We start from the raw sequence: 49,328 nt of genomic DNA, 5'->3' as shown, positions 1-49,328 counted from the left end.
ACCGAAACCGGGATGACCGGCATGCGAGGCGAGGCCGAGACGGGCCACGTCGACCGTGCGCTCCAAAACGTCGACCGTGCACTCGCCGCCGGACGTCTCGCCGATCCGCGGCCACAGCAACGCACGATGAACGATTTCGAGCGCACGATCGACGGATCAGAGCGCACGATCGACGGTGGGATATCGAAGCGCCGGCACGTCTCGCGAGCAGACGAGGAGACTGCCGGTACCACCGAAACCGGGATGACCGGACCATCCCGGGCTCGACGCCCGATCAGGCGAGGTGACAACTGGTCATGCCGTCGGTGACGCCACCGCGATGGCCTCGATCTCTATCTCCCACTCCGGTGCGGCCAGGGCGTCGATTTGCGCGATGGTGTCGGCGGGGTACGGGTGGGTGAAGTACTCCCGGCGCAGTTTGATGACCGTGTCGATCACGGAGATGTCGGTGACCAGGATGGTGACCTTCACGACGTGCGCGAGATCGGAACCGGCCGCTTCGAGCACCAGGCGCAGGTTCGTGAAGGCCTGTCGTGCCTGGGCCTCGAATCCGCCGGCGACGGTGGTGCCGGACTCGTCTATGCCGGCCTGGCCGGACACGAAGATCAGGCCGCCGACCTCGATTGCTTGCGAGATGGCGTAGGGCTCATACCAATCGGGGGCGGTGGCGATCTGGGTGAACGGAGTCGTCGTCTCGGTCATGGGATCACCCTCGACCCGCAGCTACGTTTCGGCAAGTACGGTCTTTGTTGACCAGTACTATCCGATCGGATACCGAGGAGGTCAGTGATGCGCGATCAGGTCGATCGGACCGAACAGAACTGTCCGACGGAGCTCGCGGTGGAGATCATCGGTGGTAAATGGAAGCTGATGATCCTCGATCATCTGGCCGACGGAATCCATCGCTTCGGTGAGCTCCATCGAGCCCTGCCGCCCGTCACCCCGCGGATGCTGACCCGGCAACTCCGTGAACTCGAGGACGACGGACTCGTGCTCCGAACCGCGTATCCGGAGGTGCCACCCAAGGTCGAATACTCGCTGACCGAACTCGGCCGCACGCTGGAACCGTTGCTCATCGGCCTCCGGAGCTGGGGAGAGCTCTATCGCGGTCGTTACGCAGAGGTTCGGGCGGAAGCGACCGCCGTGCGCCCGGTCAGCTGAACACGGTTCGGACGTACGCCTCGACGGCCTGGGCGTCGGCGGTCGTGCCGCGATGTCCCAGGTACCCGTCGGGGCGGATGAGGAACAGCGAGTTCCCCTGCGGTGAATACGATCTGGCGAACTCGCCGTCCTGGTCACGGAGGATCGACAATGTCGTCTGACCGACATCGATGCCGTCCGCGACGACGAGGTGGACCTGGACCTGGTCGTGCATCAGATCCCGCAACCGCTCCGCGAGCGACTCCAGAACGCTGATCTCGGCGGCACCAGAGGTGTCGGTGTAGACGAGCGCGCTGTGTCTCCGTCGGTCGAGGTGTGCGAACAGCCGCGTGGGGCCGTTGACCACATCGCGTCGTAGGCCGGTGGCGTCCGGTGCCCGATGACCCGGCTGCACACCGTCACCCGACGCAGGAGAGACGATCGGACTGGCCGTGTAGTCGATGAGCAGTTGGGCCTCCCGGAGGACGATCTGAGTCGGGTCGGTGATGTCGGCACCGATGCCGTCCTTCGCGCTGCGAACCGTTCGGCCGACGACCTCTTCGCCGACCGGCCGACGCTCGGCGTCGTAGCTGTCCAGGAGCCCCTCGGCGGCGAACCCGCCCACCGCGAGCCCGATCTTCCAAGCGAGGTTGTGGGCGTCCTGGATTCCGGTGTTCATGCCCTGGGCGCCGGTCGGCGGATGGATGTGCGCGGCGTCGCCTGCGACGAACACCCGACCGCGCGAGTACGCGTCGACGATTCGATGGCTGATCCGGAACACCGAGGACCATCGGAGGTTGCGGGCCGTGGTGGGTTCTGGTGAGAGGCGATCGAGGACGGCCTGGATGTGTGAGAGCTCTGGCGCGCAAGCACCTTCGAAGCCGTGTGTGATGCCGTCGCCACCGGCGTCGGGCGCCGACGAGAGGTCGGGCGGCACGAGCATCGACATCCGGTATCGACCGTGGCCGGGCAGGGGAATGCACACCAGCAGATCGTCGACCCCGTTCTCGCCGCGGTGCATCGACCGCACGCCGTAGCCCGCGGGCACAGACCAGTCGACCTCGACGTCACCGAGCATGTACTGATCGGCGAGCGCACCGCCCTCGAACGTGAGACCCAGTGTCTTGCGGACGATGCTGTGGGCTCCGTCGGCGCCGATCAGGTACGCGGCGCGTACCTGGGCCTCGGATTCTCGGCCGGCATCGTCGTGACCGGTCAGGGTCACGGTGACTCCCGAGTCGTCGTGCGTGAAGCCCGAGACCGCGATGCCGCGCTCGATCGTCGTGTCGAGCTCGGCGAGCCGTTCACGCAGGACCCGCTCGGTTTCATACTGGGGAATGGCCAAGAAGCGGAACGGGATCTCTTCGGGCAGTACGAGATCGATCCGCGAGACCTCATCGCCGTTGACGTAGACGACCTGCCCGCGCATCTCCACGCCCGCCGCGAGGATCTCGCCGAGCACCCCCATTCCCTCGAATACTTCGAGCGTGCGAGGTTGCACGCCAACAGCTTTCGCGTAGAGCGGCGGTTCGGAAAGTGGATCCACGATGCGCACCCGCACCCCGCGTCGACGGAGTTCGACGGCCGCGGCCAATCCGATCGGTCCGGCGCCGGCGACGAGTACATCGATGTCGGTCATGGAGGACCCCTATCTCTCAGGAGGAGTATGGACACTGAACGTGTCCGACCGTCGGAGATCTGCGAGATCGGCGTCGGTGAAAACGGCCGGGAGACAGTGCGTGCGCGACTACAGTGTGTGGATCGCCAACGGATTGCCGAGGTGGTGCCGTGTCGACCGGTGACGTCGGCGAGCAGACCACGGAGACATCATTCGGGACGGTCGAGTACACCGACCGCGGACGAGGCTCGGCAGTGCTCTTCGTCCATGGTTCACCCGGAGGCCGCGACCAGGGTGCACTCACGTCGGACTTCCTGACCCGTTCGCGTCGGGTTGTTGCGATCTCACGCCCGGGCCATCGCAACACCCCGCTCTCGGCCGAGTCCGCCGGTCCGTCGGCACAGGCGACGATGGCGGCAGAGATCATGTCCGGCCTGGGGATCGACCGATACTCGATCGTGTGCTGGTCCGGCGGCGGGCCGGCCAGTTACACGCTCGCAGCCGCATATCCGGGCCGTGTCACCGCAGTCGTCGGTGTGGCAGCGGTCAGCGCCTCCTTCGATCCGGCGGGCACGCTACGCGGACGATTGGAGCTGGTCGAGGAGAGGATGCTGTTCACGGGTGTGGGTAGGTGGCTGACCACGACCTTCGCCGAGCGTGCACCCGCCACCGCGATGTCCACACCGCTGGCCGGTGAGGGGACCTGACGCGCGCCCAGGCGCGAGACCTGACAGCTCAGATCGTGGCCGACGATGAGCAAGCCGCATTCGCCGTCGCGATGTTCGACACCGTGACCGGTGCTCGGCGTGCCGGATTCGAGAACGATTTCCGGCAGTTCGCCGACCTCGAGCTGCCCCTGGCCGATGTCCGCGCACCGACTCTGCTCATCCACGCGCGTACCGATGCCGACGTGCTGTACGACCAGAGTGAGCACGCGGTCGGCGCTGTTCTCGGTGCCCGTCTCGTGACGGTCGACGTCGGCACCCACCTGTCGGCGTGGTTGGGGCCCGGCGCCGACTCGCTGCAGACAGCGATCACCGACCACCTCGCATCCGCGCAGACCTGACGGCTCGAGGCGACACGCGACGGCTCCGCGCGGGGGCGCTGTCACGACGCTTGGGTAGGGTGCTCCGAGTGAATCCGAGCTCTCCGATCAAGTCCGTGAACGCCCGCATCGCCGAGGAACTCGGGGTCGGGGAGAACCAGGTCAGCGCGACCGTCCGGCTCCTCGACGACGGCGCGACCGTGCCGTTCGTCGCGCGCTACCGCAAGGAGGTCACCGGCAGCCTCGACGACGCCCAGCTGCGCACCCTGGACGAGCGCCTGCGGTACCTCCGCGAGCTCGACGAGCGTCGGGACGCGGTCATCGCGTCCATCGACGAGCAGGGCAAACTCACCGACGATCTGCGCGCCGCGCTGCTCGCCGCGGAGACCAAGTCGCGAGTCGAGGACATCTACCTGCCCTACAAGCCCAAACGGCGCACCAAGGCACAGATCGCGCGCGAGGCGGGCTTGGAACCTCTCGCCGACCGACTGCTCGCCGATCCTGGGCTCGACCCCGAGGCCACTGCCGCGGAGTTCCGCTCGGATCAGGTCGCCGATGCCGCTGCCGCCCTCGAGGGCGCCCGGCACATCCTGGTCGAACGGGCCGCAGAGGATGCCGAACTCGTCGGCGCGGTTCGTGAGCGGTTCTGGACCAACGGCGAGATCCGGACGTCGCCGCGCTCGGAGCAGGTCGCGAACAGCCCCACCGGACAGAAGTTCCGCGACTACTTCGAATTCTCCGAGCCGCTCGACGCGATGCCGTCACACCGCGTGCTCGCCGTCCTGCGTGGCGAGAAGGAAGAAGTCCTGTCGCTCGCCTTCGACGGGGGAGATGAAGAGCACTACCGCGCGATGATCGCCGCGACCCTGGGCGTCGACGCGTCGCATCCGGGGCCGGGCACCCAATGGTTGGTGGGCACCGTGCGTTGGGCGTGGCGGGTCAAACTCGCCGTCACGGCAGCGGTGGATGCTCGGATCCGGCTGCGACAGAAGGCAGAAGAGGATGCCGTCGCGGTGTTCGCGAAGAATCTGAAAGACCTTCTGCTCGCTGCACCCGCAGGGGATCGCACCACCCTCGGTCTCGACCCCGGCTTCCGGACCGGCGTCAAGGTCGCCGTGGTCGACGGAACCGGCAAGGTTCTCGACACCTGCGCCATATATCCGCATCAACCGCAGAAGCAATGGGATACCGCCAAGGCCACCCTCGCCGCACTCGTGGCACGGCACGGCGTCGAACTGATCGCCATCGGCAACGGCACGGCGTCACGGGAGACCGATTCGCTGGCAGCCGAACTCGTCGCCGACATCCGTACCGCAGGAGCCACCCCGCCGGCGAAGGCCGTGGTCAGCGAGGCGGGCGCGTCGGTATATTCGGCGTCCGAGTACGCCTCCCGGGAACTGCCCGAGCTCGATGTCTCACTCCGTGGCGCAGTCTCCATCGCGCGCAGGCTCCAGGATCCCCTGGCCGAATTGGTGAAGATCGAACCCAAGTCGATCGGGGTCGGCCAGTATCAGCACGACGTCACGCCCGGCACCTTGGCGCGCAGCCTCGACGGCGTCGTCGAGGATGCTGTGAACGCGGTCGGTGTCGATCTCAACACTGCCTCGGTGCCGCTGTTGTCGCGGGTGTCCGGCGTGACGCCGACGCTCGCCGAGGCCATCGTCGCCCATCGAGACAGCGCCGGGGCCTTCCGCAGTCGAGCTGCGCTGCTCGATGTCCCACGTCTCGGACCCAAGGCCTTCGAGCTCTGCGCCGGCTTCCTCCGCATCCGCGACGGAGACGATCCGCTCGACGCATCCGGTGTTCATCCGGAGTCCTATCCGGTGGTCCGCCGAATCCTCGATCGATCTGGCGTCCAGCTCGCGCAACTCATCGGCGACGAGAAGTCGTTGCGCGCCCTGCGGCCCGCCGAGTTCGCCGACGACCGCTTCGGTCTGCCGACCGTCGTCGACATCATCGGCGAACTCGAGAAGCCGGGGCGTGATCCCCGCCCCGCCTTCGAGACGGCCACGTTCGCCGCCGGTGTGGAGAAGGTCGGCGACCTCCGCCCCGGAATGGTGCTCGAGGGAGTGGTCACCAATGTGGCGGCCTTCGGCGCATTCATCGACGTCGGCGTCCACCAGGACGGACTCGTCCACGTGTCGGCGATGGCCCACCGCTTCGTCTCGGACCCACACGAGGTGGTCCGTTCCGGGCAGGTGGTCCGGGTCAAGGTCATGGAAGTCGACGTCGAACGACAGCGCATCAGTTTGAGCCTGCGCCTCGACGACGATCCGCAGACCGGCTCGGCTGCAAAGACATCGGGAGCCGGCGGTGGACGAGGTCCCGATCAGCCGCGCGGCGGAGCCCAGGCACGTGATGGTCAGGGACGGGGCGGCCAGAACAACCGCACCCAGCAGGGCAGAGGCGCCCAGCAGGGCAACCGGCAGGGCAACGGCCGTGGGCGGGGTGGCGACCGCCGCGAATCCGCGCCGACGGGGTCGATGGCACAAGCCCTGCGCGACGCCGGCTTCGGCAAGTAGTCGACACGCGGCATCGCCCCTATCATCCGAGGGGCGATGCTGCGGTGGGACTCAGTCGAACAATCGGCGGAACAGGTTGGTCTCGGCCAGGTCGACGAGTTCGTCGCCCCGGCCCGACAGCACCGTGCGCAGGGCGTAGAGGGTGAAGCCCTTGGCCTGTGCGGCGGTGACTGTCGGCGGGATCGAGAGCTCCTGCCGCGCGGTGACGACATCGAGCAGTGCCGGCCCGTCGTGGTCGAGGACGGCTCGCACGGCACCCGCCAGATCATCGGGTTGTTCGACTCGGCGTCCGAAGATGCCGATGGCGTTCGCGAGGGCGGCGAAGTCGGGGTTCTCCAGGTCGGTGCCGTAGTTGACGAAGCCGGCCGCCTTCATCTCGACCTCGACGAAGTTGAGCGACGAGTTGTTGAAGACGATCACCTTGACCGGCAACGAGTTCTGCGTCAGCGTGATCAACTCCCCCAGGAGCATCGCGAGGCCACCGTCTCCGGCGAGTGCGATCACCTGGCGCCCGGGGAATGCCGATTGCGCACCGACTCCCTGGGAGACCGCGTTCGCCATGGACCCGTGGGTGAAGGAACCGATCAGACGACGGGATCCGTTCATCCTGAGGTATCGCGCGGCCCACACCACCGGTGACCCGACGTCCGGGATGAATACGGCGTCGTCGGACGCGTTGTCGCTCAGGAGCTTCGCGAGGTACTGCGGATGGATCGGGGTCCGGTTGCGGTCGTTGACGGCGAGGTCGTCGAGCCGTTCGCGCGTGGTCGCATAATGCGACCGCGCCGTCGACAGGTGCTTCTCCGAGCGTCCGCGGTCGATCAACGGCAGCAGTGCCGGGATCGTGTCGGCGACGCTGCCGACGAGCCCGAGGTCCACCGGCGTCCGTCTGCCGATCTGTTCGCCCCGGAGGTCGAGCTGGATGATCGTGGCCTTGGACGGATAGAACTGCTGGTAGGGGAAGTCGGTGCCGAGCAGTAGCAGGGTGTCGCACGCCTCGATGGCGCGGTAACCGGAGGAGAAGCCGAGCAGGCCGGTCATGCCGACGTCGAAGGGGTTGTCGTACTCGACGAACTCCTTGCCGCGGAGAGCGTGGACGATCGGCGCCTGCAGGGCAGCCGCGAGTCCCACGAGCTCGTCGTGCGCGCCGTGTACGCCTGCGCCGGCCAGGATGGTCACCTTCTCGGAGCCGTTCAGCAGAGCCGCTGCACGGGCCAGCTCGGTGTCGGTGGGTCGCGTCACCCGCGAGATCGGGAGGATGGGGGCGCTGCTGCGGCGTCCGGCACTCTTGGCCAGGAATGTCTCACCGGGGATGATCAGGACGGCCACCCTACGCGTCTCCACGGCCGTACGCGTGGCGATCTCCAGCAGCCGCGGCATCTGCTCCGGGGTGTTGACCATCTCGCAGAACGAACTGCACTCGGCGAACAGTTGCTCCGGGTGGGTTTCCTGGAAGTAGCCGCTGCCGATCTCGCCGCCCGGGATGTGAGCGGCGATCGCCAGCACCGGCACCCGACTGCGGTGCGCGTCGTACAAGCCGTTGATCAGATGTAGGTTGCCCGGGCCGCAACTACCCGCGCAGACCGCGAGTTCGCCGGTCAGCGCCGCTTCAGCGGACGCGGCGAACGCAGCACCCTCCTCGTGCCGGACGTGCTGCCAGGCGATACTGCCGTCCCTGCGTAGTGCGTCGGTGAAGCCGTTCAGCGAATCTCCGGGGATGCCGTAGACGCGCTGCACGCCGGCGTTCTTGATGATCTCGACCATTGTGTCGGCCACGGTGGTTGCCACGAGTGAGGCCTTTCTCTGGGGATCCCGATGCTGCCACGATCAGAGGTGTTGCCGGATCGTGATGGCGGAGGTGCGGACAACTGTCGTCACTTCATTCACACTAATCACTTGAGTAACATCTGCCGCACCCTGCCGGGATGTCGGCCGCGCCACATCCCAGGACCTGAACACCCAGGAGCAGGAGACCGATGCCCTCGACCCGTCTCGCCATGATCGGACGAATCCTGCTGTGCGGCGGTCTCGCCGCGGCATCGGGCGTCGCCGTGACCCTCGGTTCCGGAGCAGCATCGGCAGCACCGTGCGGCAACGGCGGTACCGGCTCGAGCCTGTTCGGTTCCGCCGGACTCCCCGGATCATCTGGCGCGCTCGGCTCCCTCGGATCCGGCTCGTCGGGATCGCGCTCGACGCAGGTGCCGCAGGGATCACTCCCCGTGTATGCAGGCGTTGCGTCGAAGGCGGTCGCCTGGGTCACGGGACCACGTAGCCAGAACAGCACCTACAACAGGTTCGGCATATCCGGCACCGACCTGGGGATCAGCTGGGACAACGGCAGCGGACAGACCCTGATGGCGTTCGGTGACACGTTCGGAAACTGCGCGGTGGCGGGTCAGGAGTGGCGACACAACGTGCTGCTGCGGACGTCGGATACCGACCTCGACAACGGGATCTTGGTTCGGGACGGCGTGCCGGGGGACGTGCGGTCCGGCTCGGTCGTCAGCGCTGATCGTCCTCGATTCGCGCAGGAACTGATCCCGTCGCTCGGCATCTCCAACATCGAGGTGACGACGATCCCGACCGCTGCGATCGCGGTGCCGGGGCCGAACGGGACCCGACAGATCATCAACTACATGTCTGTGCGATCCTGGGGCGCGGCCGGTCGATGGGTCACCAACTTCTCCGGTATCGCGTACTCCGACAACAACGGTCAGTCGTGGAACACCGACATCTCCACCGTCCTGGTGAACGCGCCGCTGACCCTGGCACTACCGGACGGCTTGCCCAAGGTCGACCGCAACAACGGCAAGTTCCAGCAGAGCGCCTATGTCCGCGGACGTGCGGACGATGCGGCCGATCGCGACTACGTGTACCAGTTCGGTACGCCCAACGGCCGATTCGGTGCAGGCTTCCTCGGTCGCGTGCCGGAGTCGAAGATCCTCGATCTGGATGCCTACCAGTACTGGGCCGGTTCGGGTCGCGGCTGGGTCGACGACATCGGTCAGATCCCCGATGACGGTACGGCGATCGTCGTTCCCGCGCCGGTCACCGAGCTGTCCGTGTCGTGGAGCCCGTACCTGAAGAAGTACGTCATGCTCGACGGAGACGTAGGCATCCGGATCCGGACCGCCGATCATCCGCAGGGCCCGTGGAGTCGACCGACCTACATCGTGCCGCCGGGCGCAGCGGTCCTGTACGGACCGATGGTCTTACCGACGTCGCCTGCTCTGACGGGCACCGGGAAGGAGTTGTACTTCAATGCCTCTCGGTGGAGTGACTACAACGTGATGCTGATCCGCACCGACCTGAGCCGGGTGCCGGGGCTGCGCTGACGCCGTCGGTCTGGTCACCGGGTCGGGAAGTCGACCACGGTGCCGCCCAGCGGGAGTTGGTCGGTGCGCGGGCCGGATTCCGCACGATCGACGGGCACCGGTGCACCGGGATCGGCAGAGACCAATTGATCGATCGCCGGGCCTGTTCCGGCCGCCACGAACGAGTCGAAGACATAGGGGAGGCCGTCGGCCGCGAGGGCTGACGGCCGGTCCATCAGCTGGAAATGCAGATGCGGCCCGGTCGAGCTACCGGGGTCACATCCGGCCGACCTCCTGGCCGGATGTGACCCGTTGTCCCACCCGGACTCCGACGGTGCCGGACTTCAGGTGCGCGTAGAACGCGTAGACGCCGTTCGAGAGCTTCAGGATCACGTGATTGCCGTCGGCCTCCTCGATCCCCACCGGACGTGGCGCATCGGGGACCTGGTCTGCGTAGTCGTCAGCTGCCGCGACCACCTCGTGCATCGGCAACAGCGAGGACCGGCTGGTCGAAGGTGAACAAGTTGGAATTGACGGCGGGATCGCCTCCCGCGAGGCGGGACCGTGAATCCAATCGGTTGAAGTCGATCGCGAAACGCTGTGCCAGCCAGAGGTTGTCGTCGATGGGCTGGACAGAACGTCGGGCCGGGCCGTCGCAACAACTCCCGACCGCGAATTACCCTGACCCGGCCAGCGGGCGGGGCGATGACCGTGGGATCGTCCCTGTCCACGTCGGCGGAACCGCCGGAATAGCCGATCGATTCGGGTACCGGCAGTCCCGGCGGGACCGAGACGGTCACCCGATGGTCGATGTGCGCCGGGACCGGTGCGGATTCCGCCATCGGGATGTCCATCCACACGACGCCGACCGTCGACGGCCCGATGGTCGGTGTCGGCACCGAACCCGTCGCCAGCAAGGACATCGACGCCGATACATCCGCGCCGGCCAGAGTGGCGAGAGCACGACCGGTGTCGCGGCCGATGGCCTCCACACGCGTGACCGTCACCGGGACGGGGAACCGTTGGTCAGGTGGACCTCGTAGACGATGTGCCGCCGGGCGTCGGAACCCGTGAACCACCGCGGTGTGGACATCACACTGATCACAGCCGGCGTGAACTGCTCGGCGTGACGGGAAGTAGTTTCCCGGCGGAACTCGCGCTCGGCGGGTTCGACGAACTGTCGGTGCCGCATGCGGTGACGACGCCGACTGCGACCGCGATGGTCGCGGCGTCGCACCTCCGGGACCGCCGCAGGCGGCGGTGATCGTGGACTCGAAGCGAAGCTGATCGACGCATGAGCTGACCTCTCCGGAGCTCAGCATCGCACTTGTCCGCTGGGGATGGTCGCCGAATCCGCACTCCTGCCGCGCAGGGTTGCGATCGCGATGATCACAAGTCGATGGGCGGTCTGTATTCAGATGTATACAGAAACAGCACCGCGGCAGCGGATGACCGTGCCGCACCGATCGCACATCGCTCACCGAGGAGCACCATGGCCGAGACCACCACGATCGACGCGACCACCGTCGAACGACGATCGTTCGACGACGCGTCTGTCGCCGCGATCTTCCGACGTGTCGCAGCGGAGGCCCCATTTGTCTATGGGCTGACCAACTACATCGCCGCCAACCTGAGCGCCAACGTCCTGCTCTCGGCGGGCGCGGGGCCTGCCATCGGCGCGGGGGCCGACTGGCCTCGAATCTTCCCGGCTGGTGCCGGGGGTGTGTGGATCAACACCGCGACGGTGATGAGCAACGACCTCGAGACCGTGGCCACCGTCGCTCGCACCGCCCACCGCGCAGGTACCCCTTGGGTGCTGGACCCGGTCGCCAACGGTGCGGGGGCTACTGAATACGACGCATTCGTCCGCTCGCTGCTCGACCACCGGCCGACCATCATCCGGGGCAATGCCAGTGAACTGATCGCCCTCGCCGGTGGCGATGCGCTCGGCAAGGGGGTCGAGACGACCGCCGACTCGACCGATGCCATCTCCCATATCACCGATCTCGCCGCTCGTACCGGCGCAGTCGTTGCGGTCAGCGGCCGGGTCGACTACATCACCGACGGCCGGCGCGTCGTCGCCGTCGAGGGCGGGGACGTCCGTCTCACACAGGTCACCGGTGCCGGGTGCAGCCTCGGCGCGCTCAACGCCGCGGTGGCGGCCGTGGCCGATGATCCGTTCGACGCGGCGGTCGCCGCTCACGCCGCATATGCGCGCGCGGCCGACAAGGCGGCCGCAGTGCTGGGGCCACGCGGCGGAAGTGGATCGTTTGCCACCGCCCTCGTCGACGGACTGTGGGAGCTGGCCAACTGATGCATCTGGCCGCCTTCCTCAACGCCGGGCCGCAGGGCACGGTCGGCTGGCGTCACCCCGATGCCGGGGACGGATTCCTCGACGCCGAACACTACGTGCAGATCGCGCGCATCCTCGAGGACGCCTGCTTCGACCTCGCATTCGTCCCGGATTCGCTCGCGGTGCCGCGAAGCCTCGGTGACACCTTCGATCCCGCCGTCCGATGGGGCACCGGCACTCCGCGACTCGACCCGTTGCCGGTCATCACCATCATGGCCGCGGCCACCCGACACCTTGGGTTGGCGGCCACCGTCTCGACCGGCTACCACGAGCCCTACAACCTCGCGCGCACGTTCGCCACCCTCGACCACCTCACCGGCGGCCGCGCCGGATGGAATGTGGTGACCAGTTTCCAGGACGCCGAGGCACAGAACTTCGGACAGGATGCGCTCCCAGACCGGACGGCCCGGTACGACCGGGCCGAGGAGTTCTTGGAGGTGACCGCACGTCTGTGGGACAGCTGGTCCGACGACGTGTTGATACGCGACAAGGGGTCGGGCACGTTCGGACGGCCCGAGGAGGTGTCCGCGATCGACCATGATGGCGCGCACTTCCGTGTGCGCGGACCACTGGGCGTACCGCGACCGCCGCAGGGATACCCGGTGGTCATCCAGGCCGGAGCGTCCCCCTCCGGTCGGGATTTCGCCGCCCGCTGGGCTGATGTCATCTTCTGCAGCCACGAATCACTGGAATCCGCAGTCGATTTCGCTCGCGACATTCGTGCCCGGGTGGCCGCTCGTGGCCGTGACCCGGAGCAGGTACGAATCCTGCCTGCCGCGACAACGGTCGTCGGATCGGATGCGCGCGATGCACGGCGACGGCACGGGGAATTCGTCGACCTCGTGGCCCCCGAGGCCGGCCTGTCGCGGATGGCGTACCACGTGAATGTCGACCTGACCGAATACGACCTCGACGGCCCGCTGCCGGAACTCGAGGAGGTGGGTGTGGACGGTCACTATCGCGAGATCCTGGAGTTCGCACGTCGCGAGGAGCTCACGATACGTGAGATCGGCAAGTGGTACGGGGCTCGTACCGAAGGCAACATGGTCGGCTCACCCACCGACATCGCCGACACGATGGAGCGCTGGTTGGAAGCGGGTGCCGCCGACGGGTTCATGATCCAGGCGACGCATGTCCCCGCAGCCTTCGGGGACTTCGCCGGTGAGGTCGTGCCAGAGCTGCGTCGACGGGGGTTGATCCGCTCCGACTACAGCGGCACGACACTACGTGATCATCTCGGGCTCCGGCGCCCGGAACCGGGTGAGTGGCGCCAACGTGCGGGATCCCAACGCTCGAAGGAGCTCTCGTGACGGCGGCAACTGGGCACTTCGTCGACGTCGACTGGCTGGCCGCGCACCTCGACGACGTAGTCGTGCTGGATGCGACGGTGCAGCGTGACGATCGCGACCCTCGGTACAGCGACGGCAGCCATCTCTTCGAGTCGGGGCACATTCCGTCCGCGCGATTCGCGGACTTGTTCGCCGGCTTCTCCGACCCCGACTCGCCGATCCCGTTCACCCGACCGACGCCTTCCCAAATCGTGGCCGCGACAGCGGCTGTCGGCGTCGGGTCGAGTTCGTCTGTGGTCGTCTACGACCGGTCGAATGGTGCATGGGCCGCTCGGATCTGGTGGGTTCTGCGTTCGTGGGGCCATCGTGACGTGCGAGTGCTCGATGGCGGATTGGCGGCATGGGAGACCTCAGGTCGCCAGCTCGAGGTCGGACCAGGACGTCCGTTCACCGGCACAACGGAGTTCGCAGCAGTCGCGGTGCCCGACCTCGTGGCCGACATCGACGAGACCGCGCGGGCCGCCGACGCGCGTGACGACCGGGTGCCGGTGATCTGTGCCCTGCGTGCGATCGACTTCGCCGGCGACCCGGCGGTCCCCGGCACCGGGTCGATCCCCGATTCGATCAACGTCCCCTATCCCGAGACCCTGGACGCGCACGGTCGCCACGACCCCGCAGCCACTCGACGACTCATCGAGGCTGTCGGCGTGAGCGGGAAGCACTCACCGATCCTGTACTGCGGTGGGGGTATCAACGCGGCCGGCCTGGCGCTGGCGCTGGCCGAGCAGGGCGTCGCCACAAGGGTTTTCGACGGTTCGCTCGCCGAGTGGCGCGCCGACGGATCGCGACCGTTGGCCACGTCACCCCGACTCTCGGGCGACGTGTGAGTTCGCTCGGAGCCGTCCGTGGCGGCACCGCCCGTGACATCGTCTACGCCGAACTACGTCGACGGCTCACCACAGGTGCATACTCCGCGGACGCAGCCCTGGTACCCGGCGTCCTGAGCGCCGAGTTCGACGTGTCGAGGACGCCGGTCCGTGAAGCGCTCGGATTGCTGGAGCAGGAGGGCCTCCTCCGTGCGACCTCGCGCGGATTCGTCCTCCGGAGCCGATCGGAGTCGGAACTGGTGGACATCTTCGAGACCCGCGGGGTGCTAGACGCCGCAGCCGCTGCCGCGGCCGCGGATCGGCGCGACGACATCGATCTGCATCGGCTGTACGATCTCACCGAACGGGCCCGTACCGAGTCCGACCCGACAGAGGTGCGACGCCTGTTCAACGGCTGGCACGAGGCCCTACGTCTTGCCGCACGCAACGCCACCATCGCTGAACTCCTGCAGACCCTCGATGCTCAGGCCAAGGTGTCTGCGCCGTGGCGGCCCGACGAGAAGGATCGCTCCTTTGACGACAGGTGCGACGAGCATGAAGCGATCCTCCGGGCGGTCGTCGCCCGAGACGCCGAGGCCGCGAGATCATTGATGCTCGAACACATGCGCCGTGATCACGAGGTACGTGTGCGCAGTACCGTCGGGCCCCGGCAGCCCGGTTCGGTGGGCGCCTAAGCTGGCAGGCGACCGCGACCACCGTCGAAGAACGGAGCCCTCACGTGCCGACCCTGCTGCGGATCGACTCGTCCGCCGATCTCGCGAACTCGACTTCGCGTGCGCTCACCGGACTGTTCGTCGACACCTGGTCGGCACGCGACGGAGAGCGAGCGGTGATCGATCGGGATCTGCATGCTGCGCCGCCGCCCCATCTGGTCGATCCGGGCCTGCACTATGCACCACGGCTCCGGATCGACTCGGAGCAGCCGCCGACCGAATCGGAGACCGTGCAAGACGAACTCATCGGTGAGATCCTCGCGGCCGACGCGTTGGTGATCGGCGCCCCGATGTACAACTGGTCGATCCCGTCGACGCTCAAGGCCTGGATCGATCACATCCACGTGCTCGGTGTCACCGCGCCATTCGATACGCCAGAACAGCCCTTCGCGGGAATCCCGGTGGTGCTCATATCGTCTCGCGGACTGACCTACGGTCCCGGGACTCCCGACGAAGAGGACGATCACACGATCCCGCCGATCTGTCGCGTCCTCGAGACCGCCCTCGGTATGCCGACGACCGTGGTCACCGCCGACCTCACACTCGCGAATCGACTCGCGCCGTTGGCGTCGCTGGCCGCCGAGTCGGAGAAGTCGCTGGAGCGTGCACGCGCCGAGGTCGTCGATCTGGCTAGTAGCGTCGGACCCTGAGCCGGCTCCCGCGGATCGGTCCGGCCTCAGGTGATGCTCAGTCGCGGTCGACCCGACGTGGCACCGCAGACGGTCCGGTGACCTCGGCACCCAACCGCTGCACGCGCTCGCGCAGACCGCGGTCGGCGGTCACCACCACCCGACGTCGATTCGGATGTTTGCCGACCACCTCGACGATCTGATCGTCACCCGAACCCGGGGACGCGATGACCCGGACTGTTGTCGAGCTCTCGACCCCACGAGCCCGCCCCTCCACCACCAGCACGATCTCCACCGGTCCGGGGGCGACGGTCACACCCGTCGTGGCTGTCGATGCGAGGGCGTCGCGGAGGCGTTCGGTGGCGGCCCGGCGATCCCGCCACCACCCGTCGGGGACGGAACCGACGACGTTCGCGGCATCGACGACGACGAGCGTCGGGTCGGTCACGGCGTGGTCGTCGCAGTGGATTCCACTGCGCTGCGCAGCGATTCCAGATCTCGTCGCACCGCAGCACAATCCGCTGCGAAGTCGTCGTCGGACATGTCGCGTTGGCGCACGGTGAAGATCGCCTCGGCGCCGTCAGGGTGGGGGAGAATCCGTAGCGGATTGGCCACCACCTCGCCGCTGGGCAGGGTGACGTCGTGGTCGAGGATCCCGTAGTCGTTGGTCGGCGCGAACCGCACGGCGACCTCACCCATCGGGGAGTCGACCACCAGGAGGTCCCCTCGTCGACTCACCCCGGAGGCCAGACCTGCGGCCCATCGAGGCAGATTGTCGGGTTCGGCGGCGAATCGGTAGACGGTGTCGGCGGGTGCGTCGATCACCACGGACAGATGTCTGCTGTTCATCTCCGTCATGGTCGAAGCCTACGTCCGTCCACCGACCGCCCGCGGTCGCCGAGCGACACAGACCGACCGCAGTCGACGGTCACCGCAGGATGATGCCGTGACAGAACCGATCGTCGGGATCGAGCGCGGCTTTGACCGCGGCCGCACGCCGCAGCGGTTCGTCGGCGAAGGAGCTCGACGACCGAGCGGTCCGTTCGGCGCCATCGGTGAAGTTGAGGAAGGTCGCGCCGGTGACGTGTGGACGGAGTTGGTCGCGGGTGTCCTGGAGCCACGATTCGACCACCGGAGCCGATCGTGGGTCACCGACCATGGCGACCAACGACAGCAGGAATCGACCGGATCGTCCGCGCCCGTCGACGGCGTCGTCGGCCAGACGTGCGACGGCACCCCCGGCGTGGCGGACCTCGCCGATGGTGACCGGCGACGCATCCGGTGTGCTCGGCTGCACCCGCGCGGTCAGGATGTCGATTGCCTCGTCCGAGATCGTGTCGAACCACTCGGTGGTGGTCATCGCCGGGACCGGCTCGGTGGGGTCCATGCTGATCGCGTCGACGGCGGCGAACGGCAGGTCGCACCACATGTCGATGACCGGTGGGCGCCAGCCCCGCCACTCGTCGATCACCGATCGCCCCGTGTCCAGGTCACCGGACCAGCAACCGCGTACCACTGCGAAACTCTTGCCGCGGAACGGTTCCGGGACAGTCTCGAGCGGCGGGAAATTGATCAGGGTCACCGCCGAGGTGAGTTCCTCGGACTGCTCGGGCGCCCAGTCCCGAAACCGTCGGAGGATGTCGCCCGCGTCGGCAGCGGGGTAGAAGAGGTTGCCCGCGTAGACGGTGGTGACGGGGAACAGCTCGATCTCCATCGCCGTGACGACGGCGATGCTGCCTGCGCCGGCACCGCGCAGAGTCCAGAAGATGTCGGGATAGCTCGTCGTGCTCACACGCAACGTGTTCCCGTCCGGGGTGACCACGTCGAACGAGCGCACAGCGTCCGAGGACAACCCGAACCTGCGTCCCAGCCAACCGAAGCCGCCCCCGAGGGTGTACCCGACTGCCCCGACCCCGGAGCTCGAACCGACCAGCGGAGCCAACCCGTGCGCGGCGGCAGCCGCCAGTACGGGCCCCCACGTGGTGCCGGCCGCGACAACCGCGGTGCGTTCCACCGGGTCGACCGACACTCCGGTCAGGGTGGACGTGTTGATCATGAGGGTGTCGGCGGTGCATGTACCGGACCCGTGCCCGGTCGCCTGCACAGTGACTCGCAGCCCCTGCTCGGCAGCGAAGCGCACCGCCTCCACCACGTCGAAGCGATTGGTGGGGAGCACGATCGCGGCCGGCCGCTGATCCGCGAGCACGTTGAACCCTGAGCGCGCCGCAGCGTAGCGGTCGTCGGTGGGTGAGACCACGTGTCCTTCGATCCGCTCGTGCAGTTCGGTCAGCTCAGCGTGTTCCGGAAGACCTGACCCGGATGTCGGTACGGGGGAGGAGACGGTGGGGTGGTCGTCGAGCGGGGAATTCACGGTCATGGTCTGGTCCTCGCGTGTGGTCGGCAGATGGTGCCGACTGTGGTCGGTTCGAGAGAACCATCTCCCCGGACGCTTGGGGGTGACTTGGAGCAGACTTGCATGATCGCGGCGACGAGAGGTCTGGCCCTCGTGGTGCGCGGAGCCCGACAGTCAGGAGCCTGGCCGGTCAGGAGCCCTGTCCGGTCACGAGTCGACTGCCTGACCGGCCCAGTTCTCGACCCGCCAACCGTCGGTCGGGTCGCCGCACAGGCTCACGACGCCGGTGTTGGGGATGGCCAGGTGTTCCGACAGTGATGCCGTGCTGACGTTCTGGGCCACGACACAACACCACACCGCGATGATGGCGCCGTGGCTGACGAGGACGACATCCTGCGCCCCGGTGGCCGCCTCGTCGACGACCGCGGTGAAACGGTCGATGGTCTTCGCCCCGGTCTCGCCGCCCGGCATCCGGACGTCGAGGTCGCGCTCGGCCCACGACCGGATCGTCGAGATGAATCCCTCGATGTCCGCGCGATACGAGACGCCCTCGTAGTGGCCGGAGTTGATCTCGCGGAGGCCGTCGCGCACATGGATGTCGAGTCCGCGGGCGGCGGCCAGGGGCTCGGCGGTCTGACGGGTCCGGATCATCGACGACGCGTAGACGGCGTCGATGGATCGACCGTCGAAGACGTCGACGACGGCATCCGCCTGGCGCCTGCCCTCCTCGGTGAGGTCCGGGCCGGGCACCGTCGATTCGAGGAACAGGTCGACGTTGGGTTGGATCTGCGCGTGGCGCACCAGGAAGAGCCGCATGCGATCACGGTAATCACCCCGGTTGCGTCGGTGGTCATCGATACCGTCTGTGTCATGACGATCTCACCTGTGATGATCACGGTCGACACGGCCGACTCCTCGACACTGGGACGGTGGTGGGCCGAGCAGACCGGCGGCAGCGTCGTCCACGACGACGGCGGATTCTGCGTCGTGGTCGTGGCCGATTCGCCCCGCCTCGCCTTCCAGCAGGTCGCCGAACCGACGGCGGGCAAGAACCGCATCCATCTCGATCTGACCGCACCGGACCTGACCGCCGAGGTGGCTCGGTTGACCTCGGTGGGCGCGACGGTCGTCGACGAGCATGCGATGGAGGGGTTCCGGTGGGTGACGCTCGCCGATCCCGACGGAAATCAGTTCTGCGTGTCCGAGGCACAGGTTGAGGCCGAGTTCTTCGGCTGACGCCACACCTCCGTACCGGTGCGCCAGGGTCGGGTCGAGGGTTGAATGGCCGACATGGGCTTCACACGCGCCGAACTCGAGTCGTTCCGCGGCAGCGAGGTTCCCGACCTCATCGGTCCGCGATGCCGACTGCTGTTCGTCGGCATCAACCCGGGCCTGTGGACGGCTGCGGTGGGCGCCCACTTCGCCCGGCGCGGCAATCGTTTCTACCCGGCTCTGTTCCGCGCCGGCATCACCGACCACCTGATCGACGCCTCCGAAGGCATGAGCGATGCCGATAACGCAGCGCTGTTCGATGCCGGGGTGGGGATCACCAACGTGGTGTCGCGCGCGACCGCGACTGCTGCTGAACTCGACCCGACCGAGTTGGTCGACGGCGGCCGGCAGCTGCGTCGCACCGTGCGCCGCGTGGCGCCTCGGGTTGTGGCGGTCGCCGGGATCACCGCGTATCGCACCGCGTTCGCGAATCGACGAGCGGTGCTCGGGCGTCAGCCCGACGAGTGGGACGGCGCCCAGGTGTGGGTGGTCCCCAACCCGAGCGGACTCAACGCGCACGAGACCGTGGAGTCACTGGCACAGGCGTATCGGGCCGCGGCCAGCGCGGCCGGAATCATCGACCGACGCCCCTGAGTTCGCGGGTCAGATGTCGTCGGCCTCGATGATCCGCTGTCGGACCGAGAGCAACTCGACCTCTGGCCGGCCGGCGGCCGCGCGCTCGATACCCGACAGCACTTCGTCGACGTGTGCGCGATCGGCTGCGACCACCGAGACGCCGATTTCGGCGCGACGGTGTTTGTCCAGATGACCGACCTCGGCGACCGACACCGCGAACCGCTTGCGGATGTCGGCGACGATGGGACGGACGACCGACCGTTTCTCCTTGAGCGAGGAGACGTCACCGAGCAGGAAGTCGAAGTCTGCGAAACCGATCCACATGAGGGTGCTCAGTCTACGGTCCCGGGCCGCAGGGCCGCCGCCTCCCGATCGATCGCATGTGCGGCCGCACGGTCCACGATGGCCTGCCTCGGCGTCCGCGTCGGATACAACTCCTCTGCGACAACATGTTTCGCGGCGATGGCGCGAGCTCGATCGGCTGGCGCGAATCCGCCGGCATCGGGCCGGCTGGGAAGTGCACCGTCTGCACCGAGTACCGACCAGGCCGAACCCGCCTCGACCAGTGACCGGTGCTTGGTCGCGTAGTAGTCGGTGCTGGCGACGAGGGCCACGCCCGAGTCCCCGGCTGCTGCCGCGATCAGATGGGGGTGGAACCGCGAGCTGATCCACGTGGATCCGTTGCCCGCCGGAAGGCCCTTGCGCCAGACATCGTGGAACGACAAGAACGTCGACCCTTCGAGACGGTCGGCGAGCAGCCCGGGGACTCGAGCGTCTTCACCGGGGATGCCCTCGACCACCGCCACCGCGGTCCCGGGGACCTCCCAATGGTCGAGCAGTTCTCGCACACGCAGCGCGAGGGCGTCGGGCCCCGTGGTGCCGCCGACCGTGAAGGACTCGGTGAGATCGGATTGGACACAGAGGATGACCGTCTCGGAGTCGGTCTGCACCGGGGTGTCGGGCGTTGCGATCGGGCCGCCGTCGCCGATCCCGACCGCCAGCCATGCATCGTCACCGCTGTCCCGAAGACCCGACACATCGGCGATCGCATCGCGTGAGCCGGAGTCGCGGACGTCGAACACCGCGAACTCGTCGGCTGCGGTGAGGAAAGCGTCGAAGCGAGGCCGGTCGAAGACCGGCAGGAGTCCCTGGCCGGTCGCGTGGGCGGGGGCTCCGGTGGCCTTGGACACGGCGGCGACCGCGGTCGCCAACGAGACGTGATGCGGCCACAGCCGATTGAGGTATCCGCCGCCGAGCAGATGCAGGCTGCTCGCCTCCGCGAGCATGCCGACGCCCTCGGACAACCGGGGCGCGATACCGAGGCGGGTGGCCGCTTGAGACACCCACTCCCACGGCGGGATGGCAGGGTCGGGGGGTGGATCGGCCTCGTCGGCGAATATCGACAACTGCCACAGGGTGTCGGTGACCACGAGGCGGGGATGCGTCGACCGCAGCAACAGTGCCGCCTGGCCGGGACTGTGACAATCCAGCACCACGGTCGCATGCGGGCGGGCCCGGGCCAGGTGCCGCAGCCAGGCCCGTGCGATCACCTCGTCGCCGTAGTTGGGATGTCCCGACGGTGCGACGAGGTAGATGATCTCCGATCGATCCAGTCGTTCGTGCACCCGACGCGACATCGTGCGTGGGGACCACCTGCTGCTCACCGCACAAGGCTAGTCGACACCGCTCACGGGCTGACCCGCCCGGCATCGAACCGATCAGGCCGCGCCGCGTCGATGTCAGGCCGCGCCGCGACCATGTGACGTCGGCGGACGAGCAGCCCGGCGCCGTCAGTCCTCGACGTCGCCCACCAGATCAGCCACGTGATCGGGGACGTACTTCGACAGCGACCGCGGGGGTCGGTGGTAGTTACCGCTCTCGATCGGCCGCTTCGGCAGCGTGACCTTCGACCGGGGCACCTGGTGATAGTCGATCGTCGACAGGAGGTGGGAGATCATGTTCAGTCGCGCATGCTTCTTGACGTCGGACTCCACGACGTACCAGGGGCTGAGCGCAGTGTCGGTGTGCACCATCATCTCGTCCTTGGCACGCGAGTAGTCCTCCCACCGGTACACCGACTCGAGGTCCATCGGGCTCAGCTTCCACTGGCGCACAGGATCGTTCATCCGTGATCGGAACCGCTTGAGCTGTTCGTCGTCGGAGACCGAGAACCAGTACTTACGGAGCAGGATCCCGTCGTCGATCAACATCTGCTCGAAGATCGGGGTCTGGCGCAGGAATCGGCTGTGCTCCTCCGGGGTGCAGAAGCCCATGACCTTCTCGACGCCGGCCCGGTTGTACCAGGACCGGTCGAACAGCACGATCTCGCCGGGGGCGGGCAGGTGCGCGACGTAGCGCTGGTAGTACCACTGGCCGCGCTCTCGATCGGTCGGCGCGGGCAGCGCAGCCACGCGTGCGATCCGGGGACTGAGATACTCGGTGATCCGCTTGATGGTGCCACCCTTGCCGGCGGCGTCTCGTCCCTCGAAGATCACCACGACCCGGGTTCCGGTCGCGCGCACCCATTCCTGCAGATCGACCAGCTCGGTCTGCAGACGGAAGAGTTCGGCCTCGTAGACCTTCTTGGACAGCTTCGCCCGTTTCGCCGAGTTCTTGGCGTTCTTCGACATGCGCGTCAGCCTATGACGGATCGCATCTCGGGCGCGGCTCAAGCGCTCGACGCGAGTCGCCGCGCAACCGGCCCTCGGGCAGCCACACGGCTTCGTCGAGCAGATTCGCCACAGTGGCCTCGTCGTCGGCGACCGGGCGCGATCGCGGACCGCGCCCCGTACACTCTCCGAAGATGACGACCGGTGTGACCTGGTCGGATCGAGCGGATCAGGAGCGCCGCCCACGTACGGGCGGTCGGCGAGAGGCGGTCGGGCGTTGAGTCGAGTCGGGACGTCACCGGTCGCTGTGACCACGAGGACCGAATACTTGGGTCCCCGACACCACCTCGCCGCCAACGCCGCTTGGTGGTCGATGGCGATCGGCCTGGTCGCCCTCGTCGTGCTGAACGCGACGACCGGGTCGGGACGACTGAGCGCCGCGGTGGCCTTTGCCGGCGTCGCTGCGTGTCTCGGTTTCGCGGCCTTCGGGCGACTCGGTCGGCGAGGCGCCGTCGTGCTGACCGTCGACTCCGACACGGTCTATCTCGGCAACGAGCGGAACGGGATCGTCAGTCGGCCGCTCGCGCTGCTGGAGTCGGTGTCGTTGCGGGGACCCGCGAAGGAGACCGATCCGATGCGTGGTGCCGCCGACCACGACCTCCGGATCACCGGACAGCGATTTCTCGTTCTCGGGTTCCGACCACAGGTCGACGATCACGGTGTAGAAGCGGTGCCGGCGGAGACCTGGCGCGTCGGGGTCGTGCACAGCGACCCGGCTGCGGCCGAGGTCGTCGACCGACTCCGATCGGTCGCACCCGAGGCGAAGCCCGATCCGACCCGGCCCGATCCCAGGCAGGGGGATCCCACGCAGACGAGGCCCACGCAGACGGGGCCCAGCGCGGAGTCGATTCGCACGGATGAGGAGCGCCCGGTACCGCCGTCCGGACCACGCATCGTGGACGCCGGGAGTGACGAGGCGGCCGAACGTCTGTGGGAGGAGGCGACGCGTCGCCACGACGAGATCCTGCGCGACTACGGTGCGTACGAACTGGCCCCGGATCTGCTGTTGCGGTTCCCTGCGGTCACGGACGTGACGCTGGAGCCGGTGCAGGAGTTCCAGCTGGCCTTGGACGAGGCGACCGCACTCCGCACCGACCGGTATCCGGGATCGCGTGCCCGCGCCGACGCCTACCAGCAGGCGGTCGCGGTGTTGCGGCGCCGCTGGATCGCGTGCGAGACCAACGGCAAACAGATCAAGACCAGCTATTTCCAGGCGTCGGACCAAGCCGATCTCGATCGCGCGCTCAAGTTGTACAACCACGCACAGAGCAGCACGGCACCCGCCGAGCAGGCCACCTATTACGGTCGGGTCCGCGACATCGTGACCACGATGACCGATCGCGGAGTGCTGCATCCTCCGGAGCCCGCGGTCGCCGAACTCCACGCGGTCACCCGCCGGGCGATCGAGTCCCGGCAGGAACCCTGACCCGATCGGGCTCCCGATCGTCGGACCGGGGGACGACCTAATACGTCTGCGGCCGGAGGAATCGTCCCTGCGGTGAATACGTGCCGGAGGCGCCGTCGGCGTCGGCCATCTCGATCAAGATCGCGAGTTGGTAGTCCAGAATGCTGCTGGTGGTGCGCATCTCGATGTCCACCGCGTCACGGTCGAAGGCATCGACACCGCCCCGCCGGATCGCCTGGGCACGTACCGATTCGAAGACTGCCTCGGAGACATCGCGGAACGCGAAGTCGCCTTCGGAGGTCGCGGAGGTCGGGTACTCGCGGATCTGGGGGAACGCGCCCGGCGCGATCGTGATGGTCCCACTGCGCCGAGGAGCGGTGAACTCGAGCAGGACGCCCCCGCTGTTCTGGATCTGTCCGGCCCGGATGATAGGGGTGTTACTCGCGATGCCGCGGATCTCGAAGCGCTCCAACACCTTGGCATCCTCCGACAAGCCGGCGGCCGCCAGCGCGGGCCGGGCCAGTCGGAAGGAGGTCGCGAAGTCGGCGGGATCGAAGAACTCGGCGATCGTCCCGTCGGTCCGTCCCTCGATGTCGACCGAGGCGATGATGCTCTCCCCGAAGCCGCCCGTGATCACCACTTGCTGATCGCGCTCGGGTCGTTTGATCTCCAGATCGACCCAGTTCCACTTCTTCTCGGGGCGATACTCGGGACTCTTCCGCGACTGCTGCTCCATGGTGCCGAACATCGCGGACAGGTCGACCGCCGCGACCTCGGCGGCGGTGAAGGTGTCCGGCTTACGGAGCCGGGTGTCCGAGCGTGACGTGCTCCAGCCTCCCGAGGACGAGAGTCGGATGGCGTCGCCGGTCGTCGGATCGAACACCTCCGCTCGGGACGTCCCGTTCTCGTCGATGTTGATGTTCAGCAGATTCGTCGAGGCGGTCGGGCTGATCTTGGCGACCTCGGCCAGGACCTCGTGCCGACGCTCGTCGAGCCCGGCGACCTTGTCCGCAGAACTGGGCTCACCGGAGCCGGGCAGCGACACCGATGTCAGGTCGACGTCGACGTGCCACGTCGACGCCGGGATGCCGAACACGAGTGCCCCGGCCACCAGCGCCGTGATCGCGGGGTAGACGACCGCCCACACACCGGGGTGGTCGCGGAACTCGGGAACCTCGCGGACCGACCGGCGGGGGAGCAGGTCGGGTGGGATCGTGCTGAACGGTGCCGAGATCAGGTCCTGGGCATGGCCCTTGCCCATCGACGTGATCCACCGGGCCTCGTATTCGGTGTCGTTGCGCGGTCGCACGGTGGCTGTCACCAGGGTCGGCTGCAGGTCGTCTGCGCTGAGACTGCTGCGGGTGATGGCGCTGACCTCGATGGGAACGGCCTGTTTGGTGGTGCCCCGACGCCAGACGTCGAGTTCGGAGATCCGGGATGGCCGCGGCGTCAGCGCGAGGCCGGTGAAGACCAGCGGCACACCGATGACCAGGGCGACCCACCAGGCGTTGAACGCGCCGAACCCGATCCCGAGCGCGATGAGGATGCCGGCCAGTGCGGCGCGCAGTACCCGACGCGTGGTGCGATTCATCGGCGGTGTCCCTCTCCGGCCCGTCGGGCAGGAGCGGTTGGACATCCGACCCGCTCGCTGCGCTACCGGCGCCTGCTGTCCGCCGGGGAGGCGGTGGCGCCGATCGCTGCGATCATAGTGTTGATCGCCGGATGCCGGGTAGGTCCGCGTACCGTGGACGACGATCTGAGCCGAGAGCGCGTGGTCGCAGGTCACCGGGTCCTCCGACCCGGTCGATCCGACCAGCGGATGAGCAGCACGAGTCAGGAGAAGTGTTTCGGTGGGAAAGCTGACCAACAGCATGTGGCGACTACTGGGTTCGCAGACCTCGCGGAACCAGTCCAAGTCCCTCACGGTGATCAAAGACGCCGCGGGCCACACGGACTGGGCGGCCGAGCTCGACGACGCCGACTTCCCGGCCCGTGCTCAGGAACTCGACCTGGAAGGAAAGCCCGCTGACCGGGCCAAGTTCCTGGCGCTGGTGCGCGAGGCCGCCGATCGCAGCCTCGGCCTCCGCCCCTTCGACGTCCAGTTGCAGGGGGCGCTCCGACTGCTCGAGGGGGACGTGATCGAGATGGCGACCGGTGAGGGCAAGACCCTCGCCGGTGCACTGGCAGCGGTCGGCTACGTCCTGCAGGGGCACCGGGTACATGTCATCTCCGTCAATGATTATCTGGCCACCCGCGACGCCGAGTGGATGGGTCCCTTGTTCCGCTTCTTCGGACTCGAGGCGCGGGCGGTCTCGGAGAACTCGACGCGTGAGGAGCGCCGCGCGGCCTACGCGGCGGATGTCACCTACGGTTCGGTCAACGAGATCGGATTCGATGTCCTGCGTGATCAGTTGGCTCTGACACCGGACGATCTGGTGTCGCCGAAACCGGACGTGGCGATCATCGACGAGGCCGACTCGGTACTCGTCGACGAGGCCCTGGTGCCGCTGGTGCTCGCCGGCTCGACCGAGTCCGAGGTACCCGATCAGGCGATCCACGACGTCGTCGGCCGGCTGAAGAAGAAGCACTACGAGATCGACACCGAAGGCCGCAACGTCACCTTGACCGACGAGGGCGCAGCCTTCGTCGAGGCAGAACTCGGCGGGATCGACATCTACGACGAGGAACACGTCGGCACCACGTTGGTGCACGTGAACATCGCGATGCACGCCCACTACCTGCTCGATCGCGACATCCACTACATCGTCCGCGACGGTGGGGTGCAACTGATCAACGCGTCACGCGGACGGGTGGCGCAACTCCAGCGCTGGCCCGACGGCGTCCAGGCCGCGGTCGAGATCAAGGAAGGCCTGAGCCAGACCGACTCCGGCGAGGTCATCGACACCATCACGGTGCAGGCGCTGATCGGCCGCTACCCCAAGGTGGCCGGGATGACCGGAACCGCCCTCGCCGCCGGCGAGCAGCTCCGCCAGTTCTACGACCTGCGCGTCAGCCAAATCCCGCCCAACACCGAGAACATCCGCGACGACCTGCCCGACCGCGTCTACGACACCAAGGCCAACAAGGTCGAGGCCGTGGTCGCCTTCGTCAAGGAGGTCCATGAGACGGGCCAGCCGATCCTGATAGGTACCCACGATGTCGCCGAGTCCGAGGAGCTCGCCTACTTTCTCGACAAGGCGGGCGTGAACGCCGTCGTGCTGAACGCGAAGAACGACGCCGAGGAAGCGAAGATCATCGCCGAGGCCGGTGCGCTCGATGCCGTCACCGTCTCGACCCAGATGGCCGGGCGCGGAACCGACATCCGCCTGGGTGGATCGGCGGACGACGAGAAGGCCCGCGACGAGATCATCGAGCTCGGCGGGCTGTGCGTGGTCGGGACCGGCCGACACGACACCGAGCGGCTGGACAACCAATTGCGTGGTCGTGCCGGACGACAGGGTGACCCGGGTCGCTCGGTCTTCTTCTCCTCGCTCGAGGACCCGGTCGTCGTCAAGAACCTGGCGTTCAAGCGGGATCCGGTGTCGCCGAACGAGGACGGCTCCATGGGCGCGAAGGGCATCGACCTCATCGAACAGGCTCAACGGATCGCCGAGGGTGTGCGACTGGAGCTGCACGCGAACACCTGGCGCTACAACACGTTGGTGAACCAGCAGCGGGAGATCGTCGTCAAGCGCCGCACCGAGGTGCTGACGACCGAGGTGGCGCTCGAGGAGCTCGCCGACCTCGAACTCGATCGCTACGCCGCGCTGATCGGCGCCCCGAAGGCCGACGGTGAGAAGACCGACGGCGAGACGACGGCTGCCGACAAGACCGACGGCGACAAGACCGAGGCCGAGGACAAGACCGAGGCCGAGGACAAGACCGAGGACAAGGCCACGACCGAGGACAAGGCGGCGGACACCGACGAGGCGCAGGCAGACGGTGTTCCGGCTGACGGAGCGACCGCTGACGGGACCGACGAGTCGAGCGCCGACGTGGCGGAGGTTGTCGAACCGGTCGACCGCGATGTCCTGGTGCAGGCCGCCCGTGAGATCACGCTCTACCATCTCGACCGAGCGTGGGCCGATCACCTCGCGTTCGTATCCGACGTGCGGGCGAGCATCCACTTGCGTTCGCTGGGCAAGGAGAGCCCGCTCGACGAGTTCCACAAGCTGATCCTCGACGAGTTCAGCACGCTGCCCACCGACGCTCAGACCAACGCGCGCAAGACGTTCCGTGAGGTGTCGATCACCGCCGACGGTGTCGACCTCGGTACCTCGGAGTTGCGCCGGTCGACCACGACCTGGACCTATATGGTCCACGACAACCTGTTCTCGTCGGGTGGCGCGAAGACGCTGCAGGGCATCATCGGCATCTTCCGGTGATCGGCACGGGGGCCGGATTCCGATGAGCGACCAGTCGGACCCCGCGGTGGCCCCGGAACCGGACTCCGAACCGGACGTGCCGGTCTCCGACCGCATCGTCACCGTTCCCAACGCACTCAGCGTGCTCCGGCTGCTGCTCATCCCGGTGTTCATCTGGCTGCTGCTCGTGGAGGAGGCCGACGGGTGGGCCTTCGCCATCCTCATGTTCTCGGGATTCTCGGACTGGTTGGACGGCAAGCTGGCACGGCTCCTGGGGCAGTCGTCGCGCATCGGCGCGTTGCTGGATCCCGCGGCCGACCGGCTGTACATCGTGGTCATCCCGATCACCTTCGGGCTACGCGACTTCGTGCCGTGGTGGTTGATCGGTGTGATCATCGCCCGGGACGTGCTCTTGTTCGCCACCGGACCGATCCTGCGGACCCGCGGCCTGTTCGCGCTACCGGTGCTCTACATCGGCAAGGCCGCGACATTCGCTTTGATGAGTGCTTTCCCGTGGTTGCTTGCCGGGCAACTGGATTCCGTGGTCGGCACGATCTGCTATCCGATCGGATGGGCGTTCCTGATCTGGGGTGTCGCCCTCTATGTCTGGTCGTTCGTCCTGTACTGGTGGCAGACCATCCTGGTGGTCCGCGCCATGCCGCCGGTCGCCGCGCGATCGCGCGGCGAGATGACCTAGAGTCGCCTGCGACGAGAAAGGTGCCACCCGTGAGCGACAGCAATCTCCCTTCCGGACTCCGATACACCGCCGAGCACGAATGGATCGACAAGACAGGTCCGAGCACGGTGCGCGTCGGGATCACCGACTTCGCCCAGGACCAGCTCGGAGACGTCGTGTTCGTCCAGCTGCCCGAGGAAGGCGCGGCGGTCGAGACCGGCGAGTCCTTCGCCGAGGTCGAGTCCACCAAGAGTGTCTCCGACATCTTCGGCCCGATCGCGGGTTCGGTCTCGGCCGTCAACTCCGAGTTGGACGGTGCTCCCGAGCTCGTGAACTCGGACCCGTACGGTCGCGGTTGGCTGGTGGAGATCACCGTGGCCGACGCCGACGGCCTGGATGCGACGTTGGCCGCACTGCTCGATCCGGCCGGTTACCGGGCGATCATCGAGGGCTGAAGCGCGATCACCGAGGGCTGACGCCTAACGTTCCGTGACCGATCGGAACCGGCGAGTAACAAGCCGACAACGCCGCTCGCATGGGGCTGGGCCACGGCCCACCGAGGGCTATGATCGTCGTGTCCTGGTCGACGCCCGCGCGGGCGATATCGGCACGGCACGGTACGGTTTACAGCAACAGACCGGTGGGCCCCCGGGACCATCAGTGGCCTGCACGACATGGGCGGGGAGCGGGCAGCTCACACGGCATCGCACCGCGACCGCCGACCCAGGCAGACGTGAACTGCGCGTCCGCCGGCAGCGCATGGATCGGCTGCAGACGACGAAGGAGAACTGGTGAGCGATAACGACAACGGCCTCGAGGCGCCGGTGGAGACCACCTCGGTCTTCCGGGAGGAGTTCATCAACGAACTCGATGCCGGAGCCACCACCTCGGGTGAACCTGCCGACACCGGGGTCGAGCGACTCTCCCCCGGTACGGCGCTGCTTGTCGTCAAGCGCGGACCGAATGCCGGTTCGCGATTCCTGCTCGATCAGCCGACCACCTCGGCCGGTCGACACCCCGACAGCGACATCTTCCTCGACGATGTCACCGTGAGCCGGCGTCATGCCGAGTTCCGCCTGGGTGAGAACGAGTTCCAGGTGGTCGACGTGGGCAGCCTGAACGGCACATACGTGAACCGTGAGCCGGTCGACACCGCGACCCTCAGCAACGGTGACGAGGTCCAGATCGGCAAGTTCCGTCTGGTCTTCCTCAGCGGACCCCGCGACGGCGAGAACGCCTGAGCATCGTGTCGGCATCGTCGGCAGGTCAGCGCGGGCAGGGATCGATCTCCATCGGGTCGGTCCTCTCCCTGCTGCGCGAGGATTTTCCCGATGTCACGATCTCGAAGATCCGATTCCTCGAGGCCGAGGGTCTGATCACGCCGGAGCGCGCGCCGTCGGGATACCGGCGGTTCAGTGAATCCGACTGTGAGCGTCTGCGGTTCGTGCTGACCGCACAGCGTGATCGGTACCTTCCGCTCAAGGTGATCAAAGAGCAGCTCGAGGCGATCGATGCCGGCGGCGCGGGCGGTAACGGCGGCCCCCGGCTCCTGTCGAGTGCCCGCGGGGCGGTCGCGCCGGCCACCGATTTCGGCGAACGGGGCGGACGGGTGTCGCGAGATGCGCTCATCGAGCGCACCGGGGCCGACTCCGCATTCGTGACCGAACTGCAGCGCAACGGCCTGCTCACCGCCGGTCCCGCGGGATTCTTCGACGAGGACGCGGTGCGCCTGGTCGAGGCGGCCGCGGCACTCGCGAACTACGGTGTCGAGACCCGACATCTGCGGGCGTTCAAGGTCTCCGCGGACCGCGAGGCCGGTCTGGTCGCCCAGATCGCGAGTCCCATCGCCAAGGGCAAGGGGACCGGTGCCCGCGATCGTGCCGAAGAGCTCGTCCGCGAGATCGCGGCGTTGTCGGTGACCCTGCACACCCAGCTGGTCAAGGCTGCGGTTCGCGGCGTCCTCGACTGATCCCCACTCCGAGGCCGTGTCACCGCTGTCGGCGGGATCGCACGCACCGCTCGCGGGCCGGTGCGGGTGTAGCGTCGGAGATGCGCCCTCGTCGGGTCCCGGAGCGCCCCTTCCCGGACCGGATCGGGGTGCTCGTGCAATACGATGTCCGCTGACCGGACCCGGTGTCCCGGTGTCCGTACAGCAGGCGGCGGCCGAGAAGGAAGCGGGTGCGAGATGAGCGAGATGCGAGTGGTGGGCATTCGGGTCGAGCCCCCGCAGAGCCAGCCGGTGCTGTTGCTCCGCGAGGTCGACGGCGAACGTTATCTGCCGATCTGGATCGGGCAGAGCGAGGCCGCGTCGATAGCTCTGCGCCAGAAGGGGATCGAGCCTCCTCGCCCGCTCACCCACGACTTGATCGTGAATCTGATCGGTGAATTCGGTCAGACTCTCGTCGAGGTACGGATCGTCGACATGCAGGAGGGCACCTTCTACGCGGAGATGGTGTTCGCCAACGACCTGCGGATCTCGGCTCGACCGTCGGACTCGATCGCCGTGGCGATGCGCGCCGACGTGCCGATCATCGCCGACGAGGAGGTCCTCGCCGAGGCAGGTCTGCTGATCCCGGACGAGGAGTCGGAGGATGGGCCGGACGCCAAGGAGGACGAGGTCGAGAAGTTCAAGGAGTTCCTCGACAACGTCTCGCCGGACGACTTCAAGGCCAGCGGCGGCGCCTGACGCCCCAAGGGCGCGCAGTTGCAGTCACATCAGTCACACGAGTCACACTAGCCTCTTATGTCACGAAATGGACACCGCCGGGTAACCGTTCACCTCCATCTCAAGTAGAGGTTGAGGCTCACCGCGCGTCGCGTTGATTTGCCTCCCCGACCGGACATACCGTCACCCACATCGCCCGAACCTCGTGGCGATGACATATGACCGGCCTCCGGACGCGTACTCTGAGCGGGGTACGCCACCGACCTCGTCGATCTGAGGCCGTCCGAGCGTTGCGAGGGAGTGTGCAGTGGGCGATCAGCCGATCGACAACGACGGCCCATCGGGTCCGGACACCACGACGGTGGCCACCGATGACGACCGGTCGGCACGCCCGACGGCGACCCAGGGGAGTCTCGACGACATCGCCCCCGGACTGTTCCCCAACGACACGGTCCCCGACGAACTGATCGGATACCGCGTCCCCAGTGCATGCCAGATCGCCGGGATCACCTATCGGCAGCTCGACTATTGGGCGCGGACCTCGCTGGTGGTCCCGTCCATCCGCGGCGCGGCCGGTTCAGGCAGCCAGCGGCTCTACTCCTTCAAGGACATCCTGGTCCTGAAGATCGTCAAGCGACTCCTCGACACCGGCATCTCGCTGCAGAACATCCGCGTCGCCGTGGATCATCTCCGCCAGCGCGGCGTGGAGGATCTCGCGCGGATCACCCTGTTCTCCGACGGCACCACCGTCTACGAATGCACCTCCGCAGAAGAGGTCGTCGACCTCCTGCAAGGTGGCCAGGGTGTGTTCGGCATCGCCGTCAGCGGTGCGATGCGCGAACTCACCGGCACCATCGCCGACTTCCCGGGTGAGCGGGCCGACGGCGGTGTCAGTGAGACCGCGCCGGAGGACGAGCTCGCGGCTCGTCGCAAGAACCGCGCACGTCGCACCGGCTGATCCACCTCTCGCCGAGTGATCGGAGTCGCAGTCGCGGTGGTCGGGATCGTTCCCACCGACCCGGTAGACTGTCGGCACGTCGCAGCATCACGGGAGAGCGTCACGTCAGGTGGCCGCCGAAGGAGCAACACCTCCTCGTCAAACTCTCAGGCACCCAGGACCGCGATACTGACGACGTCTCTGGAAAGTGACGGGTTCACGCCCGTCCGCCCACGGTGAAAGGTCGCAGGCACTGTCGCCGGCAACCGAATCTCTCAGGCGTCCGGTCCGCACCCGTGCGGCGATGGACATGACAGAGGGGGAGGGCCATCCGACCGATGCACCGCATCGGCCCGCGAAGGGTGACTCATGTCCTCTCCTGCACCGTCTCCGTCCTCTCCCGATGCCGTAACCGCGGCCTTCGTCGACCGACACGTCGGACCCGACGCCGACGAGACGGCGCGAATCCTGTCGGTCCTGGGCGTGGACTCTCTCGACGAGTTGGCCCGGCGGGTCGTCCCGGCTGCCATCGCCGACGATCCCGCGGACAACGGCCTCGCGACACTGCCGGCGCCGCTGACCGAGGAACAAGTCACCGATCGATTGAGTGAGCTGGCGTCCCGGAACACCGTCGCCCGGTCGATGATCGGACTCGGCTACTCCGGCACCCACACCCCGGCGGTCATCCGCCGCAATGTGATCGAGAATCCGGCCTGGTACACCGCGTACACGCCCTATCAGCCCGAGATCAGCCAAGGACGCCTCGAGGCGCTGCTGAACTTCCAGACGATGGTCGCCGACCTGACCGGTATGGAGATCTCCGGATCGTCGATGCTCGACGAGGCCACCGCGGCTGCGGAGGCCATGACCTTGATGCGCCGCGCACAGCGGTCCGCATCAGCGCGGCTGATCGTCGACGAGGACCTCTTCCCGCAGACGCGTGCGGTCATCGAGACGCGCGCCAGGCCGCTCGGGATCGAGGTCGTCGGTGCGGCACTGCATCCCGGTCTGCCCGGCTGCGGTCTGCCCGACGACGACTTCTTCGGTGTGATCCTGCAGGTGCCCGGTGCGTCGGGACGCATCCTCGACGCGGCGCCGATCATCGACGCCGCACACGAACGTGGTGCGCTGGTGACCGTCGGCCTCGATCTGCTCGCCGCCACGCTCGTCACGCCGCCGGGTGAGCAGGGCGCCGACGTCTGCTTCGGCAGCACCCAACGATTCGGCGTGCCGATGGGCTTCGGTGGCCCGCACGCGGGTTACCTGTCGGTGCACTCCAAGCACGCGCGGCAGCTGCCCGGCCGACTGGTCGGGGTGTCCAAGGACGCTGACGACAACCTCGCCTACCGACTGGCGTTGCAAACCCGGGAGCAGCACATCCGCCGGGAGAAGGCGACCAGCAACATCTGTACGGCGCAGGTGCTTCTCGCAGTCGTCGCGGCGATGTACGCCTCCTACCACGGTCCGCAGGGCCTCACGGCCATCGCCCGCCGTGTGCACGATTCGGCCGTCACGCTCGCCGACAGTCTGGCGGCGGCCGGACACCAGGTCGAGCACGGCACGTTCTTCGACACCGTGTTGGTCCGGACGCCAGGCCGATCGGATGCCGTGGTTGCCTACGCCAAGGAGGAGAACGTCAATCTGCGTCGCGTCGACGACGACCGGGTGGCGATCAGCTGTGACGAGACCACCACCGACGCCGACCTGGCCGTCGTCTTGCGCGCCTTCGGCGCCGAAGGCGTTGTGCGCAAGCCGTTCTCACAGCCCATCGAGACCCGCACGTCGGAGTTCCTCACCCACCCCGCGTTCAACCGGCACCGCACCGAGACCGCGATGCTGCGCTATCTGCGTTCGCTGTCCGACAAGGACATCGCACTCGACCGCAGCATGATCCCGTTGGGCTCCTGCACGATGAAGCTGAACGCCACCGCCGAGATGGAGCCCATCACATGGCCGGGCTTCGCCGACCTGCATCCGTTCGCACCCGCCGACGACACCCGCGGAATCCGAGAACTGATCGGCACCCTCGAGGACTGGCTGGTCTCCATCACCGGATACGACCGGGTGAGTCTGCAGCCCAACGCCGGATCGCAGGGAGAGTACGCGGGGCTGCTGGCCATTCGGCGCTATCACGAGAGCCGCGGTGACGACCGCCGCGACATCTGCCTGATCCCGTCCAGCGCGCACGGCACCAACGCGGCATCCGCGGTGATGGCGGGGATGCGCGTGGTGGTCGTCGCCTGCCGGACGAACGGTGATGTCGACGTCGACGACCTGCGAGCCAAGATCGACGAGCACCGCGGGACCCTGGCCGCCATCATGGTGACCTACCCATCCACCCACGGAGTGTTCGAGCACGACATCCGTGACATCTGTGCCGCCGTCCACGACGCCGGGGGACAGGTCTACCTCGACGGCGCCAACCTCAACGCTCTCGTCGGTGTCGCTCGGCCAGGTCACTTCGGCGGGGATGTCAGCCATCTGAACCTGCACAAGACGTTCTGTATCCCGCACGGCGGCGGCGGCCCGGGGGTCGGTCCCATCGGCGTCCGTGAGCACCTCGCGGAGTTCCTCCCGGGGCATCCGCTCGCCCCCGAACTGCCCGGCGACATCACCATCTCGGCGGCACCCTACGGCTCGGCGTCCATCCTGCCGATCACCTACGCATACATCGCGATGATGGGTGCCGACGGCCTGCGACGGGCGACCCTGACCGCGATCGCCTCGGCCAACTACATCGCACGACGGCTCGGCGACCATTACCCGGTGCTGTACACCGGTGACGACGGCCTCGTCGCGCACGAGTGCATCCTCGACCTCCGCCCGCTCACCAAGGACACCGGCGTGACCGTCGACGATGTCGCAAAGCGCCTCGCCGACTACGGTTTCCATGCGCCCACTATGAGCTTCCCGGTGGCGGGGACCCTGATGGTGGAGCCCACCGAGAGCGAGAACCTCGACGAGATCGACGCCTTCTGTGACGCGATGATCGCGATCCGCGGCGAAGTCGACCAGGTCGGTGACGGCGTGTGGCCCGCCGAGGACAATCCGCTCCGGGGCGCGCCCCACACGGCGGAGAGCCTGGTCGGGGAGTGGGATCACCCGTACTCGCGAGAGGTCGCGGTCTACCCGCAGGGGCTTCCGTCAGCGGGTGCACGACCGAAGGTCTGGCCCGCCGTCCGACGCATCGACGGCGTCTTCGGTGATCGCAACCTCGTCTGCAGTTGTCCGCCCATCGAGGCCTTCAGCAGCTGAGTAATGCGGCCGGCGGTTGCGTGGGTCCGCCGGCCGATGGGATGCGAGCGCGCCGCAGCCTCAGCCTCCGGCAGCGGGACTGGTCGCCGCGGACGACGGCTCGGCCGAACTCGCCGGCGGACCGAAGTCACGACCGAAGACGAGGCGGTTGATGGTCAAGACCGCGGGTGCCGGTGGCACCGGTAGCGGCTCGCGGGTCACCGGGAAGGTTACGGTCGGAGTGGGTTCGGGCAACGGGGCATCGCCGCGGAATCCCAACGCCGTCAGGGTCGCGAGGTGTTCGGGCTTCGCCACGTAGTCGAAGAAGTCGGAGACCGCGTCGGTCTGGACTGCCGACACCCCGGAACCGGCCAGGCGGACCACCGGGAAGTCGGCGAATGGGGTGGGACCCGACGGCAGCACCTCGGACACCTTCTCCTCGTTGTCACCGCGGGTCAGTTGGTACAGCTGCTGCTCGGTGATCGGCACCGCGTGGATGCTTGCCGCGGAGTCGTCGGCTGCCTCGGCGATCTGCTTGACCGCGCCGCTCGCCGAGCCGTCGGGTGAGGATGGTGCACCGTCGGTGAGGGCCTCGATACTCGATGCCACACGAGGTAGCGCGGCGTCTTCGGCGGTCAGACTGTCGGAGCGGGTCACCTGCGTCGCGACCGCCTGAGCGGCCAGCGCAGTCGGATCCGACTGCGCCCCGGTCGGCATCGCGAGTCGCAACGATCCCCACTTCGGCAACCCGAGGTCGCTGAGGCTGTTGTCGCGGCGCTGCAGGGTCGGCAGCTGGCCCCAGTCCAGCCCACTCGCGGCGGCCGCCTTGGCCAGATCGGGGGCGGTGGCCAGCACCACCGGCGACGTGACCAGCGAACGGGCGTCACCTTCCACCGCGTCCGGGCGTGCGGTGGTCAGCTCCGACGACCAGACAGAGGACTGCGGCACCCATGCCGATGGTTCGGCACCGAGTGACTTGGTATCCCATCCGCCGACCAGCCCGTCGAGCGTCACCTTCGGGTCACCGGCGCGGACCGCGACGGTGATGCAGTGGTCTCGCACGATGGGCCGATCCGAGCTGTACTGCTTGGCGATCGTCCCGAGGCCATCGGCGAGCCCGGGATCGGCGATGATCGACACGGTGGTGTCGCCCTCGACACACACGCCGGCGGCCGCGTCACCCTGACGCGCGATGTGATCGCCCAGCTGGCGCCAGACGACGACCAGGCCTCCGACCAGGACCAACGCGAGGAGAACTGCGACCACGCCGCGGCTCACGCCACGTCGGCCGTCGCTACTACGGTGATGTGCCAACCCCCGTACCTTCCGTCTCGGGCCACCGGTCGCCCCATGCAGGCGACCGGTTGCCCGGACGCACTGCTAACCGTTGGCGGCTTTGAACTCGCGTCGCTTGCGATGAAGGATCGGCTCAGTGTAGCCGCTCGGCTGAGCAGCTCCGTCGAGGATGAGTTCCTTCGCGGCCTGGAACGCGATGTTGGTGTCGAAGTCGGGGGCCAGCGGGCGGTACGAGGGATCGCCTTCGTTCTGCCGGTCGACCACCGGTGCCATCCGCTCCAGCGCGGCGACGATGTCGTCGGACGAGACGATCCCGTGGTGCAACCAGTTGGCCAGCAGCTGGCTCGAGATCCGCAGGGTCGCGCGATCCTCCATCAGTGCCACGTCGTGGATGTCGGGCACCTTCGAGCAACCGACACCGTGGTCGATCCAGCGGACCACGTAGCCGAGGATCGACTGCGCGTTGTTGTCCAGCTCCTGTCGCTTCTCCTCATCGGACCAGTCGGTCTTGGGTGCGAGAGGGATGGTCAGGATGTCGTCGACCGTCGCCGGATCGCGCTTGGCGATCTCGTCCTGACGCTCGAACACGTCCACCAGGTGGTAGTGCAGCGCGTGCAGCGTCGCGGCCGTCGGGGACGGCACCCACGCGGTGTTGGCGCCCGACTTCGGATGGCCGATCTTCTGATCGAGCATGTCGGCCATCAGATCCGGCATGGCCCACATGCCCTTACCGATCTGTGCCTTGTGCTGGAGGCCGGCGTGCAGACCGGTGTCGACGTTGAAGTCCTCGTAGGCCTTGATCCAGGTCTGGGCCTTCATCTCGCCCTTGCGGACCACCGCGCCGGCACGCATCGACGTGTGGATCTCGTCGCCGGTGCGGTCCAGGAATCCGGTGTTGATGAACACGACTCGGTCCTGCGCGGCCTTGATCGCGGCCTTGAGGTTGACCGTGGTGCGGCGCTCCTCGTCCATGATCCCGACCTTGAGGGTGTTCTCGGGAAGACCGAGCACCTCTTCCACACGACCGAACAGCTCGACGGTGAACGCGACCTCGTCGGGACCGTGCATCTTGGGCTTGACGATGTAGATCGACCCCGTCCGAGAGTTCTGCAGGCCCGCGGCCTGCGCACCCTGCGGCCCGTTCGCCTCACCCCCGGCGCGGGACAGCCCGTGAATACCGATCAGCGACGTGAACAGCCCGTCGAGGATGCCCTCCGGGACCTCGTTGCCGTCCGCGTCGAGGATCGCGTCGTTGGTCATGAGATGCCCGACATTGCGGACGAACAGCAACGACCGGCCGTGGAGTTCCAGATCGGAACCGTCCGGCGCGGTGTAGACGCGGTTCTGGTTGAGCACACGGGTGAAGGTCTTGCCCGCCTTGGACACCTCTTCGGCGAGGTCGCCTCGGTTGAGCCCCAGCCAGTTGCGGTAGCCGACCACCTTGTCGTCGGCGTCGACCGCGGCCACCGAGTCCTCGAAGTCCATGATCGTGGTGATGGCCGACTCGACTACGACGTCCTTGATGCCCGCCGGATCGGTCGAACCGATCGGCGACTCCGGATCGATCTCGATGTCGAGGTGGAGCCCGTTGTGGCGCAGCAGGACCGACGTCGGGGTGTCGGGTGCACCGCGGTAGCCGACGAACGCGGACGGATCGGCCAGGGTCGACGTCGCACCGTCGGCCAGCGTGACGGTGAGACCGCCGTCACCGACGGCGAACGAGACGACGTCGGTGTAGCTGCACTGCTCGAGCGGCACGGCCTTGTCGAGGAAGTCCTTGGCGTAGGCGATGACCTTGTCGCCGCGCACCTTGTTGTACGAGGTGCCCTTCTCCGCGCCGTCGGCCTCGGAGATGGCATCGGTGCCGTACAGCGCGTCGTAGAGCGAGCCCCAGCGTGCGTTCGACGCATTGAGCGCGAAGCGGGCGTTGAGAACAGGGACCACCAGCTGCGGACCGGCGGTGCTCGTGATCTCCGAATCGACACCCGCGGTGCGGATCTGGAAGTCCTCGGGCACCTCGGTGAGGTAGCCGATGTCGGTGAGGAACGCCTTGTAAGCGGCGTGGTCGAATTCACCCGGACCGGCCGGGTGCTCGGTGTGCCACTGGTCGATCTTGGCCTGCAGATCGTCACGGACGGCCAGCAGTTCGCGGTTGCGTGGAGCCAGGTCGGCGATCACAGAGGCCGCGCCGGACCAGAAGGCGTCCTGGTCTACACCGGTGCCGGGCAACGCCTCAGAATCGATGAAGTCGTACAGGACCGATGCGACCTGCAAGCCGTCGACGGTGACGCGATCCGACATGTCAGCCTTCCTCTCGAGTACCCACCACGCCGCTGTCCATCGAGCCGGCCGGTGGCGATCGGCATCCATGCTACTCGGCGGTAATCTGCCGGATCACCTGACGTCTCGGACAGGTTCCGCCCCCGGGCTACCGGACGTTCCGGGCCGGTCAGGGCTGTTCGTGACCGTCATTGCATGGTCATCTGCGGAGTTCTGTCAACCCGTTTTGCGATCGATCAACTCTGCGCACCGTGACACGATGCGGTCGCGGAGAAGTGCTCCGGCGTGCGCGATCGTGGTCTGCTCCCGCGCGTATGCGGCTCGTCCGGCGGGCGTCTCGATCGGCACCGGTGAGTACCCCAGCCCGGTCACGTCGTACGGACTGGCCCGCATGTCGAGTTCACGTGCGCGCAAGGCGAGTTCGAAGGCGTCGGCGGTCAGCTCGGCGGGCAGCAGGGGAGCGAGGGTGAAACACGCGCGATAGAGATCCATCGTCGCGTGGAGGCACCCCGGTTGCTCGACGTCGAGCTGATCGGCCCGTGTCAGCGACCGCTCGTTGCGGCCCCGGGCGGGATCGGTGAAGAACCGGAACGCGTCGAAGTGCGTGCACCGCAGTGGCATCGATTCCACCACGGCGTCGGTCCCGGCCGCCCCGAGCCGCAGCGGCAGAGAGTGCCGCGGGCGATCGGTGCGATAGACCATCGCCCATTCGTGAAGCCCGAAGCATCCCATCCGGGGAGGGCGGGCCGCGGTCGCCGACAACAAGTTGACCGTCTGCCGCAGCGCCCGAATCCTGCTGTCGAGGAACTCCGACGACGCGGTCACGCCCTCCGTCGATCGGTGATACCCGCGGGTGGCGAGCAACTCGTCGGCGGCGTGCTGCCGATCCTCGACGAGGACGACCCCGAAGCCCGGGTGCCAACGTTCCAGATGGGCGGGACGTGACGAGTAGTACGTGAACAGGAAATCGATGACCTGGTGTTCGGCCCCCGCGCGTCGCCGACGGAGATAGGGGCCGACGAGGTCGCCGACGCGCTGTTCGTGGTCGGCACGGCGGGCCGTCCACTGCTCGGGTGCGAGAAGTGTCGGGGTCGCGCCGTGAGTCGTCTCGGTCGTCATGTCAGACCCGATGGGTCTCGTCCCGGACCGTACCGACGAACTCCTCGACCAGGTCGGCCAGCGCGACGATGCCGATGGTCCGCCCGTTGTCGTCGACGACCGCGCCGAGATGCGAACTCGTGCGTCGGAGCGCGCCGGTCGCCTCGTCGAGCAGGGTCGTCGACGCGATGACCGGCAACGGTCGGATCTTGTCGACGCCGATGATCGTCGACGGACCGATCCGCTCGTCGAGGATCTCGTCGAGGACGTCCTTGAGGTGCAGGTAGCCGGTGAATGTGCCGTCGGAGCCGCGAACCGGGAATCGGGAGAACCCCGTCTCCGACACCGCCTCCTCGACGGAGCCGAGTGTCGGGCCGCTGCCACCGCTGCTCGGATTGCGCTGGGTGTCGACACTGCGCATCTCCTCCAGCGGGATCATCACCTCGGTCACGGCGCGACCCACCGACACGAGCGCGCGCGTGAGCCGTTCGTGTTCCTCGGCGTCCAGCAGACCTTCTTGCTTCGACTCACCGATCATCTGGGCGAGTTCGCCGGTGGAGACCGTGCTGTCGAGTTCGTCCTTCGGCGTCACCCGCAGCAGACGCAGGGAGATGTTCGCGGTCCAGTTGTAGAAGGCGATCAGCGGCCGCACCAGACGGATGAAGGCCAGGTGCACCGGCACGAGCAGCATCGCGGACGACTCGGGACCCGCCAGTGCGATGTTCTTGGGCACCATCTCGCCGATGAGGATGTGTAGGACCACCACCAGTGACAATGCGATGGCGAACGAGATCGGGTGCAACAGCGCGTCCGGCACGTGCACCAGGTGCAGGGGCTCCTCGATGATGTGGGCCACCGCGGGTTCACCGACCCGGCCGAGCAGGATCGAGCAGATCGTGATGCCGAGTTGAGCTCCCGCGAGCATGAGTGACAACCGTTCACCCGCGCGGATGACGGTGCGGGCACGGCGTTTGCCGCTCTCTTCCAGTGCTTCGAGGCGATCGCGCCGCGCGGAGATGAGGGAGAACTCGGCGCCGACGAAGAACGCGTTGCCGCCGAGGAGCACCAGCGCGAGCACGACGCCCCAGATGTCCCCGCTCATGACTCGTCGTCCGATCCGACGCCGGAGGATCGCGGACGCAGGGACACCACGTCGATCCGTCGACCGTCCATCTGCATGACGATCGCCTTCCACTCCGGATCGCCCGCGGCTGCGAACTCGTCGTCGTCGTCGGACTCGACCGTGGGCAGTCGTTGCGGCAGATCCACGGAGTCGCCGACGCGGGCGATCCGGCCGAGTTCGTACATGAGGAGGCCGCCGAGGGTGTCGTATGACCCCTCGGGCGCGCGATAGCCGATCGCGTCGGCGAGTTCGTCGAGGCGCAGCAGGCCCGCGCACAGATAGCCGTCCCCGTCCACCTGGACGTCGGCACGCTCGTTGTCGTGTTCGTCGGTGACGTCGCCGAGGATCTCCTCGATGAGGTCTTCGGTGGTCACGATGCCGGCGGTGCCGCCGTACTCGTCGATGACGACGCAGACCTCCATGCCGTCGGCCCGGATCTGCTCCATCAGTGCATCGCCGTCCAGGCTGGTGGGGACGCGTGCGACGGTCCGCGCAAGAGATGCGACGGGGGTCTGCGCCTGACGCTCGGGGCTGACGGTGAAGGCCTGTTTGATGTGGACGACGCCGATCAGGTCGTCGAGGTCGCCGTCGACGACGACCGGGAACCGGGAATGCCCGGTGCGGGACGACGCCATCACGAGGTCGCGGACGGAGTCCTCGCGGTCGAGGCACTCGACCGTCACCCGGGGCGTCATCAGGTCCTCGGCGGTCAGCTCACCGAATCTCAGCGAGCGGTTGACCAGCGCAGCGGTGTCGGCGTCGATCGATCCCTGCTGCGCCGAGGTCCGGACCAGCGAGACTAACTCCTGCGGCGACCGCGCCGATCGGAGTTCCTCGGCGGGTTCGATGCCCAGCCGTCGTACGACCCAGTTGGCCGAGCCGTTGAGGCCTTTGATCGCCCATCCGAACACCGCGGAGAAGAACGTCATCGGACCGGCGGTCGCGCGGGCGACGGCGAGCGGGCGGGCGATGGCCAGATTCTTCGGGATCAACTCGCCGAGGACCATCGACAACGAGGTGGCGATCACCAGAGCGAGGATCAGCGACACCGCCGACACCGCCGACGAACCGAGGCCGATCGCCTCGAGCGCTGGTGAGAACAGATGTGCCAGCACCGGTTCGGCGATGTAACCGGTGATCAGCGTCGTGATGGTGATGCCGAGCTGCGCGCCCGACAACTGGAACGAGAGTGTGCGATGCGCTCGCTCGACCAATCGGGATCGACGGTCGCCGGTGGTGGCCACGTCGTCGGCGATGGTCGATCGCTCGAGAGCGGTGAGCGAGAACTCGGCTGCGACGAACAACGCCGTGCCGAGGGTCAGTGCGACGAACCCGATCAGTCCGGCCGCATAGACGAGGTATTCCACCCGTCACCACCCGCCCGGCAACGGGCGTCCTTCGGCGAAGCCTGCCGTCGTCTGGACGCCGAGCACCACCCGATCGTGGAGTTCGTCCAGACTGCGGGCACCGGTGTAGGTCGCGGTGCTGCGTACGCCTGCGCAGATGTGGTCGATGAGGTCCTCGACGCTGGGGCGTTCCGGATCGAGCTGGATGCGCGAACTCGAGATGCCCTCCTCGAACAGCGCCTTGCGGGCACGGTCGTACGCGCCGTCGCCCGCCGACCTGGCGGCGACCGCACGTTTGGATGCCATCCCGAACCCCACCTTGTAGAGGCCGTCCGAGTCCCGATGGAGGTCGCCAGGGGACTCGTAGGTACCCGCGAACCACGAACCGATCATCACGTTCGACGCGCCCGCCGCCAGCGCCAGAGCGACGTCCCGAGGATGGCGGACGCCACCGTCGGCCCAGACGTGGGCGCCGTGTTCGCGTGCCACGGCGGCACATTCGGCGACCGCGGAGAACTGCGGTCGGCCGACCCCGGTCATCATCCGGGTGGTGCACATCGCGCCGGGGCCGACCCCGACCTTCACGATCGACGCACCGGCCTCCACGAGATCCAACGTGCCGTCCGCCGACACCACGTTGCCCGCCACGATCGGCACGCCCGGATCGCTCTCGGCGAGCGCCGACAACGCGGTCAACATCTTCTCCTGGTGGCCATGTGCGGTGTCGATGACGAGCAGATCTGCTCCGGCCTCCACCAGGGCACGTGCCTTGCCCACCACGTCACCGTTGATGCCGACCGCCGCAGCGATCCGCAGACGCCCGGACTGGTCGACATTCGGCTGGTAGATCCCGTGCCGCAGCGCGCCGACGCGGGTCAACACCCCGGCGAGCCGACCGTCGTCGTCGGTCAGGATCGCCAGACCGACATGTCGATCGCCGACCGCGTCGAAGACCTCACGTGGCGGTGTGTGGACCGACATCGTGGTGATGTCCGGATCGAGGACCTCACGGACCCTCGTGAACCGGTCGACGTCGCGGCACAGCTTCTCGGTGACCACACCGATCGGCCGACCGTCCTCGACCACCACCGCGAGTCCGTGTGCCCGCTTGGGCAGCAGCGTCAGCGCATCGGCGACGGAGTTCTCCGGGGTCAACGTCACCGGTGTGTCGGCGATCAGATGACGGGACTTGACGAAGGCGATCGACGCCTGCGCGGCGGCGATCGGCAGATCCTGGGGGAGGACCACCAACCCACCGCGGCGGGCCACCGTCTCGGCCATCCGCTTGCCGGCGACGGCGGTCATGTTCGCCACCACCAGCGGGATGGTGGTGCCGCTGCCGTCCCGCGTCGAGATGTCGACGTCGAAACGTGACGTCACGTCGGACCGGTTGGGCACGATGAACAGATCGTCGTAGGTCAGGTCATGGGCGGGCCGATGGCCCTCGAGGAATCTCACGATGTGGGTGAACGCTCCTGTCAGGCTTCGATTTCCGACCGGTCCTCGCTCCACAGGGTGTGGAAGGTGCCGGGCTTGTCGACGCGCTGGTAGGTGTGCGCGCCGAAGAAGTCGCGGAGTCCCTGGGTGAGCGCGGCGGGCAGGCGTTCGCTCCGCAGCGCGTCGTAGTACGACAGCGACGAGGAGAACGCCGGGACCGGGATGCCGAGCGTGGTGGCCGTCGCGACCACGCGGCGCCAACTGTCCACCGCGTTCTCCACGGCGTCGCGGAAGTACGGGGCCAGCAGCAGACTGGGGAGTTCCGGGTTCTCGGCATAGGCATCGCGGATGCGGTTGAGGAACTTGGCGCGGATGATGCAGCCGCCGCGCCAGATGGTGGCCAGGTCGCCGGGATGGACGTCCCAGTCGTACTCCTCGCTGCCCGCGGCGATCTGATCGAAGCCCTGTGCGTAGGCCACCACCTTGGACGCGTAGAGCGCCTTGTTGATGTCGGCGATGAAGGTGTCGGTGTCGGTGGGGGCCGCGGCGAGGGTGCCCGAGGCCAACCCCTGGGCCTGCTTGCGCTGGTCGGTGGCACTCGACAGCGCCCGCGCGAAGACCGCTTCGGCGATTCCGGTGGTCGGGATGCCGAGGTCGAGGGCGGACTTGACGGTCCAGCGGCCCGTGCCCTTCTGGCCGGCGGCATCGACGATGACGTCGACGAGCGGCTTGCCGGTCTCGGCGTCGACCTGGGACAGCACCTCGGCGGTGATCTCGACCAGGTAGCTGTCGAGATCGCCGGAGTTCCACTCGCGGAAGACGTCGGCGATCTTCGACACCGGCAGATCGAGCGCCTTGCGCATCAGGTCGTAGGCCTCACCGATGAGCTGCATGTCGGCGTACTCGATGCCGTTGTGGACCATCTTGACGAAGTGGCCCGACCCGTCGGGGCCGATGTGGGTACAGCAGGGTTCCCCGTCGACATGTGCTGAGATCGACTCGAGGAGCGGGCCGAGGGACTCGTAGGACTCCTTGGGCCCGCCGGGCATGATCGACGGTCCGTTGAGCGCCCCCTCCTCTCCTCCGGAGATACCTGCGCCGACGAAATTGAGTCCGCGTTTGGACATCGCGGCCTCGCGGCGGATGGTGTCGGTGTAGAGGGAGTTGCCGCCGTCGATGATGATGTCGCCTTCCTCCATCAGGTTGGCGAGTTCCTCGATCACGGCATCGGTGGGGTCGCCGGCCTTGACCATGATCAGCACCCGCCGTGGCTTCTCGAGCGCGGCCACGAACTCGGCCATCGACTCGGTCCGTACGAAGGACCCATCGTCACCGTGCTTCTCCAGCAGGGCGTCGGTCTTGGCGATGCTGCGATTGTGCAGGGCGACGGTGTGTCCGTGCCGAGCGAAGTTTCGGGCGATGTTGGAGCCCATGACCGCGAGGCCGGTGACCCCGATCTGGGCGCTGCCGGACGCAGAGGAGGTGTCGACGGTGTTCATGGTTCCCAAGCCTAGGGCCTCCGGGTGAGCGAATGGTCGGGGTGGATACCCGAACTCGACCGGACCGACTCGCTGCCTCGGTGCAGGCGTGACTGTGTCACGCCGCGGAGATCAGTCGACTCAGCTCGGTCAGCCAGGGGATCGCCACCGCCAGGGTGGGCACGACCAGGATCGCGGCCGCGGCCGCGTAGGCGGTGACGGCGATCCACGGCGCCGGCCGTCCGCGCGTCAGGCGATGGATACGGGCCAACGTGGTCGGACCGCCGACGGCCATCGCGCCCCGCGGGGCCACGGCGTCGGCGCACGCGACCAGGGCGCGTCCCAGGGTGGTGGGAGCCGTCGCGCGAACGGCCTGGTCGTCGGCGAGAGCCTCGACGAGCAACTCGACTGCGCCGAGGGCGGAATGGCTGCGGACCACGCGCGGGAAAGCCTCGTGTAGAGCGATGAACGCCTCCAGCACCAGGTCGTGTCGTGCCCGCAGGTGGGCGCGCTCGTGGGCGATGACGGCCGTCAGCTCGTCGCGGGAGAGACGCGTGACGACTCCCTCGCTGACCACCACCCGCTGCCGGAGTCCGGGCAGACAATAGGCGAGGGGTTGTGCGACATCGATCATCCGCACGTCGCGGGCGAACAACGGGTGGGTCGCGTCGGTCCGGTCACAGCGATCGAGGATGTCGATCAACTGTCGGTGGACGGCGCGACGTGCGCGGGTGCGGAACCCGACGCGGATGCCGGTGTAGAAGAGTCGGGCGCCGACCATCAGGGTGAGGGCGAAGACGCCGACACAGATCAGCCAGAGAGGCAGACCCATGCGGTCGATCTCGGCCAGCGGATTGGTGGTGGGGGCACCGTCGGGACCGGGCGCGAGCAGATTGGCCGCGATGGCCAGTCCGGTGCTGAACGCAGACAGCACAGCGGCCAGTGCGATGGCCTGCCAGAGCGTCATGGCAGCGCGCGGTGCGCGCAGCGGCCATCGAGCCCGCGACAGGGCCTCCGGCGCCGGGCCGATGAGCACCAGCGTCAGAATCCCGAAGAGCAGGGCTGTCATCAAGCGGTCCTTGCGTGGGCTGTTGGTGATGCGGTGGGTGGATCGGACCCGAATCTATCCGGAGTCCGTCGAACCCCGGGCGGCTTCGAGTTCATCGAGCGCGCTCCGCAGAGCGGCTGCTTCGTCGGCTCCGACTCGACCGACGAACGAGACCAGCGCGGCATGCCGGGAACCCGGGGCGTCGGCCTCGCTGAGGGCGTCGACCATCAGGCTCGCGACCAGGTCCTCACGCGGATGCGTGGGCACGTACTTGTGCGCACGGTCGTCACGGATCTGGGTGACCAGGCTCTTCTTTGCCAGACGCTGCAGCACGGTCATGACGGTGGTGTACGCCAGTGACCGATCCCGGGACAGTTCGGCGTGGACCTGCCGCACCGTCTGCGGTGTGGGACTGGCCCAGAGGGAGTCCATCACCGCGCGCTCGAGATCACCGAGTCCATTCATTCTTCGCATTTTACCGTTGCTTTCCCTGCCGGCCCATGTAGCGCTCAACCTGTGTTCGAAATCGCCGTATTCCCGCCGCTTGACAGGATTGGTAAGGCTAGCCTACATTAATGACACGTCGGACCGCGCGAGAGTCCTGAGGGCTGCAGAGACCCCCGGTCCACGCCACGGTAGGCCCCACGTTCATTGCGAACGTGGGGCCTATCGGTTTCTCGGGGCAGGTCAGGGCCGAGGCTCACCGTCGGTGGGCCACATGCCAGTCTTGCTCTCATGACGGACATCGACAGTGGAGATGCAGCGGAGTTCTTCGGTATGGGATTCGACCAGGGGCTAGGACTCCGGTTCGAGAGCGTCACCGGCGATGAGGTGGTGGCGACCCTGGAGATCACCGCGGCGCACCATCAACCGTTCGGCATCGTCCACGGCGGGGTGTACTGCGCCGTCGCCGAGAGTGTCGCGAGCGTCAGCGGCTACACCTGGTTGCAGCAGACCGGGATCGGTGGCACGGCCGTGGGGGTCAACAACAACACCGACTTCCTCAAGTCGCGCAGCGAGGGCACGGTGACCGCACGCAGCACCCCGATCCACCGGGGTCGGCGCCAGCAGCTGTGGCTCGTCGAGATGGTCGCCGACGACGGCGCGACACTCGCGCGATCTCAGGTGCGTCTGCAGAACATCGAGCTCCCCGCGTCCTCGACCGGTTCCTGACCCCGGACCGACGTTTCCGGTGAACCTCGCACTCGCCGTGCTGCTCTCGCTGCTGTGCGTGATCCGCAACTGACGGTGCGATCGGATTCGCTCGCCGCGCCCGGCGACGGCCCGCGTGGCAGGATGTCGGCTACGCCCGGGCGGGCGGTGGTCGTACAACGGCCGACGGAGAGAGAAGGTACGGGTGCGACTGTCGCCGCATGAGCAGGAACGGCTGCTGATCTCCTACGCCGCCGAACTGGCGCGGCGGCGGCAGGCCAGGGGGCTGCGGCTCAACCATCCCGAGGCCGTCGCCCTCATCACCGACCACGTGCTGGAGGGTGCACGCGACGGTCGGACCGTCGCCGAGTTGATGACCTCCGGGCGGGAGGTGCTCTCCCGCGCCGACGTTCTCGACGGCATCCCCGAGATGTTGCACGACGTCCAGGTGGAGGCGACCTTCCCGGACGGCACCAAGCTGGTCACCGTGCACGAGCCGATCGGTTGAGGGGCCCATGTCGGACGTCACAGGCGACGATGCACACCCCCGCGTCGCAGAATCGGGACCCGGGGACTCGGCAGCATCGGCACGGTCGGGACCTGTGCCGGGGGAGATCATCCCGGTCGCCGGCACCATCGAGCTGAACGAGGGCGCCGACCCGTTGACCCTCGAGGTGCGCAATACCGGGGACCGTCCCGTGCAGGTCGGGAGTCATGTGCACTTCCCACAATCCAACGCCGCTCTCGAGTTCGATCGCTCAGCGGCACACGGTCGACGACTGGACATCCCGGCCGGCACCGCCGTCCGCTTCGAGCCGGGAATCGAGATGTCGGTGACGCTGGTCCCGATCGGCGGGACCCGTGAGGTGTACGGGATCACCCTCGACGCGCCGGGAAGGCTCGACTGATGGCAACACTCGGCAGAGACCGCTACGCGCAACTCTTCGGACCCACCGTCGGCGACCGGATCCGGCTGGCCGACACCGATCTCCTGATCGAGGTCACCGAGGATCGCAGCGGCGGTCCCGGACGTGCGGGCGACGAGGCGGTCTTCGGCGGCGGCAAGGTGATCCGTGAGTCGATGGGGCAGAGCCGTGCGACCCGCGCGGAGGGGGCTCCCGACACCGTCATCACCGGTGTCGTCGTCCTCGATCACTGGGGGGTCATCAAGGCGGACGTGGGGATTCGCGACGGTCGAATCGTCGCGATGGGCAAGGCGGGCAACCCCGACACGATGGACGGTGTCCATCCCGACCTCGTGATCGGCCCGTCGACGGAGATCATCGCGGGCAACGGCAAGATCCTCACCGCGGGCGGCATCGACTGCCACGTCCACTTCATCTGTCCGCAGATCATGGATGAGGCGCTCGGCAATGGAATCACCACCGTGATCGGCGGCGGCACGGGCC

The 49,328-nt window shown here is 67.6% G+C and carries 48 protein-coding genes and 1 riboswitch (1 of these 49 only partly in view); of the genes, 26 read left to right on the top strand and 22 right to left on the bottom strand.

Going from position 1 to position 49,328, the window contains the following annotated elements:
• Positions 1-294: 294 nt before the first annotated feature.
• Positions 295-702: a RidA family protein gene (locus GS4_RS17705; RefSeq protein WP_007623067.1), complete on the bottom strand. Its 408-nt coding sequence runs from the start codon at positions 700-702 to the stop codon at positions 295-297.
• 87 nt (positions 703-789) lie between these two features.
• Between GS4_RS17705 and GS4_RS17700 the strand changes: the two genes are divergently transcribed.
• Positions 790-1,161, top strand: coding sequence for a winged helix-turn-helix transcriptional regulator (locus GS4_RS17700; RefSeq protein ID WP_007623065.1), 372 nt, complete (start codon positions 790-792; stop codon positions 1,159-1,161).
• Here GS4_RS17700 and GS4_RS17695 read toward each other — a convergent pair.
• Positions 1,154-2,779 carry an FAD-dependent monooxygenase gene (locus GS4_RS17695; protein ID WP_007623063.1) on the bottom strand — a complete coding sequence of 542 codons (1,626 nt, stop codon included), beginning with the start codon at positions 2,777-2,779 and terminating at the stop codon, positions 1,154-1,156. The genes GS4_RS17700 and GS4_RS17695 overlap by 8 nt on opposite strands.
• A 149-nt stretch (positions 2,780-2,928) precedes the next feature.
• Between GS4_RS17695 and GS4_RS25460 the strand changes: the two genes are divergently transcribed.
• The 3 genes from GS4_RS25460 to GS4_RS17685 are packed head-to-tail and all read left to right on the top strand — an operon-like array spanning position 2,929 to position 6,325.
• On the top strand, positions 2,929-3,465 hold the full coding sequence (locus GS4_RS25460) for an alpha/beta fold hydrolase (RefSeq protein WP_007623061.1): 537 nt from the start codon (positions 2,929-2,931) through the stop codon (positions 3,463-3,465).
• Between the two features lie 35 nt (positions 3,466-3,500).
• Positions 3,501-3,824, top strand: a complete 324-nt coding sequence (locus GS4_RS25455) for an alpha/beta fold hydrolase (protein ID WP_007623059.1) — start codon at positions 3,501-3,503, stop codon at positions 3,822-3,824.
• A gap of 59 nt (positions 3,825-3,883) precedes the next feature.
• Positions 3,884-6,325 (top strand): Tex family protein, encoded by a 2,442-nt coding sequence (locus tag GS4_RS17685; protein ID WP_040510924.1) that lies wholly within the window; start codon positions 3,884-3,886, stop codon positions 6,323-6,325.
• Positions 6,326-6,376: 51 nt separating this feature from the next.
• On the opposite strand, the gene poxB is transcribed toward GS4_RS17685, so the two are convergent.
• Positions 6,377-8,113 carry a ubiquinone-dependent pyruvate dehydrogenase gene (gene poxB / locus GS4_RS17680; RefSeq protein ID WP_007623055.1) on the bottom strand — a complete coding sequence of 579 codons (1,737 nt, stop codon included), beginning with the start codon at positions 8,111-8,113 and terminating at the stop codon, positions 6,377-6,379.
• Positions 8,114-8,301: 188 nt separating this feature from the next.
• Here poxB and GS4_RS17675 point away from each other — a divergent pair, with 188 nt between their 5' ends.
• Positions 8,302-9,660: a glycoside hydrolase family 183 protein gene (locus GS4_RS17675; RefSeq protein ID WP_007623054.1), complete on the top strand. Its 1,359-nt coding sequence runs from the start codon at positions 8,302-8,304 to the stop codon at positions 9,658-9,660.
• A gap of 14 nt (positions 9,661-9,674) precedes the next feature.
• Here the strand turns inward: GS4_RS17675 and GS4_RS24900 are convergent, their stop codons facing one another.
• The gene (locus GS4_RS24900; RefSeq protein WP_007623052.1) at positions 9,675-9,875 is read right to left on the bottom strand and encodes a hypothetical protein; all 201 of its coding nucleotides are present in this window, start codon (positions 9,873-9,875) and stop codon (positions 9,675-9,677) included.
• A 40-nt stretch (positions 9,876-9,915) separates the two neighbouring features.
• Positions 9,916-10,125, bottom strand: coding sequence for a peptidoglycan DD-metalloendopeptidase family protein (locus GS4_RS24895; protein ID WP_007623050.1), 210 nt, complete (start codon positions 10,123-10,125; stop codon positions 9,916-9,918).
• Between the two features lie 640 nt (positions 10,126-10,765).
• Between GS4_RS24895 and GS4_RS25665 the strand changes: the two genes are divergently transcribed.
• From GS4_RS25665 to GS4_RS17640, 6 genes are all read left to right on the top strand, one after another.
• Positions 10,766-10,903 carry a hypothetical protein gene (locus GS4_RS25665; protein ID WP_157226666.1) on the top strand — a complete coding sequence of 46 codons (138 nt, stop codon included), beginning with the start codon at positions 10,766-10,768 and terminating at the stop codon, positions 10,901-10,903.
• Positions 10,904-11,131: 228 nt separating this feature from the next.
• Positions 11,132-11,953 carry a hydroxyethylthiazole kinase gene (thiM, locus tag GS4_RS17660; RefSeq protein WP_007623045.1) on the top strand — a complete coding sequence of 274 codons (822 nt, stop codon included), beginning with the start codon at positions 11,132-11,134 and terminating at the stop codon, positions 11,951-11,953.
• Positions 11,953-13,302 carry an LLM class flavin-dependent oxidoreductase gene (locus GS4_RS17655; protein WP_007623043.1) on the top strand — a complete coding sequence of 450 codons (1,350 nt, stop codon included), beginning with the start codon at positions 11,953-11,955 and terminating at the stop codon, positions 13,300-13,302. Before thiM ends, GS4_RS17655 begins: the two co-directional genes overlap by 1 nt.
• Positions 13,299-14,168, top strand: coding sequence for a sulfurtransferase (locus GS4_RS17650; RefSeq protein ID WP_007623041.1), 870 nt, complete (start codon positions 13,299-13,301; stop codon positions 14,166-14,168). Before GS4_RS17655 ends, GS4_RS17650 begins: the two co-directional genes overlap by 4 nt.
• Positions 14,165-14,842 carry a GntR family transcriptional regulator gene (locus tag GS4_RS17645; protein ID WP_007623039.1) on the top strand — a complete coding sequence of 226 codons (678 nt, stop codon included), beginning with the start codon at positions 14,165-14,167 and terminating at the stop codon, positions 14,840-14,842. The genes GS4_RS17650 and GS4_RS17645 overlap by 4 nt, the downstream gene beginning before the upstream one ends.
• Before the next feature lie 44 nt (positions 14,843-14,886).
• Positions 14,887-15,531, top strand: a complete 645-nt coding sequence (locus tag GS4_RS17640) for an FMN-dependent NADH-azoreductase (protein ID WP_007623038.1) — start codon at positions 14,887-14,889, stop codon at positions 15,529-15,531.
• 37 nt (positions 15,532-15,568) lie between these two features.
• Here GS4_RS17640 and GS4_RS17635 read toward each other — a convergent pair whose 3' ends face one another.
• From GS4_RS17635 to GS4_RS17620, 4 genes are all read right to left on the bottom strand, one after another.
• Positions 15,569-15,958 (bottom strand): hypothetical protein, encoded by a 390-nt coding sequence (locus tag GS4_RS17635; protein ID WP_007623036.1) that lies wholly within the window; start codon positions 15,956-15,958, stop codon positions 15,569-15,571.
• Entirely contained in the window at positions 15,955-16,368 is a 414-nt protein-coding gene (locus tag GS4_RS17630) for an SRPBCC family protein (RefSeq protein ID WP_007623033.1), read from the bottom strand. Before GS4_RS17630 ends, GS4_RS17635 begins: the two co-directional genes overlap by 4 nt.
• Positions 16,369-16,438: 70 nt before the next feature.
• Positions 16,439-17,887 carry an FAD-binding oxidoreductase gene (locus GS4_RS17625; RefSeq protein WP_007623031.1) on the bottom strand — a complete coding sequence of 483 codons (1,449 nt, stop codon included), beginning with the start codon at positions 17,885-17,887 and terminating at the stop codon, positions 16,439-16,441.
• Positions 17,888-18,070: 183 nt separating this feature from the next.
• On the bottom strand, positions 18,071-18,679 hold the full coding sequence (locus GS4_RS17620) for a histidine phosphatase family protein (protein WP_007623029.1): 609 nt from the start codon (positions 18,677-18,679) through the stop codon (positions 18,071-18,073).
• Between the two features lie 54 nt (positions 18,680-18,733).
• On the opposite strand from GS4_RS17620, the gene GS4_RS17615 reads away from it, so the two are divergent.
• Positions 18,734-19,099 (top strand): VOC family protein, encoded by a 366-nt coding sequence (locus GS4_RS17615; protein ID WP_007623027.1) that lies wholly within the window; start codon positions 18,734-18,736, stop codon positions 19,097-19,099.
• A gap of 54 nt (positions 19,100-19,153) precedes the next feature.
• On the top strand, positions 19,154-19,729 hold the full coding sequence (locus tag GS4_RS17610; RefSeq protein ID WP_040510970.1) for a mismatch-specific DNA-glycosylase: 576 nt from the start codon (positions 19,154-19,156) through the stop codon (positions 19,727-19,729).
• 9 nt (positions 19,730-19,738) lie between these two features.
• Here GS4_RS17610 and GS4_RS17605 read toward each other — a convergent pair whose 3' ends face one another.
• From GS4_RS17605 to ppk2, 3 genes are all read right to left on the bottom strand, one after another.
• The gene (locus tag GS4_RS17605) at positions 19,739-20,035 is read right to left on the bottom strand and encodes a DUF503 domain-containing protein (RefSeq protein WP_007623022.1); all 297 of its coding nucleotides are present in this window, start codon (positions 20,033-20,035) and stop codon (positions 19,739-19,741) included.
• 8 nt (positions 20,036-20,043) lie between these two features.
• Positions 20,044-21,375 (bottom strand): polysaccharide pyruvyl transferase family protein, encoded by a 1,332-nt coding sequence (locus GS4_RS17600; RefSeq protein ID WP_245555745.1) that lies wholly within the window; start codon positions 21,373-21,375, stop codon positions 20,044-20,046.
• A gap of 126 nt (positions 21,376-21,501) precedes the next feature.
• Positions 21,502-22,341: a polyphosphate kinase 2 gene (gene ppk2, locus GS4_RS17595; RefSeq protein ID WP_007623020.1), complete on the bottom strand. Its 840-nt coding sequence runs from the start codon at positions 22,339-22,341 to the stop codon at positions 21,502-21,504.
• A gap of 352 nt (positions 22,342-22,693) precedes the next feature.
• On the opposite strand from ppk2, the gene GS4_RS17590 reads away from it, so the two are divergent.
• Positions 22,694-23,806: a hypothetical protein gene (locus GS4_RS17590; protein WP_007623019.1), complete on the top strand. Its 1,113-nt coding sequence runs from the start codon at positions 22,694-22,696 to the stop codon at positions 23,804-23,806.
• A 37-nt stretch (positions 23,807-23,843) separates the two neighbouring features.
• Here the strand turns inward: GS4_RS17590 and GS4_RS17585 are convergent, their stop codons facing one another.
• Positions 23,844-25,376 (bottom strand): YgaP family membrane protein, encoded by a 1,533-nt coding sequence (locus GS4_RS17585; protein ID WP_040510968.1) that lies wholly within the window; start codon positions 25,374-25,376, stop codon positions 23,844-23,846.
• 259 nt (positions 25,377-25,635) lie between these two features.
• Between GS4_RS17585 and secA2 the strand changes: the two genes are divergently transcribed.
• From secA2 to gcvP, 8 genes are all read left to right on the top strand, one after another.
• Positions 25,636-28,170 (top strand): accessory Sec system translocase SecA2, encoded by a 2,535-nt coding sequence (gene secA2 / locus GS4_RS17580; RefSeq protein WP_007623017.1) that lies wholly within the window; start codon positions 25,636-25,638, stop codon positions 28,168-28,170.
• 22 nt (positions 28,171-28,192) lie between these two features.
• Positions 28,193-28,846, top strand: coding sequence for a CDP-alcohol phosphatidyltransferase family protein (locus GS4_RS17575; RefSeq protein WP_007623016.1), 654 nt, complete (start codon positions 28,193-28,195; stop codon positions 28,844-28,846).
• Positions 28,847-28,875: 29 nt separating this feature from the next.
• Entirely contained in the window at positions 28,876-29,280 is a 405-nt protein-coding gene (gene gcvH, locus GS4_RS17570) for a glycine cleavage system protein GcvH (protein WP_007623015.1), read from the top strand.
• Positions 29,281-29,613: 333 nt separating this feature from the next.
• The gene (garA, locus tag GS4_RS17565) at positions 29,614-30,066 is read left to right on the top strand and encodes a glycogen accumulation regulator GarA (protein WP_040510921.1); all 453 of its coding nucleotides are present in this window, start codon (positions 29,614-29,616) and stop codon (positions 30,064-30,066) included.
• 5 nt (positions 30,067-30,071) lie between these two features.
• The gene (gene ftsR, locus GS4_RS17560) at positions 30,072-30,794 is read left to right on the top strand and encodes a transcriptional regulator FtsR (RefSeq protein ID WP_007623013.1); all 723 of its coding nucleotides are present in this window, start codon (positions 30,072-30,074) and stop codon (positions 30,792-30,794) included.
• Positions 30,795-31,010: 216 nt separating this feature from the next.
• Positions 31,011-31,511 (top strand): bifunctional nuclease family protein, encoded by a 501-nt coding sequence (locus tag GS4_RS17555; protein ID WP_007623012.1) that lies wholly within the window; start codon positions 31,011-31,013, stop codon positions 31,509-31,511.
• Positions 31,512-31,797: 286 nt separating this feature from the next.
• Positions 31,798-32,448 (top strand): MerR family transcriptional regulator, encoded by a 651-nt coding sequence (locus GS4_RS17550; protein ID WP_007623011.1) that lies wholly within the window; start codon positions 31,798-31,800, stop codon positions 32,446-32,448.
• Between the two features lie 80 nt (positions 32,449-32,528).
• Positions 32,529-32,621: riboswitch (glycine riboswitch) on the top strand.
• Positions 32,622-32,796: 175 nt separating this feature from the next.
• Positions 32,797-35,682, top strand: coding sequence for an aminomethyl-transferring glycine dehydrogenase (gene gcvP / locus GS4_RS17545; protein ID WP_007623010.1), 2,886 nt, complete (start codon positions 32,797-32,799; stop codon positions 35,680-35,682).
• Between the two features lie 60 nt (positions 35,683-35,742).
• Here the strand turns inward: gcvP and GS4_RS17540 are convergent, their stop codons facing one another.
• From GS4_RS17540 to GS4_RS17500, 9 genes are all read right to left on the bottom strand, one after another.
• Positions 35,743-36,975, bottom strand: coding sequence for a substrate-binding domain-containing protein (locus tag GS4_RS17540; RefSeq protein ID WP_040510919.1), 1,233 nt, complete (start codon positions 36,973-36,975; stop codon positions 35,743-35,745).
• Positions 36,976-37,041: 66 nt separating this feature from the next.
• A complete protein-coding gene (locus GS4_RS17535; protein ID WP_007623007.1) occupies positions 37,042-39,258 on the bottom strand; it encodes a malate synthase G in 2,217 nt (738 codons plus the stop codon).
• A gap of 195 nt (positions 39,259-39,453) precedes the next feature.
• On the bottom strand, positions 39,454-40,356 hold the full coding sequence (locus GS4_RS17530; protein WP_007623006.1) for a hypothetical protein: 903 nt from the start codon (positions 40,354-40,356) through the stop codon (positions 39,454-39,456).
• Position 40,357: 1 nt separating this feature from the next.
• Positions 40,358-41,437: a hemolysin family protein gene (locus GS4_RS17525; protein WP_007623005.1), complete on the bottom strand. Its 1,080-nt coding sequence runs from the start codon at positions 41,435-41,437 to the stop codon at positions 40,358-40,360.
• A complete protein-coding gene (locus GS4_RS17520; RefSeq protein WP_007623004.1) occupies positions 41,434-42,825 on the bottom strand; it encodes a hemolysin family protein in 1,392 nt (463 codons plus the stop codon). Before GS4_RS17520 ends, GS4_RS17525 begins: the two co-directional genes overlap by 4 nt.
• 3 nt (positions 42,826-42,828) lie before the next feature.
• Complete coding sequence (gene guaB1 / locus GS4_RS17515; protein ID WP_007623003.1) at positions 42,829-44,262, bottom strand: GMP reductase; 1,434 nt, start codon at positions 44,260-44,262, stop codon at positions 42,829-42,831.
• A 20-nt stretch (positions 44,263-44,282) separates the two neighbouring features.
• Positions 44,283-45,740 carry an NADP-dependent phosphogluconate dehydrogenase gene (gnd, locus tag GS4_RS17510; protein WP_040510965.1) on the bottom strand — a complete coding sequence of 486 codons (1,458 nt, stop codon included), beginning with the start codon at positions 45,738-45,740 and terminating at the stop codon, positions 44,283-44,285.
• 97 nt (positions 45,741-45,837) lie between these two features.
• Positions 45,838-46,788, bottom strand: a complete 951-nt coding sequence (locus GS4_RS17505; protein WP_007623001.1) for a M56 family metallopeptidase — start codon at positions 46,786-46,788, stop codon at positions 45,838-45,840.
• A 54-nt stretch (positions 46,789-46,842) separates the two neighbouring features.
• Positions 46,843-47,241, bottom strand: a complete 399-nt coding sequence (locus GS4_RS17500; protein WP_040510918.1) for a BlaI/MecI/CopY family transcriptional regulator — start codon at positions 47,239-47,241, stop codon at positions 46,843-46,845.
• A gap of 261 nt (positions 47,242-47,502) precedes the next feature.
• Here GS4_RS17500 and GS4_RS17495 point away from each other — a divergent pair, with 261 nt between their 5' ends.
• The 4 genes from GS4_RS17495 to GS4_RS17480 all read left to right on the top strand — a co-directional run.
• Entirely contained in the window at positions 47,503-47,940 is a 438-nt protein-coding gene (locus tag GS4_RS17495) for a PaaI family thioesterase (protein ID WP_040510917.1), read from the top strand.
• 184 nt (positions 47,941-48,124) lie between these two features.
• On the top strand, positions 48,125-48,427 hold the full coding sequence (locus GS4_RS17490; protein WP_007622995.1) for an urease subunit gamma: 303 nt from the start codon (positions 48,125-48,127) through the stop codon (positions 48,425-48,427).
• Positions 48,428-48,521: 94 nt separating this feature from the next.
• Positions 48,522-48,827: an urease subunit beta gene (locus GS4_RS17485; RefSeq protein ID WP_007622993.1), complete on the top strand. Its 306-nt coding sequence runs from the start codon at positions 48,522-48,524 to the stop codon at positions 48,825-48,827.
• Positions 48,827-49,328: the beginning of an urease subunit alpha gene (locus tag GS4_RS17480; protein ID WP_007622991.1), read on the top strand. 1,220 nt of this gene lie beyond the right edge of the window; only the first 502 of its 1,722 coding nucleotides appear in the window; it begins with the start codon at positions 48,827-48,829; its stop codon lies beyond the right edge, outside the window. Before GS4_RS17485 ends, GS4_RS17480 begins: the two co-directional genes overlap by 1 nt.

The sequence above is a fragment of the Gordonia soli NBRC 108243 genome, from assembly GCF_000334455.1.
GTDB lineage: Bacteria > Actinomycetota > Actinomycetes > Mycobacteriales > Mycobacteriaceae > Gordonia > Gordonia soli.
The sequence above is the reverse complement of the archived record's forward strand: the minus strand, read 5'-3'. Positions and strand labels throughout refer to the sequence as shown.

What these genes read in the sequence shown, in the direction of transcription:
- GS4_RS17705 (WP_007623067.1), bottom strand. Translation starts at nt 702, where the DNA reads ATGACCGAGACGACGACTCCGTTCACCCAGATCGCCACCGCCCCCGAT.
- GS4_RS17700 (WP_007623065.1), top strand. Translation starts at nt 790, where the DNA reads ATGCGCGATCAGGTCGATCGGACCGAACAGAACTGTCCGACGGAGCTC.
- GS4_RS17695 (WP_007623063.1), bottom strand. Translation starts at nt 2,779, where the DNA reads ATGACCGACATCGATGTACTCGTCGCCGGCGCCGGACCGATCGGATTG.
- GS4_RS17675 (WP_007623054.1), top strand. Translation starts at nt 8,302, where the DNA reads ATGCCCTCGACCCGTCTCGCCATGATCGGACGAATCCTGCTGTGCGGC.
- GS4_RS24900 (WP_007623052.1), bottom strand. Translation starts at nt 9,875, where the DNA reads ATGGACCGGCCGTCAGCCCTCGCGGCCGACGGCCTCCCCTATGTCTTC.
- GS4_RS24895 (WP_007623050.1), bottom strand. Translation starts at nt 10,125, where the DNA reads ATGCACGAGGTGGTCGCGGCAGCTGACGACTACGCAGACCAGGTCCCC.
- thiM (WP_007623045.1), top strand. Translation starts at nt 11,132, where the DNA reads ATGGCCGAGACCACCACGATCGACGCGACCACCGTCGAACGACGATCG.
- GS4_RS17655 (WP_007623043.1), top strand. Translation starts at nt 11,953, where the DNA reads ATGCATCTGGCCGCCTTCCTCAACGCCGGGCCGCAGGGCACGGTCGGC.
- GS4_RS17630 (WP_007623033.1), bottom strand. Translation starts at nt 16,368, where the DNA reads ATGACGGAGATGAACAGCAGACATCTGTCCGTGGTGATCGACGCACCC.
- GS4_RS17625 (WP_007623031.1), bottom strand. Translation starts at nt 17,887, where the DNA reads ATGACCGTGAATTCCCCGCTCGACGACCACCCCACCGTCTCCTCCCCC.
- GS4_RS17620 (WP_007623029.1), bottom strand. Translation starts at nt 18,679, where the DNA reads ATGCGGCTCTTCCTGGTGCGCCACGCGCAGATCCAACCCAACGTCGAC.
- GS4_RS17615 (WP_007623027.1), top strand. Translation starts at nt 18,734, where the DNA reads ATGACGATCTCACCTGTGATGATCACGGTCGACACGGCCGACTCCTCG.
- GS4_RS17610 (WP_040510970.1), top strand. Translation starts at nt 19,154, where the DNA reads ATGGGCTTCACACGCGCCGAACTCGAGTCGTTCCGCGGCAGCGAGGTT.
- GS4_RS17605 (WP_007623022.1), bottom strand. Translation starts at nt 20,035, where the DNA reads ATGTGGATCGGTTTCGCAGACTTCGACTTCCTGCTCGGTGACGTCTCC.
- ppk2 (WP_007623020.1), bottom strand. Translation starts at nt 22,341, where the DNA reads ATGTCGAAGAACGCCAAGAACTCGGCGAAACGGGCGAAGCTGTCCAAG.
- GS4_RS17590 (WP_007623019.1), top strand. Translation starts at nt 22,694, where the DNA reads ATGGCGATCGGCCTGGTCGCCCTCGTCGTGCTGAACGCGACGACCGGG.
- GS4_RS17585 (WP_040510968.1), bottom strand. Translation starts at nt 25,376, where the DNA reads ATGAATCGCACCACGCGTCGGGTACTGCGCGCCGCACTGGCCGGCATC.
- GS4_RS17575 (WP_007623016.1), top strand. Translation starts at nt 28,193, where the DNA reads ATGAGCGACCAGTCGGACCCCGCGGTGGCCCCGGAACCGGACTCCGAA.
- GS4_RS17555 (WP_007623012.1), top strand. Translation starts at nt 31,011, where the DNA reads ATGAGCGAGATGCGAGTGGTGGGCATTCGGGTCGAGCCCCCGCAGAGC.
- gcvP (WP_007623010.1), top strand. Translation starts at nt 32,797, where the DNA reads ATGTCCTCTCCTGCACCGTCTCCGTCCTCTCCCGATGCCGTAACCGCG.
- GS4_RS17535 (WP_007623007.1), bottom strand. Translation starts at nt 39,258, where the DNA reads ATGTCGGATCGCGTCACCGTCGACGGCTTGCAGGTCGCATCGGTCCTG.
- GS4_RS17530 (WP_007623006.1), bottom strand. Translation starts at nt 40,356, where the DNA reads ATGACGACCGAGACGACTCACGGCGCGACCCCGACACTTCTCGCACCC.
- GS4_RS17525 (WP_007623005.1), bottom strand. Translation starts at nt 41,437, where the DNA reads ATGAGCGGGGACATCTGGGGCGTCGTGCTCGCGCTGGTGCTCCTCGGC.
- gnd (WP_040510965.1), bottom strand. Translation starts at nt 45,740, where the DNA reads ATGAACACCGTCGACACCTCCTCTGCGTCCGGCAGCGCCCAGATCGGG.
- GS4_RS17505 (WP_007623001.1), bottom strand. Translation starts at nt 46,788, where the DNA reads ATGACAGCCCTGCTCTTCGGGATTCTGACGCTGGTGCTCATCGGCCCG.
- GS4_RS17500 (WP_040510918.1), bottom strand. Translation starts at nt 47,241, where the DNA reads ATGCGAAGAATGAATGGACTCGGTGATCTCGAGCGCGCGGTGATGGAC.
- GS4_RS17495 (WP_040510917.1), top strand. Translation starts at nt 47,503, where the DNA reads ATGACGGACATCGACAGTGGAGATGCAGCGGAGTTCTTCGGTATGGGA.